Genomic DNA, 57671 nt, shown 5'->3' on the forward strand with positions numbered 1-57671 from the left:
TGGGGCACGGTCGTCGGTGGCTAAGACGCCCGGGTCGGTCACCAGGTTGCGGGTGGCTCCCCACGACCTTGGTCCTTACCGAGTACGTACCCATCACGACCGCTGTGACGCTCCGTGGAGCAAGCCCAGTCGACCGCAATCACCCGTTACCCGAGTCAGTTTTAAGCCAACTTTGCTTTTTTGCAAGGGAGCCGGAGCACCGTGCCCGACAACCCCCCAGGTCCCACGGACACCAGCGATCCCCGCAGGACAATGCTGGACATCCCCTCACGAGTGCGTGTACATGTGGAGACACTGCTAGCGGCGCAGAATGACATGGGGGTTCGCGATGATTTCGCGCAATACGCACCGGTCCGAGAGCCGGACACCATGAATGCCCCTCACCCTCCGAAAGTGGCCGGAATCGATTCAACGGTTCCCTCGCCCACACACACTGTCGCGCCCGCGTCAGCCACCCCGGCCGCCCCACCGGTCCCGCCCGGCGCCGGAGCCCTGCTCCAGGACCGTCTCGCCGGCTGGGTCTCGGACCTCACCACCCTGCACGAACTGACCGAACGCCTGGTGCGCACGGACACCCTGCCCGACGCCCTCCAGGAACTGCTGCGCGCCGGTGCCGCCCTCGTGGGTGCCCGGCGCGGTCTCGTCGTGCTGGAACCGGCCGACGGACTAGGCCCGCACAGCACCGTCGGCCTGGGTCTCGGCCGGGCCGATCTCGGCCACATGGAGACCGTGCCGCGCAGTGCCCTGTCCCACGGCCGCATCCTCGACGGGCTGCCCGGCGGCGAGGGCGAGATCACCGAACCCGACCTGTTCGCCGCCGACGGCCTCGACCCCCGGCACCGCGAGGTCGCCGCCCGCCTCGGCTACGCCGCCAGTTACGCGCTGCCCCTCGCCGGGGAGGGCGCGGGCCGTCTGGGGGCGGCCGTCTGGCTCTACGACGAGCCCGCCGAACCGGTCGAGCGCCGGCGCCACCTGGCCGGCCTGTACGTCCGTCACGCCGCCGAGCACCTCGCCCTGCTCCTCGAGACCGAGCGCACGCGCGCGTCCATGGCGACGATCGCCGAGGAACTGCTGCCGTCCCGGCTCCCCCGGGTCTACGGCGTCCAGCTCGCCGCCCGGCATCGCACCGGCCCGCGCGGGGGCGGCGACTGGTACGACGCGCTGCCGCTGCCGGACGCCGCCCTGGGGCTGGCCGTCGGCTCGGTCACCGGGTCCGGGCCGAGCGCGATCGCCGCGATGGGCCGGCTGCGCGCCTCCCTGCGCGCGTACGCCGTGATGGAGGGCGAGGACCCCGTCGCCGTCCTGTCCGACCTGGAGCTGCTGCTGCGGCTGACCGAACCGGCCCGTTCCGCCACCGCCCTGTTCGCCTACTGCGAGCCCGCGCTGCGCAAGATCACCCTGGCCGGCGCCGGGCACTGCCCGCCGCTGCTGGTCGGCGACCGGCGCACGGACTTCGTGGAGACCTCCGTCTCCGCGCCGCTCGGGATGCTCGCCTGCTGGGAGGCGCCGAGCGTGGAGTTCGAGGCCGAGCCCGGCGAGACGGTCCTGCTCTACACCGACGGGCTGCTGCACCGCACCGGCGACCCCGCCGACCGCGCCTTCGCCCGGCTGCACGCGGCGGCCGCCGGCGTCCCGAGATCGATCCGCCACGACCCCGACGCCGTCGCCGACCACGTGCTGCGCACGGTCCTGCCGGACGGGCTCGACGCGACGGACGGCACGGAGGACGTCGTGCTGCTCGCGGCGCGGTTCGAGTAGGCACGGTCGGAGTAGGCCGCCTGGGCGCTGGGCCACACGAGTCGGAGCAGGACAGTGGTCGGGCTGGTGGGCCATGGTCGGAGTGGGCGCATGGTCGGAGTGGGCCACCCGGTCCGGTCAGCGGGCCGGGGGGTGGAGCGAGAGGTTCGGGTCGAGCAGGGCACGGGGCGGGCAAGGGGACGGACGGGGCTGGAGGAACTCGGGCCTTCAGGAACGCGGGGCTGGAGGAACACTCGGGCCTTCAGGAACGCGGGGCTGGAGGAACACTCGGGCCTTCAGGAACGCGGGGCTGGAGGAACACTCGGGGCTGGAGGAGCGGGTCGAGGGGGGAGCGTGCCGAGCGCCTCGACGCAGGGGGCCGCGGGCCGGAGCCCGGTTGCTCAGCGCCGCTCCGGGGTGCGGTCCGAGCACGGGGTGTGTCGCGCGCGACCTGCGGCGCGAGTCGAGGACGGTAAGAGGTCTTTCGCCCCTGGCCCCCGTACGCACGACCGTACGATGGACGGGGTCCAGTGCCGTATCGAGGAGGATGACCGTGGCGGAAGAGCTCCCGGAGACCCCGGAGACCGCTGAAGAAGAGCCGATCAAGCAGCGCAAGAACGGCCTGTACCCGGGCGTGTCCGACGAGCTCGCCGAGAACATGAAGTCCGGCTGGGCCGACACCGAGCTGCACGGGCTGGAGCCGATCGCCCAGGCCGCCGAGACGGCCGCCCGCCGCGCCGCGCTCTCCGCGCGCTTCCCCGGCGACCGCCTGGTGATCCCCGCGGGCAACCTGAAGACCCGGTCGAACGACACGGAGTACCCCTTCCGTGCGTCCGTCGAGTACGCCTACCTCACCGGCAACCAGACCGAGGACGGCGTCCTGGTCCTGGAGCCCGAGGGCGACGGCCATGCCGCCAGGCTCTACCTCCTGCCGCGCTCCGACCGCGAGAACGGCGAGTTCTGGCTGTCCGGCCAGGGCGAGTTGTGGGTCGGCCGCCGGCACTCGCTGAGCGAGGCGGAGAAGCTGTACGGAATCCCCGTCTCCGATGTGCGCGAACTGGCCGACTCCCTGCGCGAGGCGACAGGCCCGGTGCGCGTCGTGCGCGGCTACGACGCCGGCGTCGAGGCCGCGCTGACCGACAAGGTCACCGCCGAGCGCGACGAGGAACTGCGCGTCTTCCTCTCCGAGGCCCGCCTCGTCAAGGACGACTTCGAGATCGGCGAGCTGCAGAAGGCCGTCGACTCCACGGTGCGCGGCTTCGAGGACGTGGTGAAGGTCCTCGACAAGGCCGAGGCGACCTCCGAGCGCTACATCGAGGGCACCTTCTTCCTCCGCGCGCGCGTGGAGGGGAACGACGTCGGCTACGGCACGATCGCCGCGGCGGGCCCGCACGCCTGCACACTGCACTGGGTGCGCAACGACGGGCCCGTGCGCTCCGGCGAGCTGCTGCTCCTGGACGCCGGCGTCGAGACGCACACGTACTACACCGCCGACGTCACGCGCACCCTGCCGGTCAACGGCCGGTTCAGCGACATCCAGAAGAAGATCTACGACGCCGTGTACGACGCCCAGGAGGCCGGCATCGCGGCGGTGCGGCCCGGCGCCAAGTTCCGCGACTTCCACGACGCGGCGCAGCGGGTGCTGGCGGAGCGGCTCGTCGAGTGGGGCCTCGTCGAGGGCCCGGTCGAGCGGGTGCTGGAACTCGGGCTGCAACGGCGCTGGACGCTGCACGGCACCGGCCACATGCTCGGCATGGACGTCCACGACTGCTCCGCCGCGCGGGTGGAGGCGTACGTGGACGGGACGCTGGAGCCGGGCATGGTGCTGACCGTCGAGCCCGGGCTGTACTTCCAGGCCGACGATCTGACCGTTCCGCAGGAGTACCGCGGGATCGGTGTGCGGATCGAGGACGACATCCTGGTCACCGAGGACGGTAACCGGAACCTGTCCGACGGTCTGCCCCGCCGGTCGGACGACGTCGAGGCGTGGATGGCGTCCCTGAAGGGCTGACGTCCCGTACCGATGGCCGGGCACCCCGTGGTGCCCGGCCATCGGTCTGCGGCCATCGGTCTGCGGCCATCTGTCTGTGACCGTGCCATCGGTCTGCGGTCTGCGGTCTGCGGGTAAACGGGTGGCTTGTCGCGCAGTTCACCGCGCCCCTGGAGGGGCGCGGTCGTCACGTGGGGGGATCGTGAACGAGTTCCTGGCCGGGGTGGATCTGCATCTCGAGACCGATGTCGGCGAAGGCCGACGGACCGGGCTGGAACGGGCCCTGCGGGACGCCGTGCGGGACGGACGGCTGGCGCCCGGGACGCGGCTGCCCGCCACCCGGCGGCTCGCGGCCGAGGCGGGGCTCTCGCGCAACACCGTCAAGGCCGCCTACGACCAGCTCGTCGCCGAGGGGTACCTCACGGCCCGCCAGGGCTCGGGCACCCGGGTCGCCTCGCTGCCCTCCGTCGCCGCGGAACCGCCGGAGGCCGCCGCACGCGCGCGTGACCCGCGGTTCGACCTGCGGCCCGGTTCTCCGGACGTCGGGACGTTCCCGGCGGCGGCCTGGCTGCGGGCACTGCGCCGGGCCATCGCGACGGCCCCCTCCCTGGCGTACGACTACGGCGATCCGCGCGGGCGGATCGAGCTGAGGACGGCGCTGTCGGGGTACCTGGGGCGGGCGCGCGGGGTGATCGCGCCCCCGGAGCGGATCGTGATCACCTCCGGGTACGTGCAGGGGCTCGCGCTGCTCACCCGGGTGCTGGAGGGCACGCCGGTGGCCATGGAGGATCCGGGGCTGCCGTTCCACCGGGAGGTCGTGCGGCGCAACGGCGGGAAGGTGGTGCCCGTCGGGGTCGACGAGCGGGGGGTGCGCGTCGACGAGCTGGGGGACGCGGCCGCCGTCGTCGTCACGCCCGCGCACCAGTACCCGACCGGCGTGACCCTGCACCCCGAGCGACGGCGGGCGCTGACGGACTGGGCCCGCGCGCGCGACGCGCTGATCGTCGAGGACGACTACGACGGCGAGTTCCGCTACGACCGACAGCCCGTGGGCGCGCTCCAGGGAATGGCGCCGGGGCGGGTCGCCTACCTCGGCACCGCCTCCAAGACGCTCGGACCCGCGCTGCGGCTCGGCTGGATGGTGCTGCCGCCGCAGCTCGTCGACGCGGTCGCCGAGGCGAAGCTGCACAGCGACCACCACACGGAGTCCATCGGGCAGCTCGCCCTCACCGAACTGATCGACAGCCACGCCTACGACCGTCATGTGCGCGCCTGCCGGCTGCGCTACCGGCGTCGCAGGGACCTGCTGCTGGAGCGGCTGGGGGCGCGACGGGGCGTGCGCGGGATCGCCGCCGGGCTGCACGCGCTGGTCGAGGTCGGCGACGAGGCGGAGGTGCTGGCGCGCGCGGAAGCGGAGGGGCTCGCGGTCGGGCATCTGGGGGAGCACTGGCACGGCGCCCGTCCCGCCGGGCGTCCGCAGGGGCTGGTGGTGGGGTACGGGACGCCTCGTGAGCGGGTGTATCCGGAGGCGCTGGAGGTGTTGGCGAAGGTGCTGAAGGGGAGCTGACCCGGCCCTGAGCGTTACCGCGGAAGCAGAAGTGGGCCATTACGAAGCTGGGTGATTGGTGCTTCTGCCGGGCCCAATCGGCTTCTAGTTTCGTGCACATGACGACGACCCGCCCGCAGCGGCTGCTCGCCCTGGCCCAGTTGAGCAACTCGGTCGGGGACGGCGCGTACTACACGACGTCGGCCCTGTACTTCACCCAGATCGTGGGGCTCGCGCCCGCGCGCGTGGGGCTCGGGCTGACCGTCGGATGGGCGGTCGGCTCGCTGGCCGGGGTGCCGCTGGGCCGGCTGGCCGACCGGCGCGGCCCACGCGGTACGGCGGTGCTGCTGGCGCTGGCGACCGGGCTCGCGGTGGCGTCGTTCACGCTCGTGCGCGGGTTCGCGCCCTTCGTGCTGGTGGCGTGCGGGTACGCGGCCGCGCAGTCGGGGCTGGCGGCGGCCCGGCAGGCGCTGCTGGCGGGGCTGGTGCCCGCCGGGGAGCGGACGGGGCTGCTGGCGCGGTTGCAGGCGACGCTCAACGCGGGTCTCGCGGTGGGCGCCGGGCTCGGCGGGCTCGCGCTGCACGCCGGGACGCGGACGGCGTACCTCGCGGTGTTCGCGGTCGACGCGGTGAGCTTCCTGGTGTGCGCGCTGCTGCTGCTCGGGCTGCCGGGTGTGGTGTCGGGCCCGGTGCGGTCGCGCGCAGGGCTCGGGGTGCTGCGGGACCGGCCCTACGCGGTCGTCGCCCTGCTCAACACCGTGCTGCTGCTGCGGCTGCCGCTGCTGAGTCTCGTCCTGCCGCTGTGGATCACGTCGCGGACAGAGGCGCCGGCGTGGCTGGTGTCCGCGCTGTTCGTGCTGAACACCGCCGCGGTGACCGTCTTCCAGGTACGGGCCGCACGGGGCGTCACCGGTCTGGACGGCGCCGCGCGCGCGGTGCGCCGCTCGGGGTGGGTGATGGCCGCCGCGTGCGCGGTGTTCGCGCTGTCCGCGGGTGCCTCGCCCTGGGTGGCGGCGGGCGTGCTGATGCTGGGGGCGGTGCTCCAGGTAGTGGCGGAGATGGGACAGTCGGCGGGTTCCTGGCAGCTCTCCTTCGACCTGGCGCCGGCCGACCGGGTCGGCGAGTACCAGGGGTTCTTCGGCACGGGCGTCACGGTCTCCCGCACCCTCGGCCCGCTGGTGCTGACCTGGCTGCTGGTGGAGTGGGGCACGCCCGGCTGGCTGTTGCTGGGCGGGCTGACCGTGACCGCTTCGTACGCGATGGGACCGGCGGCCCGGTGGGCGGCCGCGGGGCAGAGGGTGGAAGCCGAGGCTGGGAGGGCCGGGGGTGAGCGGGTCGTGGACGTGACGTGAGCGGGCGCGGCGCGCGGGGCCTAGCCCCGGGGGCCGAGGTGAGCGGGACGGGAACGTGGCGTGAGCGACCCCACGGCCGCCGCCCCCACGATCCCCTCCCGGCTCGACCCTCACGTCGTCTAGCGGCACCCCTGCGTCCCACACGCCTCGCGGCACCCCTCCGAGACCGTCCCACGCCTCGCGGCACCCTTCGCGACCGTCCGCTCCGTGACAGTCAGGGCACCCGTGTCGCCGGTGCCGTGGCCGGCAACGCGTCGACGAACAGCGCCCCCGCCCGCAGCCTCGCGCTGCCCCGGGGACTCCACGCGCGCGTGCAGGTCGGTGTCGAGGGTCACACTGCCATCAGGGGGGCGCCTTCGCGCCATTTGAGGATCTTGTCGAAGCTCACCACGGCCCCGGCGTGCCCCGGCTTGTTGCCGACGTGCACGTGGTCGGCGAGTGCCCGGATGAGGAACAGGCCGCGTCCCTGCTCCGCCTCGGTGCCCGAGGGGACGGCGGCCGGCGCGGCGGTTTCGGCCTCGAAGCCCGGGCCGGAGTCCGCGACCTCGATACGACACTTCTCACCGTCGAGGTAGGCCGTGACCCGGTACGCCTCCGAGCAGCCGTCGAGCGCGCCGTCCCCGCCGTGCTCGACGGCGTTGGCGCAGGCTTCGCTCAGGGCGACGGAGAGGTCGTACGAGACGTCGGGGTCCACCCCCGCCGTCTCCATCGTGCCGAGCAGCAGGCGGCGGGCGAGCGGAACGCTCGCGGCCTCGCGCCGCAAATGGAGTGACCACCAGATGCTCATGCTCCAGCCTCCCGGCCGCGGCTCGACATACCGATACGTATTGCCACCACACGGCGTGAGTAAGCGTGAAATCCGCGTGATGCCGCCCATATGGGGGATGCACGACAGGCCGGAAACGGTGTATGCGGTGCTCACCGGCATCAGTCACACCAGCCACACCAGATGCTGATCTTCCGCACGGCGCGGAATCTGTGGACCTGCCGTAGGGGCGGGGTGTGGCCAGTGCGATGATGAGGCGGCCATGACCGACCCCCACCAGCGCACGGCGTGCTCCGGAGGTGATCTCCGGCTGTTGCGGGCCGCGGTGTTCGCCGCGGTCTGTGTCGTGCTGGCCGCGGCCGGTCACACCATGGCCTCCTGCGCCACCGTCCCGCTGTGGACGCTCGGCGCGGGCTTCCTCGGAGTCGTCGCGGTCGTCGTGCCGCTCGCCGGGCGCGAACGGTCCCTGCCGGGCATCGCAGCGTTGCTCGCCGTCGCACAGACCGTGCTGCACACGCTGTTCGGTCTGGGACAGCACGGCACACAGGCCGTGACGCCGTCGACGACGGCCCTCTCGGACGCCGCACTGGTGGACCGGGCCGCGCGCCTGCTGTGCGGGACCACGGCGGCGGCGATCAGCCCCGCCGAGGCCCAGCGGATCCTCGTCGCCGCGCGGCTCTACGACCCGGGCACCGCCGGCACCGTCCCGGGTTCCCCGCGCTCCTCGGGGTCCGCGCACCACGCGGCGGACGTCCTGCCCGCCGGCGACGCCTCACTGTCGCTGTTGCCCTCCCTGCCGATGCTGCTCGCGCACGTCCTCGCGGCCGTCGCCGCCGGATGGCTGCTGCGGCGCGGCGACGCGGCCCTGCTGCGGCTCCTGCACCTGTCGGCGCACGGCGTCGCCGAAGGGGCGCTCGTCCGGTCACTGCGCGGGGCGCTCGCGCTGGTTCGCGCCCTGCTCGCCGGGCTGCCGGCCGTGCCGGAAACGAGCCCGCGCGCCCCGCGCACCGCCCTCCTCGCGCCGGCCACGCCCCGCACCGGCGCACTCCAGCACACGGTGATCAGGCGCGGCCCGCCGGCCGTCGACGTCCTCGTCCTCGCTGCCTGACACGACGCGACCAGCACTCCACCACACGGAGGGGACGGCCGCCGTCGTGCGGCACGCGCGTGCGCACGCGAGCCGTGCCCGCGCATCCTCACCGTCAGACCTCGATTCAGAGTGGAGTGCTCCGCCACCATGAAGGCCTCTCGTCTCGCCGCCGCCGCCGTCGTCGCCGGCTCCGCCGTCGTCGTCCTGTCCTCGCCCGCCTTCGCGCACGTCACCGTGCAGCCCGAGGGCACGGCCGCCAAGGGCGGCTACGCGGTGGTGAACTTCCGCGTTCCCAACGAGCGCGACAACGCCTCGACCACCAGGCTCGAGGTCAACTTCCCGATGGACACACCGCTCTCCTCGGTGCTGCCGCAGCAGGTCCCCGGCTGGAAGATCGCCGTCACCAAGAGCAAGCTCGCCAAGCCGCTCGAGGTGCACGGGCGGCAGATCTCCGAGGCCGTCTCCAAGGTCACCTGGACCGCCGAGGGCAAGGGCATCGAGCCCGGCTTCCTCCAGCAGTTCCCGGTCTCCCTGGGCGCGCTGCCCGAGAACAGGGACGACCTCGTCTTCAAGGCGATCCAGACGTACTCCAACAAGGAGGTCGTGCGCTGGATCGAGGTGCAGGAGAAGGGCGCCGAGGAGCCCGAGAACCCCGCGCCGACGCTCGCGCTGTCCGACGCCTCCGACGACGGCCACGCCCACGGCTCCACCGCCTCCGCTGCCGCCGAGGACTCCGACGACGCCAAGGCCACCGCCACGACGGCGGCCTCCGACTCCTCCGGCGGCAGCGACACGACCGCCCGCGTCCTCGGCATCGTCGGCATCGTCGTCGGCGCCGCCGGTGTGGCCTACGGCGTGCTCGCCGGCCGCCGCCGCGCCGACGCCTCCTGACGTCAGGCCGTCCGCGGGGCGCACCGGAGGCCCTTCACGGCCTCCGGTGCGCACCGGAGCCCACCACCACCGGGACATCTCTCCATGCACAAGAAGAAGCTCGCCGTGGCCGCCCTGCTCGCCGCGGCCACCCTCACCCTCTCCGCCTGCGGCAGCGGCGACGCCTCCGGCTCCGGCACCGACTCCGTCGCCGCCGTCTCCGAGGACGGCTCCTCGCAGCGGGCCGTGACCGTGCTCGACCAGCCCTTCACCAAGCCGAACCTGGTCCTGACCGACACCCGGGGCAAGCAGTACGACCTCCGCAAGGAGACCGCGGGCCACCCCACACTGCTCTACTTCGGTTACACCCACTGCCCCGACGTCTGTCCGCTGACCCTGAACAACATCGCCGTCGCGAAGCAGCAGCTGCCCAAGGCGGAACAGGACCAGCTGCGCGTCGTGTTCGTCACCACCGACCCGGCCCGCGACACCGTGGCCGCGCTCGGCACCTGGCTGAAGGGCATCGACCCGCAGGTGGTCGGCCTCACCGGTGACTTCGCCACCATCCAGGCCGCCGCCCGCACGGTCGGCATCTCCATCGAGCCGCCGCACAAGGACAAGAACGGCAAGACCGTCTCGACCCACGGCACCCAGGTCATCGCCTTCTCCCCGAAGACGAACGGCGGATACCTCCTCTACGGCGAGGGCGCCACGGTCGAGACCTACACCAAGGACCTTCCCAAGATCATCAAGGGGCAGAACCCGTGAGGCGGTTCGCCCCCGCCGCCCTGGCACTGACCGGCGCCCTGGTCCTCGGGGGCTGCGGCTCCGGCGACGCCACGGGCGCCGACCTGTCCGTCAGCTCCGCCTACATACCGCAGCCGGTCTCCGACTCCATGGCGGCGGGCTTTCTGACGATCACCAACGAGGGAGGCACGAAGGACGAGCTGACCTCCGTCACGAGCGCCGCCGCGGGCAGTGTCACCGTGCACACCACCGTGGACGGGGCCATGGAGGAGGTCGACTCCCTCGACGTCCCGGCCCACGGCCGGCTGGTCCTGGAGAGCGGAGGGAACCACCTGATGTTCGAGAAGCTGAAGCGCAAGCCGAAGCAGGGCGAGAAGGTGACCGTGGAACTGCACTTCGCCGAGTCCGGCACCGTCGAGGTCGAGATGCCGGTGGAGTCCGCCACGTACACGCCCGCGACCGGGCACTGAGGGAGGGACCACCTTGACGCAGGCCATCGCCCCCCGCGTCCGGATCCTGGTGCTGCTGTTCCTGGCCGTCACCGGCGCGCTCCTCACCGGCGCCGCGCCCGCCTCCGCGCACGCCGCGCTCACCGGCAGCGACCCCCAGCAGGGGGCGGTGGTCGGCAAGGCGCCCACCCGGGTGTCGCTGACCTTCTCCGAACAGGTCGCCATGAACGGCGACTCCCTGCGCGTCCTCGATCCCAAGGGCAACCGCGTCGACACCGGTGAACCGACCGACGTCGGCGGCACCACGTACGCCGTCCCGCTCCACACGGGGCTGCCCGACGGCACGTACACCGTCGCCTACCAGGTGGTGTCCGCCGACAGCCACCCGGTGGCCGGCGCCTACACCTTCTCCATCGGCTCCCCCTCCAGCACCAGCGTCTCGGTCTCCGACCAGGAGGCCGGCGGCGGGGTCGTCGGCGGGCTGTACGGCTTCGGGCGGTACGTCTCGTACGGCGGGTTCGTCGTCATGGTCGGCGGGGCCGCCTTCGTGCTGGCCTGCTGGCGGGGCGGAACCGGGGTGCGGGCCGTGCAGCGACTCGTCGTCTCCGGCTGGATCGCGCTCACCGCCGCCACCCTCTTCCTGCTGCTCCTGCGCGGCTCCTACACCGGCTCCGGCAAGGTCGGGGACGTCTTCGACCTCGACCTGCTCGGGCAGGTCCTCCAGACCAAGACGGGCGCCGCGCTGGTCTCCCGGCTGCTGCTGCTCGCCGCGGCGGCGCTGTTCATCGCCGTCCTCTTCGGCGCGTACGACAAGCGGGAGGACGAGGAGAGGCGGGACCTCACCTTCGGGCTCGCCGCCGGAGGGACCGTCGTGGCCGCCGGGCTCGCGGCGAGCTGGGCGATGTCCGAGCACGCCTCGGTCGGCGTCCAGGCGGGGATCGCCATGCCGGTCGACGTCGTGCACCTGCTGGCCGTCGCGGCCTGGCTGGGCGGGCTGTGCGCGCTGCTCGTGGCGCTGTACCGGGCGGACACCCCAGTGGAGGCGAGCGCCGTCCGACGGTTCTCGCAGGTCGCCTTCGGCAGCGTCCTCGCGCTCGTCGCCACCGGCGTCTACCAATCGTGGCGCCAGCTCGGCTCCTGGGCGGCGTTCACCGACACCCGCTACGGGCAGCTGCTGCTGGTCAAGATCGGGTTGGTGGCGCTGCTCGTCGGCCTCGCCTGGATCTCCCGCCGCTGGACGACACGGCTGTCGGAAACCCCCCGTACGGAAGCACCCGGTACGCGGGCGGACGCCGACGCCGCGCGGGAGCAGACCGACACCGAGGCGAGGGAACCGGCCGCCGCGCGGGCGTCCTCGGGTGAGGGCGCGAGTGCCGGCGGCGCCGAAGGCGGGGCCGATGATGCCGCCGACGCCGGTGATGCCGTGGACGTCGGCGTCGCCGGTGACGCCGAGCGGTCGGGCAGTGGTGGCGCCGTGCCCGTCGACGCCGGTGACGCCGAGCGGTCGGGCGCCGTGCCCGTCGACGCGGGTGACGCCGGTGACGCCGCACTTACCGGTACCGGTGACGCCGCGTCGGCCGACTCCTCGGAGCCGTCCGCCGCCGGTGACCCGCAGCGGGCCGCGCAGCTCGCGCGGCAGCGGGCCGCCGTGGACGCCACCCGGCGGAAGCGGCAGCGGGACGGCGATCCGCACCGCCTCGGCCTGCGTCGCTCCGTGCTCGCCGAGGCGGCTGTCGCGGTCGTCCTGCTCGCCGTCACCACCGCGCTGACGTCCACCGAGCCGGGCCGCACCGAGCAGGAGGCCAGGGCGGCCACGGCCGCCGCGTCGTCCTCGGCCGCGAACACCTCGGGCGCGCTGACCCTCGACATGTCGTTCGACACCGGGGGCACCGACGGCAAGGGCGTCGTCAGCGTCGACCTCGACCCCGCGCGGACGGGCGCCAACGAGATGCACGTCTACGTCACCCGTCCCGACGGCCGCGCCTTCGACGTCCCGGAGGTGAAGGTCGCCCTCACCCTCGAAACCCGGGGCATCGGTCCGCTGCCCGTGGCCCCCGACCACATCACCACCGGCCACTGGTCGGCGAGCGGAGTGCAGATCCCCATGGCCGGCGAGTGGAAGATCGCCGTGACCGTGCGGACCTCCGACATCGATCAGGTGACCGTCTCCAAGAACGCGCAGATCGGCTGACCGCACCATGCCTGACCAGTCCCTTCCCGAGGCCCCCGCCTCTGAGACCGCCCACGGGGAGTCCCGCGCCGCCGAAGGCCTGAGCCGACGCAAGCTGCTCGGTACCGCCGGGGCGACCGGGCTCGTGCTCGGTGCCGCGGGCGGAGCCACCGGCTATGCCGCCGCTCCCGCCCCGGCGACCCCGTTGTCCTCGATCGGGTCGGGCCGGGTGATGTTCCACGTGAAACATCAACCCGGCATCACCCAGGGCCTCCAGGCCCGCGGCCATCTCATCGCTTTCGACCTCGCCGCCGGCGCCGGCCGCAAGGAGGCCGCCGCCCTGCTGCGCCGCTGGTCGGAGACGGCTCGACGGCTCATGGCGGGCGGGGCGGCACCGCACGACGACACGGACGTGGCCCGAGACGCCGGTCCCTCGTCCCTGACGATCACCTTCGGCTTCGGCCACAGCTTCTTCGCCCGCACCGGCCTGGAGGAGCAGCGCCCGGCCGCCCTCGCTCCGCTGCCGGACTTCTCCTCCGACCGGCTCGACAAGAAGCGCAGCGACGGCGACCTGTGGGTGCAGATCGGCGCGAACGACGCCCTCGTCGCCTTCCACGCCCTGCGCGCGATCCAGAAGGACGCGGGCGGCGCGGCGAAGGTCCGTTGGCAGATGAACGGCTTCAACCGCACCCCGGGTGCCACCGCCCATCCCATGACGGCCCGCAACCTCATGGGCCAGATGGACGGCACGCGCAATCCCAAGCCGACGGACCGCGACTTCGACCAGCGGATCTTCGTGCCGGCCTCCGGGTCGAACGACCCCGCCTGGATGGCCAACGGCTCCTACGCCGTGGTCCGCCGCATCCGCATGCTGCTCGACGACTGGGAGAAGCTGTCGGTCGCGCAGCAGGAGCAGGTCATCGGGCGCCGCAAGTCCGACGGGGCGCCGCTGAGCGGCGGCACCGAGACGACCGAGATGGATCTCGAGAAGACCGACTCCCACGGTGATCTCGTCGTCCCGATCAACGCGCACGCCCGGATCACGCGCCCCGACCAGAACGGGGGCGCGGCGATGCTGCGCCGGCCGTTCTCCTACCACGACGGCATCGACGCGGACGGCGTGCCGGACGCGGGGCTGCTCTTCGTCTGCTGGCAGGCGAACCCGTTGCGCGGCTTCGTCACGGTGCAGCGCAAGCTGGACCGCGGGGACGCGCTCTCGACGTTCATCCGCCACGAGGCGAGCGGTCTGTTCGCCGTGCCGGGCGGGGCGGCGGAGGGCGAGTACGTGGGGCAGCGGTTGCTGGAGGGGTGAGACACGCCGGGTTCGGGTCACGCGGGTTCACTCGCACGAAGGGGTCGCCGTGAGACACGGACGCCGGGTCGCGCAAGGGCCATTAGGGTGAGGTCATGCCAGCGAGCTATGCGTACCTCGGCCCCGAGGGCACCTTCACGGAGGTCGCCCTGCGCACGCTTCCGGAGACGGCGACCCGTCAGCTGATCCCTTACGTGTCCGTGCAGTCCGCACTGGACGCGGTGCGCACCGGCGAGACCGAGGCCGCGTTCGTGCCGATCGAGAACTCCGTCGAGGGCGGCATCACCACCACCCTCGACGAGCTGGTCGCGGGCGCGCCGCTGATGATCTACCGCGAGGTGCTGCTGTCGATCACCTTCGCGCTGCTGGTGCGGCCCGGCACCAAGCTGTCGGACATCAAGACGGTCACCGCCCACCCGGCCGCACAGCCGCAGGTGCGCAACTGGCTGCGGACCAACCTCCCGGACGCCGTCTGGGAGTCCGCGGCTTCGAACGCGGACGGCGCCCGCCTGGTCCAGGAGGGCCGCTACGACGCCGCCTTCGCGGGAGAGTTCGCGGCCGCCCGGTACGGCCTGGAGGCCCTGGAGACCGAGATCCACGACGCCGAGAACGCGCAGACGCGGTTCGTGCTCGTGGGCCGGCCCGCCCGGCCCGCGGCGCCGACCGGTGCGGACAAGACGTCCGTCGTGCTGTGGCAGCGTGACGACCACCCGGGCGGCCTGCGGGACCTGCTCGGCGAGTTCGCCACCCGCGGCATCAACCTCATGGTGCTGCAGTCGCGGCCGACCGGTGCCGGCATCGGCAACTACTGCTTCTGCATCGACGCCGCCGGCCACATCACCGACCGCCGGATGGCCGAGGCGCTCATGGGGCTCAAGCGGGTCTGCCGTGATGTGCGGTTCCTCGGTTCGTATCCGCGGGCCGACGTGACCTCGGCGGCCGTGCCGGCTCCGCTGCCCGGCACCTCGGACGCGGAGTTCGTGGCGGCGGCCGACTGGGTGGCGCGCTGTCAGGACGGCCGTTTCTAACCGGTCCTACCTGCATATCTTCGTTGTCCACAGAAGTTATCCACAGGGCGGCTTCTCGACCTGGGGACAAGTCGACAACGAAGGGTGGTCAGTCGACAAATCGCCCTTCGGGACAGGTGTGGCCCCCTCGTCCCGCGCCTCACCCTTCGTCCACTCTTTTCCTTTGAACAATCCTTTGGGGGAGCGGTTTCCACCCGAAAGTGGGCGGCGGGTCGGTTTGAACCGGGAATTCCTCGGCGCGGCCCACACTTCCGGAGTGATCGATTCCGAAGTCCACAGATCTTCCCCACACCCTGTGGATAACTTTTCCCGCCCAGGGAGCACCTGTGGACAACCGGCACTCCAAGTGCCGCTCCACAGAAGGGAATCGACAAGCAGCGAGGAGAACCCGGTCGATCCCGAACCCCGCCCCTGACTCGTCCCAGGGGGTGAGACACCTTTTACTGACACGCTAGGCAATTCACCCATAACGGTATGTACGGCGCTGCCAGGAATAGCGAGTCGTAGGTCCTCACCCCACACCGGTAGCCTTGACCGCGTGATTGACCTTCGCCTGCTCCGTGAGGACCCCGACCGTGTGCGCGCATCCCAGCGCGCCCGTGGAGAGGATGTCGCGCTCGTCGACTCTCTCCTGTCTGCCGACGAGCGGCGCAGGTCGTCCGGCGTCCGCTTCGACGAGCTGCGCGCCGAGCAGAAGTCGCTCGGCAAGCTCATCCCCAAGGCCTCCGCGGACGAGAAGGCCGAGCTGCTGAAGAAGGCGAGCCAGCTCGCCGCCGACGTCAAGGCCGCGGACGCCGAGCGCGACGCCGCCGACGCCGAGACCCAGGAGCTCCTCCTCCGGCTCGGCAACCTCGTCCACCCCGACGTGCCCGTCGGCGGCGAGGAGGACTTCGTCACCCTGGAGACGCACGGCGAGATCCGCGACTTCGACGCCGAGGGCTTCGCACCCAAGGACCACCTGGAGCTGGGCCAGCTGCTCGGCGCGATCGACGTGGAGCGCGGCGCGAAGGTCTCCGGATCCCGCTTCTACTTCCTCACCGGCGTCGGCGCCCTGCTGGAGCTGGCCCTGGTCAACGCCGCGATCGCGCAGGCCACGGCCGCCGGCTTCACGCCGATGCTCACCCCCGCGCTGGTGCGCCCGCAGTCGATGGCCGGCACCGGCTTCCTCGGCCAGGCGGCCCAGGACGTCTACCACCTCGACAAGGACGACCTCTACCTGGTCGGCACCTCCGAGGTCCCCCTCGCCGCGTACCACATGGACGAGATCATCGACGCCGATCGCCTCCCGCTGCGCTACGCCGGCTTCTCGCCGTGCTTCCGCCGCGAGGCCGGCTCGCACGGCAAGGACACCAAGGGCATCTTCCGCGTCCACCAGTTCGACAAGGTGGAGATGTTCACCTACGTCACTCCCGAGGACTCGCAGGCCGAGCACCAGCGCCTGCTGGAGTGGGAGAAGCAGTGGCTGACGTCGCTCGAGCTGCCGTTCCGGGTCATCGACGTCGCGTCGGCCGACCTCGGCGCGTCCGCCTCCCGCAAGTTCGACTGCGAGGCGTGGATCCCGACCCAGGGCAAGTACCGCGAGCTGACCTCGACCTCGGACTGCACCGAGTTCCAGTCCCGCCGCCTGCAGATCCGCGTCCGCGAGGGCAAGCAGGTCCGCCCGCTGGCCACGCTCAACGGCACCCTGTGCGCCGTTCCCCGCACGATCGTGGCGATCCTCGAGAACCACCAGCAGCCCGACGGTTCGGTGCGCGTGCCCGAGGTGCTGCGCCCGTACCTCGGCGGCCGGGAGGTCCTGGAACCGGTGGCCCGGTGAGCGAGGCCACCGCAGCCACGACCTTTCCCTACCGGCTGATCGCGACCGACCTCGACGGGACGCTGCTGCGTTCCGACGAGTCGATCTCGCCGCGCACCCGTGACGCCCTCGCCGCCGCCACCGCGGCGGGGGCCGCCCACATCGTCGTCACCGGCCGCGCGGCCCCCTGGACCCGGCACATCCTCGACGACCTCGGCTACGACGGCCTCGCCGTCTGCGGCCAGGGCGCCCAGGTCTACGACGCCGGCGAACACCGTCTGCTCACCTCGGTGACCCTGGACCGGCAGCTGGCCGGGGTGGCCCTCGCCAAGATCGAGGCCGAGGTCGGCCCGCTCCACCTGGCGGCGTGCCGGGACGGGCTGGACGGCGAGGTGCTGGTCGGTCCCGGATACGTCGCCGGCAGACTGCCGGCGACGCCGTTCACGGACGCCTCGGACCTCTGGTCGGCCCCGCTGAACAAGATCTACATCCAGCACCCGGAACTGTCCGACGACGAGCTCGCCGAGGCGTCCCGCCGGGCCGCGGGCGGCTTCGTCTCGGTGGTGATGGCCGGTGCGGGCATTGTGGAGCTGCTCCCCCTCGGCCTGTCCAAGGCCACGGGTCTCTCCCTCGCCGCCCGCCGCCTGGGTCTCAGGGCCGCCGACACGATCGCCTTCGGCGACATGCCCAACGACATCCCGATGTTCGCCTGGGCGTCCCACAGCGTGGCGATGTCCAACGCCCACGACGAACTGAAGGCGGTGGCCGACGAGATCACCTCCTCGAACGAGGAGGACGGCATCGCGGTGGTCCTGGAACGCCTGCTGGCCGCGTAGGCGCGGGTGGCGCTGCCGGCACAGGCCGTGCGGCTGACCGGTTGGCCGGTTGGCGCCCGGGCGGGCGGTCCCGGCCGCGCGGGCGGGCCGGACCGGACCGGGTGAGCCGGACCGGGTAACGCGCAGCGCGGGCGGGTGGCGCCTGGTGCGTGGGCGCGGGTGGCGCCTTGGTGGCCTGTCGTGATCGGCGTCAGTGCGGTCCGGTGGCCTCGAGATGTCCCGTGGCCTCGGTGCCTCTGGCAGTCACGGTGGCGTTCTGGGCGGGGGCGACCCGCAAACACGGTGCCGCCCGGCCGGTCGCAGTCCCGCCGTCGGCCGTGGTGCCGGGGCGATGAGGGTGACCCCATCGCCCCGGCCAGGTTCGCCCCCTGGGAGGCGGAAGCCGGGAAGGCGGCCCACGCGAAGTGGGATTCGCGTGCTCGAAGCGGCCGCCCCGGGCAGCTCCCCGTGCGGGGCGGGCTCGACGGAGGGGTAACTACTCCGGAGCCCGCCTCGGGCTGCCCTGACGGAAGCGGGACGAACTGCCGTGCATGGGCATCGCCCCGCTCCTCTCCCCGTGTGCGACGCCGACTCGGTTCGACCGGCGGCGTGGACATCACCACTGTGCCGGGCGGACGAGTCGGACGCCACCGAATAAAACGGCCGTGCGATAGAGGGGAGTCGGTTAGCGCCGTCGCCACCTGCGGCGGCGGGCCTTGCTGAAGAACCAGCCCGTCGGCGGTTCGTCGGACCGCCAGGGCTGCGGCTCGGGCTTCTCGTCACGCCAACGGGCTGCGAGCATCCGGGCGCGGGCGGACGGCTCGGACGTCTCGGCGGACCGTACGAAGTCCTCGTCGAGGACGAGGTCGCCCCAGAGGCCGTCCCCCGACCCCGCCGAGTCCCCCGCGGAATGCGCCCCCGAGGGTCCCTCCCCGGGCCGTCCGCGGTCCTCGCGCTCCCGGTCGTCGTGCCGCCCCGCCTCGTCCGCCATCGTGATCCTCCCGGCAGTCCTTCCGGTCTTCCCGCTCTGTCCCGTTCGGCCCAGTGTGCCCCGACGAAGGTGAAGCCTCCGTCAAGAGCGTTCCCCTCAGGGGGCGGTGGTCGTCCGGCCGCCCCCGGGGGCGCCTACTCCTCGCCGGCCAGCGTGAGTGCCCGCAGTTTCTGTCCCGCGTACCAGGTGGCCAGCACGGTCACCGCGACCAGCAGGACCGTCGCCGTGGTCAGTCCGACGTCCGAGGTGATCAGGTCGCCGCCGGCCACCTCGTGGGCGACCGCCAGGGACCACTGCTGAACGCTGAGCGTGCGCGCGCCCGGTACCAGGGAGCCGAACAGGGCCTCCCAGACCAGGGCGTAGACGAGGCCGAAGACGACCGCGTGCCGCGACACCGTGCCGAGCAGCAGGAAGAGCGCGGCGTAGGCGATGGAGGAGACCAGCGCGGCGACCGTGTAGGCGACGGCGATCTGCTGGCCGTTGCCGTTGAGGACGAACCCGGCGATCAGGGTCGGCAGTGCCGAGAACACCATGGTCACCGCGATCGCCACGATCAGCTTGGTGAAGATGATCGTGGGCCGCTTGATCGGCTTGGACAGCAGGTAGACGACGGAGCCGTCGTCGATCTCCGGGCCGATCGCGCCCGTCCCCGCGATGACGCCGATGATCGGCACCATGGTGGCGAGCGCGAACCCGCCCAGCAGGTCGGACGCCGTCTGGTCGTCCGCTCCGGTCAGGGCGCGCACGACCACGGAGACCGCGATCAGCAGCAGCGGCAGCGCGCCGAGGATGAGGGCTCGGCGACGGCCGAGCAGGGCCCGATACGTGAGCCGGGCGACAGTGGGGTCGTACATATTCGGCCTCCTACGCCGCGACCAGGTACGAGAACACGGACTCGAGGGACTCGTCGGACGGCGAGACCGTGAGCAGCCGGATGCCGTGGTCGCGCGCCACCCTCGGCAGCAGGGCCGTGAAGCGGCCGAAGTCGACGGCCTGGATACGCAGCGCGCCCTCGGCGAGGTCGACCTCGATGCCCGAGGTCGACGGGTCGGCGATCAGCGCGGCCGCGAGAGCGCGGTCGTCGCTGGAGCGCACCAGATAGCGGTGCGGGCGGTCGGTCATCAGGCGGCGGATCTTGCGGAAGTCGCCGCTGGCCGCGTGCCGGCCGGCGACCACGACCTCGATGTGCCAGGCGAGCTGCTCGACCTCCTCGAGGATGTGCGAGGAGAACAGCACCGTGCGTCCCTCGTCGCCCATCCGCCGCAGCAGGTCCATCAGCTGCATGCGCTGACGGGGGTCCATGCCGTTGAAGGGCTCGTCGAGCAGGAGCAGCGAGGGGTCGTGCACCAGGGCGCTCGCCATCTTCACGCGCTGGCGCATGCCCTTGGAGTACGTGGAGATCTTGCGGTCCTGGGCGTACTCCATCTCGACCGTGGCCAGGGCCTTCTGGGCGGCCTTGGCGCCCAGGCCGTGCAACTCGGCGTTGGCGACGACGAACTCGCGGCCGGTGAGGAAGTCGTACATCGCCTCGCGTTCGGGGACGATGCCGATGTGCCGGTAGATCGCCTCGTTGCGCCAGACCTGCTGGCCGTCCAGGGTCACGGTGCCGGTGGAGGGGGCAAGGAAGCCGCCCATCATGTTGATGAGGGTGGACTTGCCGGCACCGTTGGGGCCGAGCAGTCCGGTGACTCCGGGACCGATGGTCATGGTGATGTCGTTGACGGCGACCACGTTGCCGAACCAGCGTGAGACGTGGTCGAGGGAGAGCGTGGTCACAGGCCCACCTTCCGGTAGCGGCGCATCAGGAGGCCGTAGCTGGCGGCGATGAGGCCCAGGCTGACGAGGACGTACGCCACGCCTTCGCCGTGGGTGGGGCCGACTCCGCCGGGGAAGGCGGAGGTGGCGCCCAGGAACGCGGACTGCACTCCGTCGATGAGCGTGACGGGCGAGAACAGCCCGATCCAAGGGGTGGCGCCGGTGCTGCCCTGCGCGTCGGCGATGGCCTGGAGTGTGGAGACCGCGCCGTAGGAGATCGTCAGGACGGCGATGACGGCCGCGATGCCGAAGCCGCGGCGCGGTGTCACCGAGGCGATGACCAGGCCGATGCCGGCGAAGAGCAGGGAGAGCAGTGCCACGGAGACGAGTCCCTGAGCGAATCCCTCGGTCTGGTCCGAGAAGTCGAGCTTGGCCAGCAGGGCGCCCACGTAGAGCACCAGCAGCGGGGCCGCGGTGAGGATGAACAGCGCGGAGGCGAGCGCCGCGAACTTCGCGCGCACGTAGTCGGCCGTCTCGATCGGCCGCGAGAAGTACAGCGGCACGGTCTTGAAGCGCAGGTCGCGCGAGACGGACTGGGGTGCCTGCGAGGCGACGTACAGGCTGATGACGGCCTGCATGACGATCGCGTAGCGCGTGTAGTCCAGGGGGAGGTCCTTGGCCTTCGTGGCGACCGCGACGGCGACCATGATGGCCGCGGGCACGCACATCACCACGAACAGCAGCATGGGCAGCACCTTGGACTTCACCGAGCGGCCGAGGCCGTAGGCGCCGCGCAGGGACTGCGAGTAGAGGGATCGGCGGGCGTAGGAGCGGCCGAGGCGCGGGCCGTCGTAGGTGCGGTAGCCGATGTTGTGGATGCGGGTCTGGGCGCCCGGTGCGGGCGCCAGGGGGTGCTCAACCGCCATGGCCGACGGCCTCCTTCCTTGCTGCGTCGTCGTCCTTGAAGACCTCCGAGATGTGGTGCCGGCGCTGCTCCATGCGGACCAGGCCGAGGCCGAGGTTGGCGACGACGTCGCGCACCAGGTCGTAGGTCTCCTCACCCTGCGCGGTCAGCAGCAGGATGTGGCCGGCGCCCGGCAGGCCGCTGTTCGCGTCGAGGACGTCCACCCCGCGCGTGTGGAGCGCCTCGCGCACCGCGCGGGTGCCGTCGGGGTGCTCGTCGGTGTCGGTGACCTCGATGGCGAGGGTGGTGGTGGTCTGGGTGAAGTCGGTGGTGGAGCTGGAGCGCAGGAGCTTGCCGCCGTCGATGACGACGACGTGGTCGCAGGTGCGCTCCAGTTCGCCCAGCAGGTGGGAGGTGACCAGGACCGAGATGCCGAAGTCGGTGTGGATGCGGCGGATGAGGCCGAGCATCTCGTCGCGGCCTACCGGGTCGAGGCCGTTGGTCGGCTCGTCCAGCAGGACCAGCTGCGGGTCGTGCACCAGGGCCTGGGCGAGTTTCACGCGCTGCTTCATGCCGGTGGAGTAGCCGCCGATGGGGCGGTAGCGCTCCTCGTACAGGCCGACATGGCGCAGCGTGTCCGCGGTGCGCTCGCGCGCTGCGGTGGGCGGCAGGCCGGACATGCGGGCCATGTGCACGACGAACTCGGTGGCCGAGACGTCGGGCGGCAGGCAGTCGTGCTCCGGCATGTAGCCCACGCGCTCGCGGATGGCGCCGCCCTTGGTGGCGACGTCGAGGCCGAGCACCTCGGCGCGGCCCTCCGACGCGGGGGACAGACCCAGCAGGATCTTGATCAGAGTGGACTTGCCGGCGCCGTTGGCACCGACGAGTCCCGTCACACCGGGTCCGATGTCCACGGACAGCCGGTCGAGCGCGGTCACCCGGGGGAACCGCTTGCTCAGGCTTTCGGTCGCGATCACAGTCACGTCGTCGACAGTAGTGACGCACGCCACGGAATTCGTCAGACCTCAGAGCCGTCTTCGCCTCAGACCTCAGGTGTAGGGGGACGTCGGGGATGCCCTGCTTGAGAGTTACGCGCAGTGATCCACGAGACCACCGCCCGCCCTGTTGACGACCTCTCTAACAAGTGCGAGATTCGGCGCAGGTCAGGTGACGAGCGCGTACGGCGACGGCGGGACCGAGGTGCCATGACGACGGCAGTGACACGCGCACGCTCCGCGGAGCTGCGGGGATTCCGGCGGGTGCAGCGTCTCCGCTACGAGTGCGCGGAGGTGGTGGCCGCGGGCCGCGTCCGGGCGTCAAGGAGCGTGAGGCCGCGCGGGTGCAGCGCGCATGGCTGCGCGAGCGCGGGGTGCGGGGCTGGTTTCTCCGACCGCCCGCCGCGGCCGGGCCCGTGGGCGGTCGGACCCCACGCGGGTTTCCGGGGCGCGGGCGCGAAGTTCGAGGAGATCCTCCTGGTCACCGACTCCCGTGATCGCGAGGAGAGCACGTTCCGGCTGGACGACGACCTGCCGCACACGCGGCGCTGGGCGGAGGCGAAGTGACGGTGCTGAAAGACGCGCGGGAACGCCGGGTGCGTACCGGGGGGATCGAGCTGTGCGTCGCCGAGCTGGGCGACCCGCGGCGGCCGACCGTCGTCCTGGTGCACGGCTATCCGGACAGCAAGGAGGTGTGGTCGGAGATCGCCGTCCGCCTCGCCGACCGCTTCCACGTGGTCCTGTACGACGTCCGGGGCCACGGCCGCTCGTCGGCGCCGCGTCCGCTGCGCGGGGGCTTCACGCTGGAGAAGCTGACGGACGACTTCCTGGCGGTCGCGGACACGGTGAGCCCGGACCGGCCGGTCCATCTCGTCGGCCACGACTGGGGATCCGTGCAGGCCTGGGAGTTCGCGACGGTCGAGCGCACGGAGGGCCGCATCGCGTCCTTCACGTCGATGTCGGGCCCGTCGTTGGACCACTTCGGCCACTGGATCAACACCCGTCTCACACGCCCCACTCCGCGGCGGGTGGGTCAACTCCTCGGTCAGGGCGCCAAGTCCTGGTACGTGTATCTGCTGCACACGCCCGTGCTGCCCGAACTCGCCTGGCGCGGACCGCTCGGCAAGCGCTGGCCGGCCATCCTGCGACGCGTCGAGAAGGTGCCCGGCGGCGACTACCCGACCGCGTCCCTGCCCTCGGACGCCGCACACGGCGCGTGGCTGTACCGCGACAACGTCCGGGCCAGGTTGCGCCGTCCGCGCCCGGACGCCTACGCGCGCGTGCCCGTGCAGCTCATCACGCCCCTCGGGGACGCCTTCCTCTCGGAGCGTCTCCACGACGACCTGGAGCAGTGGGTGCCGAGGCTGACCCGGCGGACGCTCCCGGCGAAGCACTGGATCCCCCGGACCCGGCCGGACCAGGTCGCCCGCTGGATCACCGACTTCGTCACGGTCGTCGAGTCCGAGCGCGGCGCCGCGGGCGAGACGGTCGAGCCCGGCCAGGAGCCCACGAGTGCGTACGCCCAGCGGTTCGGCGGACAGCTCGTCCTGGTCACGGGTGCGGGCAGCGGCATCGGGCGCGCCACGGCGTTGGCGTTCGCGGAGGCGGGCGCGCGTCTGGTGGCCGTCGACCGCGACGCCGAAGCGGCGGTGCGCACAGCGGAGTCGGCTCGGCTGGTCGGTGCCCCGCAGGCCTGGGCGGAGACGGTCGACGTCTCCGACGAACAGGCCATGGAAGACCTCGCGAAGAAGGTCGCCGCCGAGTACGGCGTGGTCGACGTGCTGGTCAACAACGCGGGCATCGGCCTATCGGGCTCCTTCTTCGACACGACGACGGCCGACTGGCGCAAGGTCCTCGACGTCAACCTGTGGGGTGTCATCCACGGTTGCCGTCTTTTCGGCCGGCAGATGCGCGAGCGCGGTCAGGGCGGGCACATCGTCAACATCGCCTCCGCCGCCGCCTTCCAGCCGTCCAGGGCGCTGCCCGCGTACAGCACCTCGAAGGCGGCGGTCCTCATGCTGAGCGAGTGTCTGCGCGCCGAACTCGCGGAGAGGGACATCGGCGTGACCGCCGTCTGCCCTGGCCTGGTGAACACGCCGATCACCTCCACGGCCACGTTCGTGGGGGTGGATCAGGAGGAGGAGCGACGCCGTCGGAGGCGGGCGGCACGGTGGTACGGACTGCGCAACTATCCGCCCGAGAAGGTGGCTGACGCGGTACTGCGGGCGGTCGTCCGCAACGACTCGGTCGTGCCGGTCACTCCCGAGGCACGGGGAGCGCGTCTCCTGTCACGGTTTCTGCCGGGTGCGTTGAGGTCGCTGGCGCGCATGAAGCCACCCCTGTGAGGCCGGTCGGCTCCTTGTGTCCCCACACTGCCGCTTGTTCGACTCGTTGCGCAAAGCGCTTCCGTGGATGCTCCTTACACAACTCCCGCTCCCTGTCGCTGCGTTGTCCACAGCGCGCCCACATGGACTGTGGATAAACACGGTTGCCTGTGGATCAAACATCGGCGTCAAAGGAAATGCGTGATCCCGGTCTCTCCCGTCATGCTGGCGGCATGGACGAAAGACGCACCGTGAAGGTGTCGAAGTACCTCTCGAAGCATCTGCGCCACCAGCCCGAACGCATCGGTCTGGCCCTCGACGAGGGCGGCTGGGTCGAGATCGACATCCTGATGGCGGCGGCTGCCGCACACGGGTTCCCCTTCACCCGGGACGAGCTGGATCATGTGGTCGCCGCCAACGACAAGAGGCGCTTCGCGGTTGAGGGCACCCGCATCCGCGCCAGCCAGGGCCACAGCGTCGAGGTGGACCTCGGGCTGCCGCCGACGCCCCCACCGCCTCACCTCTACCACGGCACCGTGGCCCGCTCCCTGGACGCGATCCGGGCCGAAGGTCTGCGTCCCATGAACCGGCACGACGTGCACCTTTCGGCCGACCGTGAGACCGCGACCCGGGTCGGGGCCCGTCGCGGCCGGCCCGTCGTGCTCTCGGTGGACGCGGTGGCCATGCACCGTGACGGCCATGTCTTCCACGTCAGCGCGAACGGGGTGTGGCTGACGAAGGCTGTGCCGCCGCAGTATCTGCGGTTCCCCGAGGCAGGCTGAGGCACCATGATCGAGGGCATGGACCACCTCCCCACCACCGAGGCCGCCGTCACCGCTCTGCGCGAGATCGCCACCGAGTACGGCCGTGAGATCGAGGTCGCCCACGACATCGGCGCCGACCGGACCTCCCGGCGGACCGCCACGGGCGTCGGCGTCACCACCGACGCGGACGGCTCTCTGCCCCATGAGGCGTACGTCGATCTGGGCGGCCGGCCGCATGTGAGCGTGCGGCTCTATCCGGACGACGACGCGCTGATCGCGGTCGACGGCGTGGAGTGCCCCGACGTCGACCGCGACGACGTCCCCGCCTTCGTCCGCGCGGTCTATGAGGGCCATGCCTGGGTCAAGGCCCGCCGCTTCCCTCCGAGCGAGTTCCTGATGGTGCCGCTGCCGGGTGACCGGGTGCACAAGGAGTTCATCACGGTCGGCCTCAGCCCGTGGCTGGCCGGCCGCGTGCGGTGACCGTTTCACGTGAAACAGGGTCGTCCGCCTACGCTCGGCGACATGAGTCTGCGACTGAGCACCGTGATCCTCCCTTACCGCCGCTGGCACGAGGGCGGCCGTTCGACCTGGACGCGCGCCGAGCAGCTCGGCTTCCACACCGGGTACACCTACGACCACCTGTCCTGGCGTTCCTTCCGTGACGGCCCGTGGTTCGGGGCCATCCCCACACTGACCGCCGCCGCCTCCGTCACCGAGCAGCTACGCCTGGGCACGCTGGTGACCTCGCCGAACTTCCGCCACCCGGTGACCCTCGCCAAGGAACTGATCTCGCTGGACGACATCTCCGGCGGCCGCGTCACCCTCGGCATCGGCGCGGGCGGCACCGGCTTCGACGCCACCGCCCTCGGCCAGGAGCCGTGGACCCCCCGTGAGCGGGCCGACCGCCTCGCCGAGTTCGTGCCGCTGCTCGACCGGCTGCTCAGCGAAGACGCCGTGTCGTACGAGGGCGACTTCTACTCGGCGCACGAGGCCCGCAACATCCCTGGTTGCGTCCAGCGTCCCCGACTGCCCTTCGCCATCGCGGCCACCGGACCGCGCGGACTGAAGCTGGCCGCTCGCCACGGTCAGGCCTGGGTGACGACCGGCGACCCCAAGCTGTACGAGAGCGGCACCTCTGAGCAGTCGGTTCAGGCCCTCCACAACCAGGTCGAGAAGCTCACGGACGCCTGCGCGGCCGTCGGCAAGGACGTGCGCACGCTGGACAAGATCCTGCTCACCGGGTTCACCCCGGACCGCGGCCGGCCGCTGGAGTCCGTGGACGCCTTCGTCGACTTCGCGGGTCGACACCAGGAGCTCGGCTTCACCGAGCTGGTCCTCCACTGGCCCATCCCGGACTCCGACTTCGCCGCCGACGAGAAGGTCTTCGAGCGGATCGCCCTGGAGGCGCCGGCACAACTGCGCTGAACAGCCGATCAGTGGGCTACGCCTCATCTGTGCGCCCTCCCGCACGGCCGTGCGGGCATATGCGCGAGAATGGCCCGGTGACCTCAGCGACTCGACAGCCCGAGACCCCGGCCGCCACCACCCCGCCCCGGCTGATCGCCACCGATCTCGACGGCACCCTGCTGCGTGACGACAAGTCGGTGTCCCCGCGCACGGTCGCGGCCCTCGCCGCCGCCGAGGAGGCCGGCATCGAGGTCTTCTTCGTCACCGGCCGTCCGGCCCGCTGGATGGACGTGGTCAGCGACCACGTCCACGGGCACGGCCTGGCCATCTGCGGCAACGGCGCCGCCGTGGTCGACCTGCACGGCGGCCCCGGCGCCCACCGCTTCGTGAAGGTGCGCGAACTGGCCCGGGAGAACGCCCTGGACGCCGTACGCCTGCTGCGCGAGGCGGCGCCCGGGACGATGTACGCCGTCGAGCAGACGTACGGCTTCTACCAGGAGCCGGAGTATCCGAAGATGCACATGGAGATTCCCGACTCCCTCGCACCGGCCGAGCAGTTGCTGGCGCCGGACGCCCCCGGGGCCGGCGAGCCCGTGCTGAAGATCCTCGCGTTCCACCCGACGCTCGACCCGGACGCCTTCCTCACCCTGGCGCGGCTGGCCATCGGCGACCGCGCCAACGTCACCCGTTCCAGCCCCAGCGCCCTGCTGGAGATCAGCGGCCCGGACGTCTCCAAGGCCAGCACGCTCGCCCTGTGCTGCGCGGAGCGCGGCATCTCCCACGAGGAGGTCGTCGCCTTCGGGGACATGCCGAACGACGTCGAGATGCTCACCTGGGCGGGCCGTTCGTACGCGATGGGCAACGCGCACCCGGAGGTCGTCGCCGCGGCCTCCGGACAGACGGTCGCCAACAACGACGACGGGGTCGCCGTCGTCATCGAGCGGCTGGTCGCCGAGCGGCTCGGGTCCTCCGGCTGACTCAGGGTCCTTGCACGATGAGCGCCTGATCACGCAGCGCGGTCCGGTGCCGTGCAGCGCAAGGCGCCCGGGCGGGCAGAGTGCACGGACCCCTCAGCCCAGGGGTGCGCCGCGGGCCGCCAGCCACGGCACCGGGTCCAACGCCGACCCCGCCTCCGGGGTGACCCGCACCTCGAAGTGCAGGTGCGGGCCGGTGGAGTTGCCGCTGGTGCCCGACTGCCCGATCCACTGACCGGGAGCCACGCCCTCCCCCTGGTCGACGGCGACGGACGCGAGGTGCGCGTACTGCGTGTAGTAGCCACCCGCGTGCTCGAGCACGACCTCGACGCCGAACGGGCCCCCGCACGACACCCGCACCACGTGACCCGCGCCGACCGCCCGCACGGGCGTCCCGATCGGCACCGCGAAATCCTGTCCGGTGTGCCGGTTCACCCAGCGCGCACCACCACTGCCGAAGGCCGCCGACAGCGTGTACGCGGCGACGGGTGCCACCCACGGCCCGCTCGGTGGCCTGCGCGGCTGGTCGAGCCGTACCGCCCCGCGGCACGCGCCGGCGGCGACGGAGGCGTCCGCCTGCCCCTGCAACTGCCAACGGGCCCGCTCCAGCTTCTGCTCGATGTCCTGCTTCAGAGCGGCGAGTTCCACCGTGCGCCGCTCCAGCACCCGCCAGGCCCGGGCGGCCTTCGCCTCGTGCGCGGCCAGCCGCGCCTCCGCCCGACGGTTCTTCTCGATCGCGTTCTCCACGGACAGGCTCGTCCGCGCGAAGAGGTGCTGACCGCGCATCAGCTCATCCGGACTGCGCGCCAGGACGATCTGGGCGGCCACCGGCAGCCCGCCGCCATTGCGGTACTGGGCACGCGCCATACGGCCCAGGTCCTCGCGCAGCACGGCGATCTCCTGCCGCTGCCTGCCGAGGAGACCCTCCAGCCGCTGGGCTTCCGTCCGCTGCGCCTCCGCCTCCAACCGGCCCGCCTCGTACCGCTGGGTGGCCACGGCCGCGTCCTCGTACAGCCGCGCCACCTGCGCACCGACCGAGGCGTCACCGCCCGGCCCCTCACCGCCGGGTTCTCCGTCGGTGCCGGAGGGGCGCGCCGCGAGCACGGCCGCCGCACACAGCAGAACCGGAACGAGCGGGCGACGGCGACGAGGTGAGCGCATGTCAGCGATCCTGTCGCGACCTGCCCGTGCCGGTCCTGTTCAAGTCGTACGCCTGGGGGACCGCACACCACGAATGGCGCAGTGCGCCGCCGGTGGGGCTGTTCTCACCCCGCCCCCACCAACTCCTCGGTCGCCGCCTCCCGCTCGACCATCCGTCGCAACGGCCCCTCCACGGCCGCCAGCTCCGCGTACGCGCCGCGCTGCACAACCCGCCCCGCGTCCAGGACGACGACCTCGTCCACCGCCGCCAGCCCGGCCAGCCGGTGGGTGATGAGCAGCGTCGTGCGGCCCTCGGTGGCCGTCAGCAGGTCCGCCGTGAGGGCGTCGGCGGTCGGCAGGTCGAGGTGTTCGGCGGGCTCGTCGAGCACCAGGACGGGGAAGTCGGCGAGCAGCGCGCGAGCCAGCGCGAGCCGCTGCCGCTGCCCTCCGGACAACCGTGCCCCGTGCTCACCGACGAGCGTGTCGAGGCCCTCGGGCAAGCTGTCGGCCCACTCCAGCAACCGGGCCCGCCCCAACGCGTCGCGCAACGCGTCCTCGGTCGCGTCCTTCTTCGCGAGCAGCAGGTTCTCGCGGACCGAACTGTCGAAGAGGTGCGCGTCCTGGGCGCACAGCCCCACGAACCGCCGTACGTCGTCGCCGTCGAGGGCCCGGGCGTCCACCCCGCCGAGGGTGTACGAGCCGACGCCCGCATCCAGGAAGCGCAGCAGCACCTGCGCAAGGGTCGTCTTGCCGGAACCGGACGGCCCCACGACGGCGATCCGGCGCCCCTGCGCCAGGGTCAGGTCGAGTCCGGCGAGCGCCTCCCGGTCCTGCCCGGCGTGGCGGGCGGCGAGCCCTTCGAGGACGAGCGGGAACGGTGACTCGGGCGCCTTCCGTGGCCGCGGCGGTTCCCGCACGGGCTCGGGGGAGTCCAGGACCTCGTACACGCGCTCCGCGCTCCTGCGGACCCGCTGGCGGTACTGGACGGCCAGCGGCAGCCCCAGGACGGCCTCGAAGGCGGCCAGGGGGGTGAGGACGACGACGGCCGTCGTCACGCCGTCGAGCCGCCCCGCACCGACCGCCTGGGCGCCCGCGAGGGCGCTGGCCGCGACGGTCAGTCCGCAGATGAGCGCGGTCAGTCCGTCGCCGAGGGCGGTGGCCGTGGCGGCACGCGAGGCGATCCGGGTGAGCACCGAGTCGGCCGCCCGCACCTCGGCCGTCCGGCGGGGCAGGGCACCGGCGACGGTCAGCTCGGCGGTGCCGGTGAGCAGATCGGCCGTGCGGGTGGCGAGAACCCCCCGGGCGGGGGCGAGCCGGCGCTCGGCCCGCCGCGCCACGGCACCGGTGACCAGCGGGACGCCCACCCCGGCCGCGAGCAACCCCACCGCGAGGACGGCTCCGGCCTCGGGCAGCAGCCACACCGTGAACGCGACGGTTCCGGCCGAGACGACGGCGGCGGCACCGGCGGGCAGCAGCCAGCGCAGCCAGTAGCCCTGCAGGGCGTCCACATCGGCGACGAGCCGGGTCAGCAGGTCACCCCGACGGGTGTCGCGCAGTCCGGCGGGCGCCAACCGCTCCAGCCGCCGGTAGACGGCGACGCGGGTGTCGGCGAGCATCCGCAGCACGGCGTCGTGCGACACGAGCCGCTCGGCGTAGCGGAACACGGCCCGTCCGATGCCGAAGGCCCTGGTCGCGGTCACGGCCATCATCAGGTACAGCACCGGCGGCTGCTGCGAGGCCCGTGAGATGAGCCAGCCGGAGGTGGCCATGAGACCGACGGCGCTGCCGAGGGCGAGGCTGCCGAGCAGCAGGGCGAGGGCGAGTCGGCCGCGTCGGGCGCCCGCCATGGCACGGACCCGGGCGAGGGCCCCGGTCGGGGCGGCCGGGGCCCGCGTCTCGGCTGCCGTACTCTCCACAGCCTCCCTGGGGTGCGCATCCGCGGCCCGGTCGGTCGCCGCCGCGGGCAAGGGAGCGTCCGCGGCCCGGACAGCGTCAGCGGGCAGGGGAGCCTTTACGGGCCGCGGAGCGCCCGTCGGCCGGAGAGCGTCCACGGGTCGGGGAACGCCCGTCGGGCGGGTGGTCGACGCCGTCGGTGCCAGGCGCACGACCCGGTCCGCCGCCGCCAGCAGCGCCGGTCGGTGCACCACCAGCAGGACCGTGCGGCCGGCCGCCAGCCGCCGCACCGCCGCCACGATCTCCGCCTCGGTCTCCCCGTCCAGCGCGGCCGTCGGCTCGTCGAGCAGCAGCAGCGGCCGGTCCGCCAGGAACGCCCTGGCCAGTGCGAGCCGCTGTCGCTGGCCGGCGGAGAGGCCGGCCCCGTCCTCACCGAGCGGGGTCTCGACTCCGGCGGGCAGGGCGTCCACGAAGTCCAGGGCTCCCGCGTCGGCCAGTGCCCGGCGCACTGCCGCCTCGTCGGCGTCGGGACGCGCCAGCCGTACGTTCTCGGCGATCGTGCCGGCGTACAGGTGCGGATGCTGCGGCACCCAGGCGATGCGGGACCGCCACTGGTCGAGGTCGATGTCCGTGAGGTCGGCTCCCCCGACCCGCACCCGGCCCCCGGCGGGCCGCACGAAGCCCAACAGCACGTTGAGCAAGGTCGACTTGCCCGTGCCGCTCGGGCCGATGAGTGCGACCGTCTCCCCCGGCTCGACGGCGAAGGAAACGTCCGTGACGGCGTCGGCCGACCGGCCGGGATAGCGGACCGTCACCCCCTCGAAGGTCACGCCGCCCGTCGGCACCGCGCCGGTACCCGAAGTCGGGACGGGCGTCTCCAGGACGGCGAAGATCTCCTCGGCGGCGGCGAGCCCCTCGGCGGCCGCGTGGTACTGCGCGCCGACCTGCCGCAGCGGCAGGTACGCCTCCGGCGCCAGCACGAGGATGACCAGACCGATGTACAGGTCCATCTCGCCATGCACGAGCCGCATGCCGATCGTCACGGCGACCAGCGCCACCGACAGCGTCGACAGCAACTCCAGGGCGAACGACGAGATGAACGCGATCCGCAGCGTCCGCAGGGTCGCCCGCCGGTACTCGCCGGTGATCCGTCGAATCGACTCGGCCTGAGCCTTGGCCCGCCCGAACACCTTCAACGTCGGCAGGCCCGCGACGACGTCCAGGAAGTGGCCGGAGAGCCGGGACAGCAGGCGCCACTGATGGTCCATCCGCGACTGCGTGGCCCATCCGATCAGCATCATGAAGACCGGGATCAGCGGCAGGGTGCCGACGATGATCGCGGCGGACACCCAGTCCTCGGTGACGATGCGGGCCAGCACCGCCACCGGCACGACCACCGCCAGCCCCAACTGCGGGAGGTAGCGCGAGAAGTAATCGTCGAGGGCGTCCACACCTCGTGTGGCGAGGGCGACCAGCGAGCCGGTTCGTTGGCCGCTCAGCCACCCGGGGCCCAGCTGGGCCGCCCGCTCCAGCAGACGCCCTCGCAGCTCGGACTTCACGGCCGCGCTCGCACGGTGCGCGGCCAGCTCGGTGAGCCAGGCGACCAGCGCCCGACCGATGGCCACGCCCACCAACAGCAGCAGTGGGGTGCGGAGTTCGGACACCGACAGGCCGTGCTGGAAGGCGCCGACCACCACCTCGGCGATGAGCATTGCCTGTGCGATGACCAGCGCCGCTCCGACAATCCCGAGACCGACCACCGCCATGAGGAAGCGGCGGGTGGCACGGGCGTATCGCAACAGGCGCGGGTCGATCGGTTTCACGTGAAACACACCCTTTTCTCAAGGGGCGTGTTTCACGTGAAACACGCCCCGATACGGATCAGTGCGCAGCCTCGGCGAGGTGCTGCGTACCGATCCGCTTGCGGAACACCCAGTAGGTCCACCCCTGGTAGACCATGACGAGCGGGGTGGCGATCACCGCGCACCAGGTCATGATCTTCAGGGTGTACGGGCTCGACGAGGCGTTGGTCACCGTGAGGCTCCAGCTCTCGTTGAGCGTCGACGGCATGACGTTCGGGAAGAGCGTCAGGAAGAGCATCGCCACGGCGGCGACGATGGTGACCCCGGAGAGAGTGAACGACCAGCCCTCGCGCCCCGCCTGGTTCGCCACGAGGGCCGCGACCAGGGCGGCCACCGCCACGACCATGGCCACCAAACTCTTGGCGTCCCCGCTGTCGACCTGGGTCCACAGCAGGAAGAGCAGGGCGAGGACCGCGGTCACCACGCCGACCTTGGTCGCCAGCTTCCGCGCCCGGTCCCGGATGTCACCCACCGTCTTGAGAGCGGTGAACACCGCACCGTGGAAGGTGAACAGTGTCAGGGTCACCAGACCGCCGAGCAGCGCGTACGGGTTGAGCAGGTCCGCGACGGTGCCGACGTACTCGAAGTTTTGGTCGATCTTCACACCGTGCACGATGTTGCCGAAGGCGACGCCCCACAGGAAGGCCGGGAGGAGCGAGGTCCAGAAGATCGCGTGCTCCCAGTTGCGCTGCCAGTTCTCCTCGGGCCGCTTGACCCGGTACTCGAAGGCGACGCCCCTCACGATGAGGCAGACCAGGATGAGCAGCAGGGGCAGGTAGAAGCCCGAGAAGAGGGTGGCGTACCACTCGGGGAAGGCGGCGAAGGTCGCGCCGCCCGCGGAGAGCAGCCACACCTCGTTGCCGTCCCAGACGGGCCCGATGGTGTTGATGAGCACCCGCCGCTCGGGCCGGTCGCGAGCGAGCAGCTTGGTGAGGATGCCGACCCCGAAGTCGAAGCCCTCGAGGAAGAAGTACCCGGTCCACAGGACGGCGATCAGGACGAACCAGATGTCGTGCAGTTCCATGAATGTGCAGCTCCCTCGGCCTAGTACGAGAAGGCCATCGGCTTGTCGGCGTCACGGGAGTCGCCGCCGATCTTCGTGGGCGGGTTGAGGTCGGCATCGGTGAGCTCGGGCGGCCCGGCCTTCACGTACTTGACCAGCAGCTTCACCTCGACGACGGCGAGGATGGCGTACAGCGCGGTGAAGGTGATCATCGAGGTGAGGATCTCGGCCTGGGAGACACCGGGGGAGACCGCGTCCCGGGTCTGCATCACGCCGTAGACGACCCACGGCTGTCGGCCCATCTCGGTGAAGATCCAGCCCCACGAGTTGGCGATCAGCGGGAACGCCATGGTCCACAGGGCCAGGAGCCAGTACAGCCGGGTGAGCCTCGACCCGAGCGGCTTCTTCAACAGCACCAGATGGGGCACCTCGTCCTCCCCGGTGCGCAACGCGGCCGGCAGGAAGAACTTCTTCCGGGTGAGCCAGAGGCCCGCCAGGCCGAGCGAGAGAGACGCCATCCCGAAGCCGATCATCCAGCGGAAGCCCCAGTAGGCGACGGGGACGATGGGCTTGTAGTCACCGGGGCCGAACTGTTTCTGCAGGGCCTCGTTGGTGTCGTTGATGCCGGGCACGTACGACTCGAAGTCGCTGTGGGCCAGGAAGGACAGCAGGCCGGGTATCTCCAGGGCGACCTCGTTGTGCCCCTTGTCGACGTCCCCGTAGGCGAACACCGAGAAGGGCGCCGGCTTCTCGCCGTCCCACAGGGCCTCGGCCGCGGCCATCTTCATCGGCTGCTGCTCGTACATGACCTTGCCGAGGGTGTCCCCGCTGACCGCGGTGAGCAGACCGCCGACCGCGAGGGTGACCAGACCGAGCCGGAGCGAGGTCCGCATCACCGGGATGTGCTTCTTGCGCATCAGATGGAAGGCCGCGATGCCCACCATGAAGGCGCCACCGGTCAGGAATGCCGCCGAGAAGCTGTGGAAGACCTGGTTGAGCGCGGTGTTCTGGGTGAGGACCCGCCAGAAGTCGGTGAGTTCGGCGCGGCCCTTCTCCTCGTTGATCCGGTACCCGACGGGGTGCTGCATCCAGGAGTTGGCGGCGAGGATGAAGTACGCCGACAGCAGCGTGCCGATCGAGACCATCCAGATGCAGGCGAGATGGATCTTCTTGGGCAGCTTGTCCCAGCCGAAGATCCACAACCCGATGAAGGTGGACTCGAAGAAGAAGGCGATGAGGGCCTCGAAGGCGAGCGGGGCGCCGAAGACGTCACCGACGAAGCGCGAGTAGTCCGACCAGTTCATGCCGAACTGGAACTCCTGCACGATGCCGGTGACGACACCCATCGCAATGTTGATCAGGAAGAGCTTGCCCCAGAACTTCGTCGCCCTGAGGTACTTCTCCTTCTCCGTACGCACCCAGGCGGTCTGCAGCCCGGCCGTGAGGGCGGCCAGCGAGATCGTCAGGGGGACGAACAGAAAGTGGTAGACGGTCGTGATGCCGAACTGCCAGCGCGCCAGAGTTTCCGGCGCCAAAGCCAGGTCCACGTCGCCGCTCCTTACCTCACACGCTTGTGAAAGCGTTCACATTCACAAGCAATTATGACGCATGGCCGTTCGAAACCCGAAAGGCGGGGGTCACCTTGACCTCATGACCGCGTTGACCTGGGAAGACTCCGGGTCGGGCGTGGAGTCGAGCCATCGGCCCGCGACACGGCTTCCCGGACTCGGACCCGCGAGACGGCACACAGAAGGGCGCCCTGGTTCCACGTGAAACCAAGGCGCCCGCTCGTCCTGGGGCAGGGACCCGGCCCCCTACAGCTCCTTGCGGAAGTCCTCCGCGGCCTTCAGGAAGATGTCATTGGCCTCGGCTTCCCCGACCGTCACACGCACGCCCTCCCCCGGGAACGGACGGATCACCACACCTGCCTGCTCGCACGCCCCTGCGAACGCGACCGTCTGCTCGCCCAGCCGCAGCCACACGAAGTTGGCCTGTGTCTCCGGCACCGTCCAGCCCTGGGCGCGCAGTCCCTCCACCACTCGGTTGCGCTCGCAGACCAGGGAGCCGACGCGTCCGAGCAGCTCGTCCTCGGCCCGCAGGGAAACGATCGCCGCCTCCTGGGCGAGCTGGCTCACACCGAAGGGCACGGCCGTCTTGCGCAGCGCCGCCGCCACCGGCTCATGGGCGATCGCGAAGCCGACCCGCAGCCCGGCCAGGCCGTACGCCTTGGAGAAGGTCCGCAGGACACAGACATTGGGCCGGCTCCGGTACAGCTCGACGCCGTCCGGCACCTCGGGGTCACGGATGAACTCCCGGTACGCCTCGTCGAGCACGACCAGCACATCGTCCGGCACCCGGTCGAGGAACCGCTCGAGCTCGGTCCGCTTCACCACGGTGCCCGTCGGGTTGTTGGGATTGCAGACGAAGATCAGCCGCGTCCTTTCGGTGATCGCGTCGGCCATCGCGTCCAGGTCGTGCACGTCCCCCGGCGTCAGCGGCACCTGCACCGCCGTGGCACCGCTGATCTGCGTGATGATCGGGTACGCCTCGAAGGACCGCCAGGCATAGATCACCTCGTCACCGGGGCCGGCGGTCGACTGGACCAGCTGCTGGGCGACACCGACCGACCCGGTGCCGGTGGCCAGGTGGGAGGCAGGGACACCGAAGCGCTCGGAGAGCTCCTCGACCAGCCCCGAGCAGGCCATGTCGGGGTAGCGGTTGAAGTTCGCGGCGGCGGCCGTCACCGTCTCCAGCACACCGGGCAGCGGGGGATACGGGTTCTCGTTGGAGGACAGCTTGTAGGCCACGGGTCCACCGGGTGCGGCCGGCCTGCCCGGCTTGTAGGTGGGGATCCCCTCCAGCTCGGCGCGCAGCTTGGGGCTCGTCTCGCTCACCGCAGTCCTCCTCGTGACCACCACCGGCTTAATACTTCTCACCTTATGAGGATTCGGCGCCGCTGCGTACAGCTGAGGACGGACCGGCGGCGGACCGCAGACGGACCCTCCGTGACCTCTGGGGACGAAGGCGTATGAAACGGGGGGCGCGCCGCACATATATCTACGCGCCGGTGGCTCACTCCCTGGCGCGCGTCCCTCGTGCAGGTGAGTTGAGACCTCTTCGAGACATCGGCGCCTTGGCAGGCTCATCCATGCACACGCACCACGTCCTGGGATGGAAGCGCTCAACTTCCTTGCTTTCCCAGGGTATTGACCCCGATTGGCCATGCAGAAACGTGCCTGTCAACGCGTGCATATGCGTCCGCCCTACCCCACCGTATGAGCCCTACTATCGGCTCGCCATGACAGCAGCAGGGAAGCACCAGGTGAGCCGCGCGGAAACCTCACGCCGAGGCAACCGGCCGGGCCGGGCGGGCATCAGGGACGTGGCCGCCGCCGCCGGAGTCTCCATCACGACCGTCTCCGATGCCCTCAACGGCAAGGGCAGGCTCCCGGATGCCACCCGACGCCATGTCCGCGAAGTCGCCGACCGACTGGGTTACCGCCCCTCGGCCGCGGCCAGAACCCTCCGTACCGGCAAGTCGGGTCTCATCGGTCTGACCGTGACGACGTACGGGGATGAACCTTTCACCTTCACGGAGTTCGCGTACTTCGCCGAGATGGCACGCGCCGCCACCTCCGCCGCGCTCGCCCGCGGCTACGCGCTCGTCATCCTCCCGGCGACCTCGCGTCACGACGTGTGGTCGAACGTCGCCCTGGACGGCACGGTCGTCATCGACCCCTCCGACCAGGACCCGGTCGTCAGCGAACTCGTCCGGCAGGGTCTACCGGTCGTCTCCGACGGCCGTCCGGCCGGGACACTCCCGGTCACCGCCTGGGTCGACAACGACCACGAGGCCGCCGTCCTCGACATCCTCGACCACCTGGCCGACGCCGGCGCCCGTCGCATCGGCCTGCTCACGGGCACCTCGACCGACACGTACACCCACCTGTCCACCCGCGCCTACCTGCACTGGTGCGAGCGCGTCGGCCAGGACCCGGTCTACGAGTCCTACCCCGCCCATGATCCGTGCGCGGGCGCCGTCGCCGCCGACCGGCTGCTGGCCCGTCCCGACCGCCCGGACGCCGTCTACGGCTTGTTCGACCCCAACGGCACCGACCTGCTCGCCGCCGCCCGCCGCTACGGACTGCGCGTCCCGGAGGACCTGCTGCTGGTCTGCTGCAGCGAGTCCACCGTGTACGCCAACACCGAGCCGCCCATCACCACGCTCTCGCTGAAGCCGCGGCGCATCGGCACGGCGGTGGTCCAGCTGCTCATCGACGCGATCGAGGGCGGGGAAGCGGACCGGCCGGTCGAGCAGGTGATACCGACCGAACTGATCGTGCGTACCTCTTCTCAGCGACGTCCGCCGCGTACGACGGTCAGCCCGCCGCGAGCGCCCGAGGAGACGTAGGCGACACGATCGGGGGGCCGGGTCTCGGCCCCCCTCAGGTCACCGGCCCGAGGGGCGGGTGGGGGGGGTGCGGTCGGGGCGGGAAGGTAGTGGGGGTGCGGGGTGGGGCGGCCGGCTCAGTGCCCCCGAGGCGGCACGGGCGGGTCGAGGGCGGCGGCGTGCTCGTGGCGGCGGAAAGCTCGGGGACGACGGAAAATCCGGGTCGCGGGCCGTTCGGCTGCTCGGGCCGGCGGCCGGGCAGCGGATCGGACCGACGGCCGTGCGGCGGGTCGGGCCTGGGGCCGTCGTACGGGCGGCCCGGGTCAGCACTCGGAGAGGAGCTAAGGGGATCGGAAGGGTTCGCATTGGGGCCGTGAGGGGTTCGGGCCGGTTCGCCGGCGGGGCTCGTCGCCGGCGGGAGGCTCCGCCGCGCACGGCAGCCGTAGCGCATCCGCCGCCCTCGGATTCCGAGCGTCCGCTTCTGCGTGATGCCCGATACGCATGGGGCGAGGGTGTGGGCACGGTGTGTGCTGAGTGATGTGCGACTGCCGAAGCCCGGCCCAATCGGGGCGAAAGCCGCGATGAACTGGAGTCTCGCTCCGATTCACCACCCCTGGGTCATCACATGGCACGATCCGCATTCCTATGATGGGCCCACGGCACCGCGGGCCGTCGCGACCAGGCAGTCCGAAGCGGTGCAGATGCGGCGCGATGGTGGAGGGGTCTGATGACTCAGGGGGCCGGTCAGGGACCCGAGGTGGAGCGGACGGCGACGTTGCGCGACTTCCGGGTGCCCGCGTACGTCCACGAGACCGGTCCGTACGACCACAGCACGCACCCCGGCAATGCGGCGCCGCCTCTCGAGGAGCCGCTGGAGCATCCCGAGGGCTACACGCCCACGCAGCGCGACCTGCCCGTCATCAATCGGGGCGACACTCTTCAGGTGACCGTCGACCCCGCGGCCGTCGCCGCGCCGGCACCGCTGACCACGACCGGGCCCGGCCCGCTGTTCGTTGTCGGCGACGTGCACGGATACCTCAACGAGCTGCTCGCCGCCCTTCAGGACAAGGGTCTGATCGACGCGGCCGGCCACTGGTGCGCCGGGACCGCCCGGCTGTGGTTCCTCGGCGACTTCACCGACCGCGGTCCCGACGGCATCGGCGTCATCGACCTCGTCATGCGGCTGTCCGCCGAGGCCGCCGCGGCCGGCGGCTACTGCAAGGCCCTCATGGGCAACCACGAGCTGCTGCTGCTCGGCGCCAAGCGCTTCGGCGACACCCCCGTCAACTCCGGCGCGGGCACCGCCACCTTCCAGGCGGCCTGGCTGCTCAACGGCGGCCAGAAGTCGGACATGGACCGTCTCCAGGACCACCACCTGCAGTGGATGGCACGCCTCGACGCCATGGAGGCGGTCGACGGCCACCTGCTCGTGCATTCCGACACCACCGCCTATCTCGACTACGGGGACTCGATCGAGGCGGTCAACGACACCGTCCGCGAGACGATCACCCGCAACGACGCGGACGAGGTCTGGGATCTGTTCCGCAAGTTCACCAAGCGCTTCTCCTTCCGCGACGAGGGAGGCTCCGACGCAGTCCGCTCCCTGCTCGATACGTACGGCGGCACCCGTATCGTTCACGGACACAGCCCGATTCCCTACCTGCTGGGCGAAGTCGGCTCCGAGGACGGCGACGACGACACCGGCCCCGTGGTCGAAGGACCGCACGTCTACGCCGACGGACTGGCCATCGCCATGGACGGCGGCGTGACGATGGCCGGAAAGCTGCTGGTCCAGCAACTGCCGCTGCCCGGTTGATGGTTCACGGGTCCGGCCGACAACACGCCGGACCCGCCGCTGGACGGGTCGACGACACCGCAGGCCAGAGGCCAATTTCGGCAAACCCCCTGTCACCTGATGCCGTCGCCGCTCTACCATCGGCTTATCCGTAGCAGGCTCCCCTCCGTTTCTGCCCGACGGCTCGTTGGCATGCGAGCCCCAAGCCCTACGGAGCATCGGGGGATGCACATGAACAGCGTTCCGCAGCACCTGCACAGCGAGGACCGCCAGGAGTACGAGCGGGTCCTCGACGAGGCGCTGCGCTCCGCACCACGCCACCCGGAACTCACCGCTGTCGGACAGCGGCTCAACACCGAACAACTGCGCACCATGGCGCTCAGCGCCACTGCGCTCATCACGGCGGCCGCGGCCGCCGAGTACCAGCACTACGTGAAGGTCCGCGAGGAACTGCGCCACCCGGCGCCGCCCACGTCGTCGTCCAGCCACGAGTCCGGCTCCGCTGAGTCGGGCGTGGGCGGAATGGGACTCGCCGCCACCATGGGGGAGGCGGCGCAGGCCGCCGAGACCGCCGGGGCGGGTGCCGTCGCCGTCGCCGCCGTCCTCACGCCCGTTCTCGCCGGAACCGCCGCGGCGATCTTCCTGCTCGTCGGTTACCTCCTCAAGATGCTCGATCCGGCCCCGACGGTCGCCCAGGCCATGGTCAGCACCGGCTGGGCGTTCGGGGCGCTCGCCGCGGCCGCGATCCTCGTCGCCACCGTCGGGCTCCTGCTCACCGCCCTGCGCAACCGGCCCTCCCTGGAGGCCGGCCCGAACGGCGAACTGATCGAGGAGGTGGCCCGGGCCAGGGAAGCATGGCGGGAGGCCCTGCTGGAGCGGGGCATCCTGCCGTTCCTGCGCGAGGCCCTCACGGACCACGGCACGACCGCCGCGCTGCACCCGACGCCGGCCCCGCCTCCCCCCACCGGCCGGCTGCCGAAGATCGGCTACGACCGTCCGGGCTTCTCCAGCCCCGACGACGGCTCCTCCTCCGGCACACGGCCGAGCTTCAGCAGCCCGGACTACACCAGCCCGGATTTCGGAGGCCCGGAGCACAAGCCGGAATAGGCCCGCGGCTTGCGCCCCCGTGCAGGGGAGCGCAAGCCGTACGCCGTCACCGGGTTCATGTCCGCTCGATCACCGCGATCGCATCCGCCCGTCAGTCGGCCATCGGCAGGTACACCCTGTTGCCGCTCGCCGCGAACTCCTTGGACTTCTGCAGCATCCCCTCGGCGACCTCCTCAGCGGAGGCCCCCTCGACGACCCCGCCGCCGAACCGCTCGTTGATGCTCTGGCTGATCTTCATCGAGCAGAACTTCGGCCCGCACATCGAACAGAAGTGAGCGGTCTTCGCCGGCTCCGCCGGCAACGTCTCGTCGTGGAACTCCCGGGCCGTGTCCGGGTCGAGGGCCAGGTTGAACTGGTCCTCCCAGCGGAACTCGAAGCGGGCGTCCGACAGCGCGTCGTCCCACTCCTGAGCACCGGGATGCCCCTTGGCGAGATCGGCCGCGTGGGCGGCGATCTTGTAGGTGATGACGCCGGTCTTGACGTCGTCACGGTTGGGCAGGCCCAGGTGCTCCTTCGGCGTGACATAGCAGAGCATGGCCGTGCCCCACCAGGCGATCATGGCGGCACCGATACCGGAGGTGATGTGGTCGTACGCCGGCGCGACGTCCGTCGTCAGCGGGCCGAGCGTATAGAACGGAGCTTCATCACAGATCTCCTGCTGAAGGTCGATGTTCTCCTTGATCTTGTGCATCGGGACGTGTCCCGGGCCCTCGATCATCGTCTGTACATCAAAACGCTTCGCGATCCGGTTGAGTTCCCCGAGCGTGCGCAACTCCGCGAACTGCGCCTCGTCGTTGGCGTCCGCGATCGAGCCGGGGCGCAGGCCGTCGCCGAGGGAGTACGTGACGTCATAGGCGGCGAGGATCTCGCAGAGCTCCTCGAAGTTCTCGTACAGAAACGATTCCTTGTGGTGCGCGAGGCACCAGGCCGCCATGATCGAGCCGCCGCGCGAGACGATGCCGGTCTTTCGGTTCGCCGTCAGCGGGACGTAGGGCAGGCGCACGCCCGCGTGGACCGTCATGTAGTCGACGCCCTGCTCCGCCTGCTCGATGACCGTGTCCTTGTAGATCTCCCAGGTCAGCTCCTCGGCCTTGCCGTCGACCTTCTCCAGCGCCTGATACAGCGGCACCGTGCCGATGGGGACGGGGGAGTTGCGCAGCACCCACTCACGGGTGGTGTGGATGTTGCGGCCCGTGGACAGGTCCATGACCGTGTCGGCGCCCCACCGGGTCGCCCAGGTCATCTTCTCGACCTCCTCCTCGATGGAGGACGTCACCGCGGAGTTGCCGATGTTGGCGTTGACCTTCACCAGGAACCGCTTGCCGATGATCATCGGCTCGATTTCCGGGTGATTGACGTTCGCGGGCAGGACGGCGCGCCCCGCGGCGATCTCCTCCCGCACCACCTCGGGCGACACGTTCTCCCGCAGCGCCACGAACTCCATCTCGGGCGTGATCTCGCCCCGGCGCGCGTACGCGAGCTGTGTGACCGCCTTGCCGTCGCGGCTACGGCGCGGCAGGCGAGGCCGTCCTGGGAAGACCGCGTCGAGGTTGCGCAGACCGCCGCGCGGCGAGGTGTGCTTGACGCCGTCGTCCTCGGGACGGACGGGCCGGCCCGCGTACTCCTCAGTGTCACCACGGGCGATGATCCAGTTCTCCCGCAGCGGCGGCAGCCCCCTGCGGACATCGGTGTCGACGGAGGAATCGGTGTACGGGCCGGAGGTGTCGTACAGCGTGACCGACTTCCCGTTGGTGAGGTGCACCTGACGGACCGGCACCCGCAGGTCGGGGCGATCGCCCTCGACGTACGCCTTGTGCCAGCCGATGGACTTCCTGGCCTCACCGTCGGCAGCGATCTCGTCGGAGATCTGCGCGGAGGCAGGCGTGCGTGCGTCCTTGTTGGTCATGAGACCTACTCCCTACGCCGGCATTACCCGGTAACAGGTTCAGCGGTCGACGCAGCGGCTACCGTCAGCCGACGTTCCATGTGAAACATCACTCGCTTTCGGTGAACGTTCCACGTGAAACATCGCGAAGACGGAGGTCAGCGCCCTCTCAGCCCGGTGCTCCGAGCTCCCGCGTGTACAAAAGGTGGCTCCACGCTAGCGTCAATTCGGGCGCGGTGAACAGGGGGCCCTTGTCGTTCTTGCGATGATCGGTCGGTGACCACGACACACCAGCCCCCGTATCCGCCCCCCGAGCCACCGCGCAGGCAGGGCGTCGGCAACGGTCCCGAACCGGGTCCCGTACCCGCGTCTCGTCCCGGACGCGGGGTCGGCGGCGGCCCCGGCCGTGGAGACGACCGCGATGCCGGCAGTGGCGGTGATCACGTTCCGGGCCAGAGGCCGGCCCGCGCTCCTGAGCAGGCACAAGGGTTCGGACAGGGCCAGAGAGTCGGACGGGACCAGGGGCTCGGACAGAACCAGGGCTCCAGGCAGGACCAGCAGCCCGGGCAGGGGCAAGGGTGGTTCGGCGAAGAGCGTGGGTTCGGACCTGGTGATCGAGGGCAGGGTGGGCAGCCCGGCCGCGGCGGCGAGGGCGGTGGTGCTCACGGCGGCGGTTCGGACGGTGGGTACGGCGCCGGGATCGGCGGTGGCGGAAGTGGCTACGGCGGTGGCAGCGCCTACGGCTCCGCGGGCAACGGTGGGTACGGCTCCGGGGGCGGCGGTGACCACGGCTCCGAGGGCGACGGCAGTGACCACGGCTCCGACGGCGACCGCGGTGGGCACGGTGGGCACGGTCATCACCGTGGCGGGCACGGTCACGGTCCTGGCAACGGCGGCGGCGGACACGGTGGCGGCGGCGGTGTCGGCGGACACGGCCGCGGCCACGGTGGCGGCGGCGGACACGGCCGCGGCGATGGTGGTGGAGGACACGGGCACGGTCCTGGCGGTGGAGGGCACGGGCACGCGCACAGTCACGGCCCGGCCGCTCCGGTCTCCCAGCACCTGCGCAAGGTCATCGCGGCCGTCCTCATCCCGTTCGCCGTGGCCGTGCTGGCCGGGCTGGTCGTGCTGTGGCCCGGCGGGGCTCCGCCGCACGAGCGCACGGGCGTCGGCTTCGACCGCCAGACGCAGCACGCGACGGTCACCAAGGTCGAGCGCCTGAGCTGTTCCTCCGTGAACGCCTCGGGCGTCCCCCCTACCGGCGACACGTCCACGGCCGAGGGGTCCTCGGCCCAGCAGCAGGCGAACGGCACCTGCAAGCGCGCCACGATCCGGGTGGACACCGGCAAGGACAAGGGCCGTACCTTCACCGAGATCATCCAGCCGGACCAGTCACGGCAGTTGCAAGAGGGCCAGGAGGTCGTGGTCGCCTACGAGCCCTCGGCGCCGAGGGACCTGCAGTACTCGGTCACCGACATCAACCGCCGTGTCCCGCTGAGTGTGCTCGCCGCCATCTTCGCCGTCGCCGTCGTGATCGTGGGGCGCTTGCGCGGCGTCATGGCCCTGATCTCGCTGGCCGTCAGCTTCCTGCTGCTGAACTTCTTCGTCCTGCCGGCGATCCTCCAGGGCTCGAACCCGCTGATCGTGGCGGTGGTGGGATCGAGCGCGATCATGCTGATCGCCTTGTATCTCTGTCACGGCCTCTCCGCCCGCACCTCCGTGGCGGTGCTCGGCACGCTCATCTCCCTGTTGTTGATCGGCTTCCTCGGCTCGTGGTTCGTGGACTGGGCGGCGCTGACCGGCAACACGGATGACAACACCGGTCTGATCCACGGTCTGTACCCGTCGATCGACATGAGCGGTCTGCTGCTCGCCGGCATCATCATCGGCTCGCTCGGTGTCCTCGACGACGTGACCGTCACGCAGACGTCGGCGGTCTGGGAGTTGCACGAGGCCAATCCGGCGATGGGCTGGCGCGGGCTGTACCGGGCCGGCATCCGCATCGGCCGCGACCACATCGCGTCCGTGGTCAACACGCTCGTCCTCGCCTACGCCGGCGCCGCCCTGCCGTTGCTGCTGCTCTTCTCCATCGCGCAGAGCAGCGTCGGCACGGTCGCCAACAGCGAGCTGGTCGCCGAGGAGATCGTGCGCACCCTGGTGGGCTCGATCGGTCTGGTCGCGTCGGTACCGGTGACCACGGCCCTCGCGGCCCTGGTGGTCTCGGCCGACCGTCCCGGCCCCGGCAAGGCTCCGGGAACGACCCCGGAGGCGGCGGGGCTGACCGGGCCGACGGGAGCAGCGGCCCAGGGAGCGCCCGCCGCGCCCCAGGCTCGGGGCGGTCGGGGCAGGCGCCGCAAGCGCTGAGAAGCCGGGCATCCGACGGCCGTCACCCAGACCGCCTCGGGCGCCCGGCGCCGACCCGACGTCGCCCAGCCTGAAACCGGGCCGGGCCGTCGCACCTCGGCCCCCGCCCGGCGAAGTCCCCAGTCCCACTTCAGCAGAAGCGTTCCTGCACGACCGTGTCCACGCTGAAGCGTTCCGCCACTCAGCGCGCCGTCGCCGCCGCTTCAGCCGGCGCTCTGCTCCTCCGCCAGGATCCGGTCCAAGGCCTCGTCGAGATGGGCGTCGAAGTCGGCGAGCGCGCCCTCCTGCCCCAAGGGGACGAGCTTGTCGGTGCGGTCGAGAAAGGCCACGAGCGGAGCCGCCGAGGAACGGAAGACCGCCTGGTCACCGCCGACCTGAAGCCGGATCAGGACCTCACCGAGCGTGTCCGTCTCCATGGGTGAGACCCTCACGTCTCCCTCTCCGACCGGCCTGCCCACCCCGTCGACGAGCAGCTCACGTCCGAACGCCCAGGTCACCGGGGCATCTCCGGGCAGATGGAAGGTGAGCCGCACGGCATAGGGATCACGGGCCTCGTACCCCAGCTCCACCGGGATACGGAAGGAAAGCTCCTCGGAGACGAGGAAACTCATCATGACCTCTGCCTGGACTGACTGCACGGACTCACGCATCGCCTTGTCCCGTCATTTGCCGTCGAAATGGCTGGGAATGAACCCCTGACACTGCAAGGCATCTTGCTGAACGTACACAACAGATCACAAGGAGTGAGTTTTCAGATACTGATAGAGATGGCGAGCGATCCGAGCATCCGTCCGACCTCGCTCTGCAACTGCAGGGCGGCGGAGTGCAGCCGGTCGGCCTGGTGGGCGGGGATCGAGATGGCCATCGTCGCAGCGGACGTACCCACAGTGATCGGAATCGCCGCACACACCGTGCCCAGTGCGTACTCCTGGCGCTCGAAAACGGTCTCCATCCGCCGGACCCTGGCCAACCGCCGCAACAGTGTGTGATCGTCCCGGACCGTGTACGGGGTGATCGACTGCACGGGGTAGCGGTCGAGGTGGTCGCGCCGGGACTCCTCGTCCAACTGGGACAGCAGACACTGACCGATGGCATGAGCGTGGCCGGTCTCGCGGAAGTCGGCCCATTCCTCCACCGCTGGGTTGCCCGGGGTGTCGGAGACGCACATGACTTCGATCTCCCCGTCGCGGTACTGGGCGTAGTAGACCGGAACACCGATCGAATCCCGCCAGTGGGCCATGGTGTCCGCGACCGTGCTGCGACGTTTCTGCGCCGCTCCGCTGCTGCCCAGCCGCTCGGCGGCCTCACCGAGGAAGAACAGCCCCTTGTCCCGGCGCAGATAGCCCTCGTGCACGAGGGTGCGCAGCAGGTGGTAGGCCGTCGGCAGGGCGAGGCCCGTTTCACGGGCGAGTTGTTTGGCCGGCGCCCCGTACGCGTGCTCGGCGACGCATTCCAGCAGGCGCATCGCGCGCTGTACGGAACTGATGAGCGTCGTCGCGGAGTTCGGCTGCTCGGGGACGCCCCTGCCCGCCGGGCGCTGGAGCGGGGGTGTCGGGGCGCAGGGCCGGGTGGGGAGTGCGTGCGGTTCCGCGGGGGCGGTGTCAACCGTGGCCAAGGGTCACTCCGGAAGCGCGAGGGGGCGGTCCGTGCGGAGAACACGGGAGGTGGGGTACGCCGCTCGCGGGTGGTCCCCGCGTCGGGTTCCGGACTTTAACTTCCCGCCACCGCTCACGGTCCGGCCCTGGGGCAAACTTCCCCCGGGCGAGGGAACCGGCGATTCCTGTTACCGCCCACCGGCTCCCGTGCCGCTCACCAGTCGCCGCGCGAGCTGGAACTCGCCGTGAACTTCCGGACGACGTAGATGAGTCCGCCGACCAGCGCCACGAAGACCAGCAGCTTGAACAGCAGGCCGATGACGAAGCCGACCACACTGGCTATCAGGCCGCCGAACACGACCAGGGCAATGACCGGCACCGCCACCCACTTCACCCACCACGGCAGTCCCGCGAAGATCTCTCGCATCGCTCTCGTCCTCGTCTGTCGGTGTCCGGCACCTCTGACGGTCCGGATCTTTTCGATGTCCTGTCGTCGATGCTAGGTCCGAAGTGGGTGCCGACGGGCGCCTCGCACCCCTTGTCCTCCCCTGAGCGATCCCCTAGGGAACCCGGAGACGGTGCCTCACCTCCGAGTCGGAGGAGGTGCCCCACGACTCGGAGGAGGTGCCTCTCGACTCGGAGGAGGTCAGCTCTCGGGCGGCGAGAACACCACCATGACCCGCAGGTCCTCACTGATGTGGTGGAACTTGTGGGGTACCCCGGCCGGCACGTACACCACGCTGCCGCGCGCGACCTGGGTGGTCTCCAGGCCGACGGTGATGGCGGCGCGGCCGCTGACGACGAAGTACACCTCGTCCTGGTTGTGCGGATTCTGTGGATCATGTTCGCCGGCGTCGAGCGCATACAGCCCGACCGACATGTTCCGCTCCCGCAGGAACTGCAGGTAAGCGCCGTCGTTGGCGGCTCGCTCCGCCTCCAGTTCGTCCAGCCGGAATGCCTTCATCGCCCTCGTCCACGCTCGTAGCCGATCTCGTCTGCCACGATCAGACACATGAAGAATTTCGTAGTCAAGACGATCGCCAACGCCGGTGCCCTGGCGGTCGCCGTATGGCTGCTCGACAAGATCACTCTGACCGGCGACAGCACGGGCAAGGAGATCGGCACCCTGATACTGGTCGCGCTGCTGTTCGGCCTGGTCAACTTCCTGGTCAAGCCGATCGTGAAGGTGCTGACCTTCCCGCTGTTCATCCTCACGCTCGGCCTGATCACGCTGGTGGTCAACGCGCTGATGCTGCTGCTCACCTCATGGCTGGCCGACAAGCTCGACCTGAGCTTCCACGTCGACGGCTTCTGGACCGCCGTCATCGGTGCCCTGATCATCTCCGTCGTCTCCTGGGCGCTCCACGTCGTCCTGCCCGACCAGGACTGAGCACGCCATGACGTATCGCGTCTGCTTCGTCTGTACCGGCAACATCTGCCGCTCCCCGATGGCCGAGGCCGTCTTCCGCGAGCGGGTGCGGGAGGCCGGGCTCGACGGTCTGGTCGAGGTCGACAGCGCCGGCACGGGTGACTGGCACGTCGGCGAGTGCGCCGACCCGCGCACGGTGTCCGTCCTGGAGGGGAACGGGTACTCCCTCGAGCACACGGCCCGGATGTTCGAACCGTCGTGGTTCGACCGCCTGGACCTCGTCGTCGCCCTGGACGCCGGACATCTCAGGGCGCTGCGCCGCATCGCACCCTCGGACCGGGACGCCCGCAAGGTGCGCCTGCTGCGCTCCTATGACCCCGCCGCGGCCGACGCCCTCGACGTCCCCGACCCGTACTACGGAGGCCCGGACGGATTCGGGGAATGCCTCGGGATGGTGGAGAGGGCGAGCGTCGGTCTGCTCGCGGCGGTGCGTGCGGACATGGAAGGACGAGTCCCTTGAGCGGTTTCGCGACGGACGGGCCCATGAGCGCCGGCGAGGGCACGCGCGCGGTGCGGGCGGGCCTGCCCGAGCCGGTGAAGCACGAGCCGACCCTGCCGGGCCCGGTGTTCGCCGCGCACTTCCACCTGCCGGGCGAGCCCACCGGCCCGTACACCTACGGCCGTGACGAGAACCCCACCTGGACGCATCTGGAGCACGCCATCGGCGAGCTGGAGGCGCCCGGGCAGGACGGCGTCGAGACGCTGGTGTTCGCCTCCGGCATGGCCGCGATCTCGTCGGTGCTCTTCTCCCAGCTGCGCGCCGGGGACGCCGTCGTCCTGCCCAGCGACGGCTACCAGGCCCTGCCGCTGGTGCGCACCCAGCTGGAGGCCTACGGCATCGAGGTGCGTACCGCACCGACCGGGGGCGACGCCCAGCTCGACGTCCTCGACGGCGCGGGGCTGCTGTGGATCGAGTCGCCGTCCAACCCCGGTCTCGACGTGTGCGACATCCGCCGACTCGTCGAGGCGGCGCACACGCGGGGCGCCCTGGTCGCCGTCGACAACACCCTCGCGACGCCCCTGGGACAGCGCCCGCTGGACCTGGGCGCGGACTTCTCGGTGGCCAGCGGCACCAAGCAGCTCACCGGACACGGAGACGTGCTGCTCGGGTACGTCGTCGGCCGTTCCGGCGAGACGATGACGGCCGTACGACGCTGGCGCAAGATCGTCGGGGCGATTCCGGGGCCGATGGAGGCCTGGCTCGCGCACCGGTCGATCGCCACGCTCCAGATGCGCGTCGACCGGCAGAGCGCCACCGCCCAGGCCGTCGCCGAGGCGCTACGAGGGCGGCCCGAGGTGACCGGCCTGCGGTATCCGGGGCTGCCGGGCGATCCCTCCCACGAAGTGGCCTCGCGGCAGATGCGGCGCTTCGGGTGCGTGGTTTCCTTCACGCTGCCCACGCGCGCGCGTGCCGAGCGTTTCCTGCAGGGGCTGCGGCTCGTGGACGACGCCACGAGTTTCGGCGGGGTGCGCTCGACGGCCGAGCGGCGTGGCCGCTGGGGCGGGGACGCCGTTGCGGAGGGCTTCGTCCGCCTGTCGGTCGGTGCCGAGGACCCCGAGGACCTGGTGGCGGATGTGCTGCGGGCGCTGGAGGAGTCGGCACAGTGACCGTCTTACGGGCCCGCGACGTCCTCCTGGTGCATCGGACGGTCCGAGCCTCCCCCCTCGTGGCTCGGACCGTCCGCGGTTCTGCGCGCGAAGAACCGCGCCAACAAGGCTAGTTGACTCTGTGTCAGTGTCCAATCACCGTAGCGACAGAGACCTATCGACTTATTTATAGTTGGGCCCTGCCTCAGGACCCGGCGAAAGGCAGGGGAAGGGGAGGACGCGCCATGGATCTGGCCCTGCTGCGCACCTTCGTGACCGTGCACCGGGCCGGTTCCTTCACCCGCGCCGCCGCACTGCTGGGGCTGTCCCAGCCGGCCGTCACCTCCCAGATCCGCACGCTGGAACGGCAGCTCGGCCGCCCTCTGTTCCTGCGCCAGGCTCGTGGAGTCACACCGACGACGATCGGCGACGAGCTCGCCCACAAGGCCGCCCCACATCTGGACGCCCTGGTGGAGATCGCCGAGTCCGGCCTGGACGACGAGTCCTCCGTACGGACGCTGCATCTGGCCGGACCGCCCGAGTTCACCGCCGAGCGGGCGCTGCCCGCTCTCACCGCGCTGTCCGGCGACGACGGCCCCCAGCTCTCCCTGCGCGCCTCCTTCGGCACCGCGGAGGAAGTGCTGGAGGGGTTGGCCGCCGGTCACCACGACCTCGCCATCAGCACGGCTCGGCCCCGCGGCACGCTGCTCACCGCCACCCCGCTGTGCGACGAGGAGCACGTCCTGGTCGCCTCGCCCGGCCGGGCCGAGATGATCGGCGCCCAGAAGCTGCGCCGCCCGGGCGCGTCCGCCCTGGAGAACATGCCCGTCGTCGAGGTCCACGAGTCGCTGCCCTTCGTCTCCCGCTACTGGGCCTCCGTCTTCGACGCCCGCCCCGCCGCCTCCGGCACCGTCATCGTCCCCGACCTGCGCGCGGTGCTGGCCTGCGCGGTGGCGGGCGCCGGCCTGGCCGTGCTGCCCCGTTATCTGTGCGCGGCAGCGCTGAAGCGTGGGGACGTCGTCGCCCTGCACGAGCCGGCGGTCCCTCCGTTGCGGACGTATGTCCTCGTGGTGCGCACCGGCACGCTGGCCATGCCGCACATCGCTCGGGCACACGAAGGGCTGCTGCGGACCGCCGCCGACTGGTGCTGAACCGGCTGCCTCGGGGGCTGACTCCGGCGGAGCACGCACCAGGAGTGCGTCCGACCACGTCGCACGATGTTTCACGTGGAACCAGCCGGGCCACATTTCTCCCATGACCGTCCGACCCGTGGTCAAGCGCACCGCCCGCGCCGTCCTGCTGGACGGTGACGACCTGATCCTGATCAAACGCACCAAGCCGGGCGTGGATCCCTACTGGCTCACCCCCGGCGGCGGGGTCGAACCGGAGGACACCACCGTCGTCGACGCGCTGCACCGCGAGGTGTACGAGGAACTCGGCGCCAAGATCACCGACGTGGTGCCCTGCTTCGTCGACACCGTCGAGCACATCGGCGAGGACGGTGGGACGACCGGAGTGAAGGTGCAGCACTTCTTCGTCTGCCGTCTTGAGTCGATGGACCCGGCCCTGCGGCACGGACCGGAGGTGGACGAGCCCGTCGGCGAGTACGAGATCGTCCGTGTGCCGTTCACCCGGGTCGGTATCGCCTCCGTCCACCTCGTCCCGCTGTCGTTGCGGCACTACCTCGACGGCAACATCGAGGGAGTGCGGGCCATGCACGCTCCCGACCTGGGGTGATACGACCTGAGGAGACACGACCTGGGGTGATGGCCGGGACGCCGGATCAGCGACCGGTGACGACGAGTTCCTCGACCGAGTCGTGGCGTATGCGTTCCGCGGGGACGCCGACGCCCCGCAGGGCGTCCACGCCGCTGCGGATCATGCCCGGTGGGCCGGACACGTAGGCGTCGTACTCGGTCCAGGGCCCGAAGGTGCGGATGGCGTCCGGCAACTGGAGCAGGCCGTGCCGGTCGACCACCGGGCGGACCTCCAGCCAGGGGTGGGACTGCTGGAGCCGGAGCATCGTGTCGATGTCGTAGAGATCGTGGTCGCTGCGGGCGCCGTAGAAGACCTCGACCGGGCGGCGGGCGCCGTGTTCGGCGACGTCTTCGACGAGTGCCTTGATGGGGGCTATGCCAGTGCCGCCCCCCAGACAGAGCAGTCCGCTGTCGCGGGTGTGGTCGACGGTCATCGATCCGGCCGGCGGGCCGAGCCGGACGACGTCGCCGGGCCGGGCACGGTGCACCAGGGCGTTGGAGACCCAGCCGGCGGGGACGGCCTTCACGTGGAAGGTGAGCAGACCGTCGGAGCGGGGGGCCGAGGCGAAGGAGTAGTGGCGCCATATCCGAGGCCACCACGGCGTCTCCAGGCTCGCGTACTGGCCGGCGAGGAAGGGGTAGGGCTGGTCGGGGCGCAGGGTCAGGACGGCGACGTCCGAGGTTCTCAGCTCGTGGGAGACGAGTTCCGCGTACCACCAGGCCGGTGCGCGCAGTTCGTCCGCGGCCGCCGCGTCGATCATGACCTGGGAGATCGTCGTGTAGGCCCTCACCCAGGCCGCCTCCGTCTCGGCGTCCCACACGGGCTCGGCGTGCTTGCTCAGCGCGCCGATGAGGCATTCGCCGACCGCCGGATAGTGCTCGGCCCGGGTGCCGTACTTGCGGTGTCCTCGGCCGAGGTTCTGGAGGTAGTCGACGAGCACCGGGGTGTTGTCGATGTTCTCGGCCGCGGTGAGCAGTGCCTTGAGCAGCCGGTCCCGCTGGGCGTCCATCGCGGGCGGGAAGAGAGACCGAAGGTCGGGGTGGCGGACGAAGAGCAGCGCGTAGAAGTACGACGTGACCTTGTCGGCCACGGGACCGACCTCTGCCATGGTGCGGCGGATGAGGACGGCGTCGGAAGAGGCGTTTCCGGCGGGGGCGGACCGCTGGGCGGGCACGCGGGGTTCCGGGTCCGGGTCCGTGCGAGGCGGGAGGGCGGCTGACGTCTCGGAGGACGCCGGAGGGTGCCCGGCCGGGCCGGGAGGGGAACCGCCTGGGCCGGAAGCTGGGGTGGGAGGGGCGGGAGGGGGGCTGACGAGGCCGGGAGGGGGAGTGGAAAGGCCGGGAGGGGCGCTCACAGGGCCCTGCTGGGGGTCGAGGGCCCCCACCGGCTCGGCAGGCTCCTCGGCCGGGGTGACGGCCAGAGCGCCAGGCGGGGCGCCGACGCTCGCGTCCGTCGCCGGCGGATGCGGCATGTCCTTCGTGTGCGGCGCCTCCGTCGAGTGCGGCGCGTGCGCCACATCCCTCGTGTGCGGCGCGTACGACGCGTCGGTCCCGTCGGTCCCGTCGGTCGTGTGGGGCGCGTGAGGCGCGTGGGGTAGGTCTGTCGCGTGCGGCGTCTCCGGCGCATGCGGCACGTCCGTCGCGTGCGGCACGTCCCTCGTCGGCAACGCCTCCGTCGCGTGCGGCGTCTCCCTCGCGGGCGCCTCCGTCATGGACGCGATCGTCACCAACGAGTACGGGGGTATCCGGATGCCCTCTTCGACGTCGTCGTCCGGCGGTGCTTCGCCGTCCGGATCCGGCGTGTTCCTGCCCACGGAGCGCAGTGCGGCCAGACGGGGACCGTCAGAGGTCCCCTGCGCGCCGTCGGCGGCCGGTGTCGGCTGCTTGCGCGGCGTGAACCATCCCTCCCCGCCGCTGGACGTGCCATTGTCGGCCGACCTCGTGGTCGGAGCGTCCATGGTGTGCCTCGCCTCGAACATCCATCGGTCGGTCTGCGCACTTCCACGTTCGGAAGATGCCTGCTTCCCCCGCAGACGGCTTGCTTTTCCGTTCCGTTCCGCGGCCGATCGGCCGCAGCCACCCGTATTCCGGCTCTCACGGCCCGGTGAGGCACGGGTGCGACAGGCGCCGCAGCCCTCTCACCGCAGCATCCCCCCACGTGTGGATGCCCCGGCCGCATAACCGCAATCGCGGGTCTTCGATCTCTCCGTCCCGTTAGGCTGCATTGCCCTGCTCTCGGCTCGCGCGGAATGGGTGCACCGCACCGCGTGCATCACGTCCCGGACACGAACCGGAGTCGACCATACCGGCCGCGGCTCCGCACACAAGTCCCCCCTTCCCCCCTCATGACGTGACCAGGGTGCGAACGGCGGTTTCTCTTGATTAGCTGCCGTCCCGCACCAATTCATAGGCGTCCCACAGGTCCTTGCCCGCGTAGGAGTGCGTGGCGAGGCCCGCCAGTTGGCGGTGGGCATTGACCGCCACGGATACCGGCACGACGCCGAACAGATCCTTGTCCGAGAGCGAATCGCCATAGGCGACGCAGTCCTCCCGTGTCACCCCGAACTCCGCGCACAACCGGTCGGCGATGACCACCTTGGCAGCCGCGCTGAGCACACCCGCGGGGTCCACAGGCTCGGTGAACGGAACGGCGGGAAAGCGTGACCCGTATGCCGCGTGCGCGCCCCAACCGGTCAGTCTCTCCACGAAGAAGGAAGGCGAGAGCGACACGACGGCGCAGTACTCACCGCGGCGCGTGATCTCGGACCAGACCTCGCGAATGCGCGCCAGCCAGGGAGCGCCGTCGAACGCGGCGGTGACATGGTCCTCGGTGAGCCGCGTCCACAGCGCGTGCACCCGCCTCGCATACTCCGGCGGGTCGATCTGTCCGGCCAGGATCGCCTGCTCCAAGGCCACTGTCTCGGCTTCCAGGCCGAGTTGCCGTGAGATCTCCAAAGGGGCGGACGTTCCGTGCAACAACGTCCCGTCCAGGTCGAAGAGATGAAGTCTCGCCATGGAGACGAGGCTATCGGCAGGTGCTTTCGACCGAACGCGCCGATGTTTCACGTGAAACTGCCCTGCGGCCACCCCTCTTTGGGCCAGCCACGACATGGCCAAAAGCGCGTACGTCTCGGGGGAAACAGGTGGACGGCGAGGGCGCCGGTCGGACAGCCTGACCTGCGTGTCGACTCCTTCCCACACCGCTCTCCCCATCCGCCGCCTGACGCGCCGCGATCTCACCGCCTGCGCCGACTTGTCAGAGGACCGGGGGTGGCCACGCGAGGAGCACAAGTGGGGTCTCCTCCTCACCGCCGGGAAGGGCTATGGCATCGACGCCCCCGACGGGGGTCTGGTCACTGGCTGCATCGTCACCGAGTACGGCCCCCACGGCCGGCCCGCCCTCGCGGCCATCGGCATGGTGCTGGTCGCCGAGCGGTACGCACGGCAGGGCGTCGGTCGACGGCTCATGCGGCACGTCGTCTCCGCCATGGGCACCACCCCTTTGACGCTGCACGCGACTCCCAACGGCCGCCCGCTCTACGAAGAGCTCGGCTTCAAGGTCACCGGACGGGCGGAGATGCTGCGCGGTCGCTTCACCCCACATGGTCCGAAGCCCGGAATCGCCACACGGGCGGCCACGGCGGAGGACCTCGCCGCGATCCTCCGGCTCGACGAGGAGGTCTTCGGTACGGATCGCACCCACATGGTCACCCGGCTTCCCGCCTTCGCCGACCAACTGCGCGTCGCCGAGCAGAACGGCCGCCTCATCGGATACGCGGGCGCCTGGCCCAACATGGAGACACACGTCATTGGTCCACTGGTGGCCCGGGACACCGAGACCGCCAAGGCCCTCATCGCCTCGCTCGCCGCCCACACCGAACGCCCCCTGCGCACCGACATCGACGTGCGCCACGAGGAGCTCCTGACGTGGGCGAAGGAACAGGGGATGGCATCCGTGGCCTTCAACGCCGTGATGACCTACGGGATCACCGATCTCCCCGGGGACTGGACCCGGCGGTTCGCACCGCTGACCGTGGCGGCGGGCTGAGATTCCCGGCACGGTGAACGCCAGCCCCGTGGGGGTCGGCGTCGGACGGAGGCGGCGGGAGGACGGACCCGCCTGCCGGTAGGGAAAATCAGGCGACTGCCGCCACGGCGGCTGCGGCGAGGCCGTGGTCCAGCTCCGGGGCGCCGCCGCCGACCCCGATCGCACCGATCAGACGGCCGTCCCGGTGGACCGGTATGCCGCCCGCGCTGAACAGCAGGGCCGGTCGAGCGCGGTAGGCAGAGTGTGGAAGAGGCCGCCGGGCTGCACGGCGTCGACGAGGTCCGCGGTCGGTGCGTTCAACTGGAGCGCCGTGTACGCCTTGCGGGTGCTCGTCTCACCGGAGATCAGCACGGCCCGGTCGTCACGCCGGAAGGCCAACAGGTGGCCCCCGGCGTCCAGGACCGTGACGCTGACGGTGACCCCGGCCGCCTCGGCGGCGCGCCGAGCGGCCGTGACGAGGGCGTCGGCGTCGTGGATGGTCAGAGGGGCGACGGCGGTGGTGCTCACGGAGTTCTCTCCCTGCGAGTGGTGTGGACCGAGTGCCCCAGAGGCTCGGGGCCGTGGACCCGGCCCCCGGGGGCGGATCGGTGGCACGGGACCTTTCCGGCCCCACGGGGGTGGGGTGGCTCAGTGGTGGGCGGCAGCCGTCCGCTCGGCGGGCCGGGAGCCCGCGACGACGGTGCTCGCGGTGCTGTCGCGGCGCTCCAGCGCGGCCGACACGAACGCGAGGACGAGGGCGGCCGCGGCGAGGACGGCGCCGACCCAGTTGGGGGCCGTGTAGCCGAGGCCGGCGGCGATGACGATCCCGCCGAGCCATGCGGCCAGGGCGTTTCCGAGGTTGAAGGCGCCGATGTTCACCGCCGAGGCGAGTGTCGGGGCGCCGTGCGCCTGGTCGAGGACGCGCTTCTGCAGCGGCGGGACGGTCGCGAAGCCCAGGGCGCCGATCAGGACGATCGTGACGGCCGCGAGGACCTTGTGGTGGGCGGTCACGGTGAACAGCGCCAGGACGACCGCCAGGGCGCCCAGCGAGACGTACAGCATCGGCATGAGGGCGCGGTCGGCGTACTTACCGCCGATCAGGTTGCCGCCGACCATGCCGAGGCCGAAGAGGACCAGGAGCCAGGTGACGGATCCGTCGGCGAAGCCGGTCACGTGGGTCATCATCGGCGCGATGTAGGTGATGGCGGCGAAGACCCCGCCGAAGCCCAGGACGGTCATCGCCATGGCGAGCAGAACCTGGGCGTTTTTGAAGGCGGCCAGTTCGTGACGCAGGCGCACCCCCTCAGCCCGCGGCATCTCGGGCACCATCCGGGCGATGCCGACCAGGCCGACGACGCCGAGCGCGGCGACGATGCCGAAGGTGACCCGCCAGCCGATGCTCTGCCCGACGAGGGTGCCCAGGGGGACGCCGACGACATTGGCGACGGTGAGTCCGGTGAACATCATCGCGATGGCGCCGGCCTTCTTGTCGGGGGCGACGAGGTCGGCCGCGACCACGGAGCCGATACCGAAGAAGGCTCCGTGGGCCAGTGAGGCGACCACGCGGCCGATCAGCATGACGGCGAAGGCGGGAGCCACGGCGGAGAGCAGATTGCCGACGATGAACAGACCCATCAGCAGCATCAGCATCCGATTGCGGGAGACCTTGGTGCCGAGGACGGTCATCAGCGGGGCGCCGGACATCACGCCGAGCGCGTAGCCGGTCACGAGGAAGCCGGCGGTGGGGATGGAGACCCCGAAGTCGCCCGCGACCTCGGGCAACAAGCCCATGATCACGAACTCGGTCGTTCCGATACCGAAGGCCCCGATCGCGAGGGCCAGGAGCGCGAGAGGCATGTGGGGGTACTCCCAGACGATTGCAGGTGCGCTTAAAGTTCGACCACAATAATTGCATACGCGGGCTAATTGCAACCGCCGTATATTGCGGTTGTGCTCTATCCTGGGAGGCAGCCGCTCCGGGACGGAGGAGAACGCCCATGACTGCGACGGACCCCGCGCTCACCGCCCTCGCCCAGGGCTGGTGCGCCCTCTCCCT

The 57671-nt window shown here is 71.2% G+C and carries 48 protein-coding genes and 2 pseudogenes (1 of these 50 cut by a window edge); 30 read left to right on the forward strand and 20 right to left on the reverse strand.

Annotated elements, in window-relative coordinates:
- Nucleotides 1–252: 252 nt before the first annotated feature.
- From ACZ4YY_RS09200 to ACZ4YY_RS09215, 4 genes are all read left to right on the forward strand, one after another.
- Nucleotides 253–1758 (forward strand): PP2C family protein-serine/threonine phosphatase, encoded by a 1506-nt coding sequence (locus tag ACZ4YY_RS09200; RefSeq protein WP_468286559.1) that lies wholly within the window; start codon nucleotides 253–255, stop codon nucleotides 1756–1758.
- Between the two features lie 532 nt (nucleotides 1759–2290).
- Entirely contained in the window at nucleotides 2291–3748 is a 1458-nt protein-coding gene (locus ACZ4YY_RS09205) for an aminopeptidase P family protein (RefSeq protein ID WP_468285718.1), read from the forward strand.
- A gap of 181 nt (nucleotides 3749–3929) precedes the next feature.
- On the forward strand, nucleotides 3930–5294 hold the full coding sequence (gene pdxR, locus ACZ4YY_RS09210) for a MocR-like pyridoxine biosynthesis transcription factor PdxR (RefSeq protein ID WP_468285722.1): 1365 nt from the start codon (nucleotides 3930–3932) through the stop codon (nucleotides 5292–5294).
- A 98-nt stretch (nucleotides 5295–5392) separates the two neighbouring features.
- The gene (locus tag ACZ4YY_RS09215) at nucleotides 5393–6625 is read left to right on the forward strand and encodes an MFS transporter (protein ID WP_468285725.1); all 1233 of its coding nucleotides are present in this window, start codon (nucleotides 5393–5395) and stop codon (nucleotides 6623–6625) included.
- 331 nt (nucleotides 6626–6956) lie between these two features.
- On the opposite strand, the gene ACZ4YY_RS09220 is transcribed toward ACZ4YY_RS09215, so the two are convergent.
- Nucleotides 6957–7412, reverse strand: coding sequence for an ATP-binding protein (locus ACZ4YY_RS09220; protein ID WP_468285728.1), 456 nt, complete (start codon nucleotides 7410–7412; stop codon nucleotides 6957–6959).
- Nucleotides 7413–7653: 241 nt separating this feature from the next.
- Here ACZ4YY_RS09220 and ACZ4YY_RS09225 point away from each other — a divergent pair, with 241 nt between their 5' ends.
- The 9 genes from ACZ4YY_RS09225 to ACZ4YY_RS09265 all read left to right on the forward strand — a co-directional run bounded on the left by ACZ4YY_RS09225 (nucleotide 7654) and on the right by ACZ4YY_RS09265 (nucleotide 17688).
- On the forward strand, nucleotides 7654–8499 hold the full coding sequence (locus ACZ4YY_RS09225) for a hypothetical protein (protein WP_468285731.1): 846 nt from the start codon (nucleotides 7654–7656) through the stop codon (nucleotides 8497–8499).
- Between the two features lie 129 nt (nucleotides 8500–8628).
- Nucleotides 8629–9372, forward strand: a complete 744-nt coding sequence (locus ACZ4YY_RS09230) for a YcnI family protein (RefSeq protein WP_468285734.1) — start codon at nucleotides 8629–8631, stop codon at nucleotides 9370–9372.
- Nucleotides 9373–9456: 84 nt separating this feature from the next.
- On the forward strand, nucleotides 9457–10119 hold the full coding sequence (locus tag ACZ4YY_RS09235; protein WP_468285737.1) for an SCO family protein: 663 nt from the start codon (nucleotides 9457–9459) through the stop codon (nucleotides 10117–10119).
- On the forward strand, nucleotides 10116–10568 hold the full coding sequence (locus tag ACZ4YY_RS09240; RefSeq protein ID WP_468285740.1) for a copper chaperone PCu(A)C: 453 nt from the start codon (nucleotides 10116–10118) through the stop codon (nucleotides 10566–10568). The genes ACZ4YY_RS09235 and ACZ4YY_RS09240 overlap by 4 nt, the downstream gene beginning before the upstream one ends.
- A gap of 13 nt (nucleotides 10569–10581) precedes the next feature.
- The gene (locus ACZ4YY_RS09245) at nucleotides 10582–12738 is read left to right on the forward strand and encodes a copper resistance CopC/CopD family protein (protein ID WP_468285742.1); all 2157 of its coding nucleotides are present in this window, start codon (nucleotides 10582–10584) and stop codon (nucleotides 12736–12738) included.
- 7 nt (nucleotides 12739–12745) lie between these two features.
- The gene (gene efeB, locus ACZ4YY_RS09250; protein WP_468285745.1) at nucleotides 12746–14029 is read left to right on the forward strand and encodes an iron uptake transporter deferrochelatase/peroxidase subunit; all 1284 of its coding nucleotides are present in this window, start codon (nucleotides 12746–12748) and stop codon (nucleotides 14027–14029) included.
- Nucleotides 14030–14124: 95 nt separating this feature from the next.
- Nucleotides 14125–15057 (forward strand): prephenate dehydratase, encoded by a 933-nt coding sequence (gene pheA, locus ACZ4YY_RS09255; protein ID WP_468285752.1) that lies wholly within the window; start codon nucleotides 14125–14127, stop codon nucleotides 15055–15057.
- Between the two features lie 538 nt (nucleotides 15058–15595).
- Complete coding sequence (serS, locus tag ACZ4YY_RS09260) at nucleotides 15596–16873, forward strand: serine--tRNA ligase (RefSeq protein WP_468285757.1); 1278 nt, start codon at nucleotides 15596–15598, stop codon at nucleotides 16871–16873.
- On the forward strand, nucleotides 16870–17688 hold the full coding sequence (locus ACZ4YY_RS09265) for an HAD family hydrolase (protein WP_468285762.1): 819 nt from the start codon (nucleotides 16870–16872) through the stop codon (nucleotides 17686–17688). The genes serS and ACZ4YY_RS09265 overlap by 4 nt, the downstream gene beginning before the upstream one ends.
- Nucleotides 17689–18352: 664 nt before the next feature.
- Here ACZ4YY_RS09265 and ACZ4YY_RS09270 read toward each other — a convergent pair.
- The 5 genes from ACZ4YY_RS09270 to ACZ4YY_RS09290 form a co-directional block, all read right to left on the reverse strand.
- Nucleotides 18353–18658, reverse strand: coding sequence for an SGM_3592 family protein (locus tag ACZ4YY_RS09270; RefSeq protein ID WP_468285765.1), 306 nt, complete (start codon nucleotides 18656–18658; stop codon nucleotides 18353–18355).
- A 134-nt stretch (nucleotides 18659–18792) separates the two neighbouring features.
- Nucleotides 18793–19512, reverse strand: coding sequence for an ABC transporter permease subunit (locus tag ACZ4YY_RS09275; protein WP_468285768.1), 720 nt, complete (start codon nucleotides 19510–19512; stop codon nucleotides 18793–18795).
- A 10-nt stretch (nucleotides 19513–19522) separates the two neighbouring features.
- Nucleotides 19523–20434: an ABC transporter ATP-binding protein gene (locus ACZ4YY_RS09280; RefSeq protein ID WP_468285772.1), complete on the reverse strand. Its 912-nt coding sequence runs from the start codon at nucleotides 20432–20434 to the stop codon at nucleotides 19523–19525.
- Nucleotides 20431–21339 carry an ABC transporter permease gene (locus ACZ4YY_RS09285; RefSeq protein ID WP_468285775.1) on the reverse strand — a complete coding sequence of 303 codons (909 nt, stop codon included), beginning with the start codon at nucleotides 21337–21339 and terminating at the stop codon, nucleotides 20431–20433. Before ACZ4YY_RS09285 ends, ACZ4YY_RS09280 begins: the two co-directional genes overlap by 4 nt.
- Complete coding sequence (locus ACZ4YY_RS09290) at nucleotides 21329–22294, reverse strand: ABC transporter ATP-binding protein (RefSeq protein WP_468286562.1); 966 nt, start codon at nucleotides 22292–22294, stop codon at nucleotides 21329–21331. Before ACZ4YY_RS09290 ends, ACZ4YY_RS09285 begins: the two co-directional genes overlap by 11 nt.
- Before the next feature lie 405 nt (nucleotides 22295–22699).
- Between ACZ4YY_RS09290 and ACZ4YY_RS09295 the strand changes: the two are divergent.
- The 6 genes and pseudogenes from ACZ4YY_RS09295 to ACZ4YY_RS09320 form a co-directional block, all read left to right on the forward strand.
- Nucleotides 22700–22879 (forward strand): annotated as a pseudogene (locus ACZ4YY_RS09295) (M24 family metallopeptidase); the annotation flags it as partial.
- Entirely contained in the window at nucleotides 22876–24657 is a 1782-nt protein-coding gene (locus tag ACZ4YY_RS09300) for an SDR family oxidoreductase (RefSeq protein ID WP_468285778.1), read from the forward strand. The pseudogene ACZ4YY_RS09295 and the gene ACZ4YY_RS09300, both read left to right, overlap by 4 nt.
- Nucleotides 24658–24869: 212 nt before the next feature.
- The gene (locus ACZ4YY_RS09305) at nucleotides 24870–25418 is read left to right on the forward strand and encodes an RNA 2'-phosphotransferase (protein WP_468285780.1); all 549 of its coding nucleotides are present in this window, start codon (nucleotides 24870–24872) and stop codon (nucleotides 25416–25418) included.
- A gap of 6 nt (nucleotides 25419–25424) precedes the next feature.
- Entirely contained in the window at nucleotides 25425–25880 is a 456-nt protein-coding gene (locus tag ACZ4YY_RS09310) for a hypothetical protein (RefSeq protein WP_468285783.1), read from the forward strand.
- Between the two features lie 42 nt (nucleotides 25881–25922).
- A complete protein-coding gene (locus ACZ4YY_RS09315) occupies nucleotides 25923–26825 on the forward strand; it encodes an LLM class flavin-dependent oxidoreductase (protein ID WP_468285785.1) in 903 nt (300 codons plus the stop codon).
- Nucleotides 26826–26884: 59 nt separating this feature from the next.
- Entirely contained in the window at nucleotides 26885–27784 is a 900-nt protein-coding gene (locus ACZ4YY_RS09320; protein WP_468285788.1) for a Cof-type HAD-IIB family hydrolase, read from the forward strand.
- Nucleotides 27785–27877: 93 nt separating this feature from the next.
- On the opposite strand, the gene ACZ4YY_RS09325 is transcribed toward ACZ4YY_RS09320, so the two are convergent.
- The 5 genes from ACZ4YY_RS09325 to hisC all read right to left on the reverse strand — a co-directional run bounded on the left by ACZ4YY_RS09325 (nucleotide 27878) and on the right by hisC (nucleotide 36573).
- Nucleotides 27878–28942, reverse strand: a complete 1065-nt coding sequence (locus ACZ4YY_RS09325) for a murein hydrolase activator EnvC family protein (protein WP_468285791.1) — start codon at nucleotides 28940–28942, stop codon at nucleotides 27878–27880.
- A gap of 104 nt (nucleotides 28943–29046) precedes the next feature.
- Nucleotides 29047–32637 carry a thiol reductant ABC exporter subunit CydD gene (cydD, locus tag ACZ4YY_RS09330; protein WP_468285794.1) on the reverse strand — a complete coding sequence of 1197 codons (3591 nt, stop codon included), beginning with the start codon at nucleotides 32635–32637 and terminating at the stop codon, nucleotides 29047–29049.
- 58 nt (nucleotides 32638–32695) lie between these two features.
- The gene (gene cydB, locus ACZ4YY_RS09335; RefSeq protein ID WP_468285797.1) at nucleotides 32696–33700 is read right to left on the reverse strand and encodes a cytochrome d ubiquinol oxidase subunit II; all 1005 of its coding nucleotides are present in this window, start codon (nucleotides 33698–33700) and stop codon (nucleotides 32696–32698) included.
- A gap of 20 nt (nucleotides 33701–33720) precedes the next feature.
- On the reverse strand, nucleotides 33721–35226 hold the full coding sequence (locus tag ACZ4YY_RS09340; RefSeq protein ID WP_468285800.1) for a cytochrome ubiquinol oxidase subunit I: 1506 nt from the start codon (nucleotides 35224–35226) through the stop codon (nucleotides 33721–33723).
- A gap of 267 nt (nucleotides 35227–35493) precedes the next feature.
- On the reverse strand, nucleotides 35494–36573 hold the full coding sequence (gene hisC / locus ACZ4YY_RS09345) for a histidinol-phosphate transaminase (RefSeq protein WP_468285802.1): 1080 nt from the start codon (nucleotides 36571–36573) through the stop codon (nucleotides 35494–35496).
- A 404-nt stretch (nucleotides 36574–36977) separates the two neighbouring features.
- Between hisC and ACZ4YY_RS09350 the strand changes: the two genes are divergently transcribed.
- The 3 genes from ACZ4YY_RS09350 (at nucleotide 36978) to ACZ4YY_RS09360 (ending at nucleotide 40971) form a co-directional block, all read left to right on the forward strand.
- Entirely contained in the window at nucleotides 36978–38090 is a 1113-nt protein-coding gene (locus ACZ4YY_RS09350; protein ID WP_468285805.1) for a LacI family DNA-binding transcriptional regulator, read from the forward strand.
- Nucleotides 38091–38796: 706 nt separating this feature from the next.
- Complete coding sequence (locus tag ACZ4YY_RS09355; RefSeq protein ID WP_468285810.1) at nucleotides 38797–39885, forward strand: metallophosphoesterase; 1089 nt, start codon at nucleotides 38797–38799, stop codon at nucleotides 39883–39885.
- Nucleotides 39886–40089: 204 nt separating this feature from the next.
- Nucleotides 40090–40971 (forward strand): hypothetical protein, encoded by an 882-nt coding sequence (locus tag ACZ4YY_RS09360; RefSeq protein WP_468285813.1) that lies wholly within the window; start codon nucleotides 40090–40092, stop codon nucleotides 40969–40971.
- Between the two features lie 91 nt (nucleotides 40972–41062).
- On the opposite strand, the gene thiC is transcribed toward ACZ4YY_RS09360, so the two are convergent.
- Nucleotides 41063–42877, reverse strand: coding sequence for a phosphomethylpyrimidine synthase ThiC (thiC, locus tag ACZ4YY_RS09365; protein WP_468285816.1), 1815 nt, complete (start codon nucleotides 42875–42877; stop codon nucleotides 41063–41065).
- Nucleotides 42878–43555: 678 nt separating this feature from the next.
- Between thiC and ACZ4YY_RS09370 the strand changes: the two genes are divergently transcribed.
- A complete protein-coding gene (locus tag ACZ4YY_RS09370) occupies nucleotides 43556–45220 on the forward strand; it encodes a YibE/F family protein (protein ID WP_468286567.1) in 1665 nt (554 codons plus the stop codon).
- A 203-nt stretch (nucleotides 45221–45423) separates the two neighbouring features.
- Here ACZ4YY_RS09370 and ACZ4YY_RS09375 read toward each other — a convergent pair whose 3' ends face one another.
- From ACZ4YY_RS09375 to ACZ4YY_RS09390, 4 genes are all read right to left on the reverse strand, one after another.
- Nucleotides 45424–45870, reverse strand: a complete 447-nt coding sequence (locus ACZ4YY_RS09375) for an SsgA family sporulation/cell division regulator (protein ID WP_468285821.1) — start codon at nucleotides 45868–45870, stop codon at nucleotides 45424–45426.
- A gap of 101 nt (nucleotides 45871–45971) precedes the next feature.
- Nucleotides 45972–46835 (reverse strand): IclR family transcriptional regulator, encoded by an 864-nt coding sequence (locus ACZ4YY_RS09380; protein WP_468285825.1) that lies wholly within the window; start codon nucleotides 46833–46835, stop codon nucleotides 45972–45974.
- 194 nt (nucleotides 46836–47029) lie between these two features.
- Nucleotides 47030–47242, reverse strand: a complete 213-nt coding sequence (locus ACZ4YY_RS09385) for a DUF5326 family protein (protein WP_468285829.1) — start codon at nucleotides 47240–47242, stop codon at nucleotides 47030–47032.
- 219 nt (nucleotides 47243–47461) lie between these two features.
- Complete coding sequence (locus ACZ4YY_RS09390) at nucleotides 47462–47779, reverse strand: cupin domain-containing protein (RefSeq protein ID WP_468285832.1); 318 nt, start codon at nucleotides 47777–47779, stop codon at nucleotides 47462–47464.
- A gap of 48 nt (nucleotides 47780–47827) precedes the next feature.
- Between ACZ4YY_RS09390 and ACZ4YY_RS09395 the strand changes: the two genes are divergently transcribed.
- The 5 genes from ACZ4YY_RS09395 to ACZ4YY_RS09415 all read left to right on the forward strand — a co-directional run bounded on the left by ACZ4YY_RS09395 (nucleotide 47828) and on the right by ACZ4YY_RS09415 (nucleotide 51568).
- Nucleotides 47828–48205: a phage holin family protein gene (locus tag ACZ4YY_RS09395; protein WP_468285835.1), complete on the forward strand. Its 378-nt coding sequence runs from the start codon at nucleotides 47828–47830 to the stop codon at nucleotides 48203–48205.
- Between the two features lie 7 nt (nucleotides 48206–48212).
- The gene (locus ACZ4YY_RS09400) at nucleotides 48213–48704 is read left to right on the forward strand and encodes a low molecular weight protein-tyrosine-phosphatase (protein ID WP_468285840.1); all 492 of its coding nucleotides are present in this window, start codon (nucleotides 48213–48215) and stop codon (nucleotides 48702–48704) included.
- Between the two features lie 23 nt (nucleotides 48705–48727).
- A complete protein-coding gene (locus ACZ4YY_RS09405; RefSeq protein WP_468286570.1) occupies nucleotides 48728–49852 on the forward strand; it encodes a cystathionine gamma-lyase in 1125 nt (374 codons plus the stop codon).
- 224 nt (nucleotides 49853–50076) lie between these two features.
- The gene (locus tag ACZ4YY_RS09410; protein ID WP_468285843.1) at nucleotides 50077–50982 is read left to right on the forward strand and encodes a LysR family transcriptional regulator; all 906 of its coding nucleotides are present in this window, start codon (nucleotides 50077–50079) and stop codon (nucleotides 50980–50982) included.
- Between the two features lie 103 nt (nucleotides 50983–51085).
- Nucleotides 51086–51568 (forward strand): NUDIX domain-containing protein, encoded by a 483-nt coding sequence (locus ACZ4YY_RS09415; protein ID WP_468285845.1) that lies wholly within the window; start codon nucleotides 51086–51088, stop codon nucleotides 51566–51568.
- 46 nt (nucleotides 51569–51614) lie between these two features.
- Here ACZ4YY_RS09415 and ACZ4YY_RS09420 read toward each other — a convergent pair whose 3' ends face one another.
- Together ACZ4YY_RS09420 and ACZ4YY_RS09425 are read right to left on the reverse strand one after the other, a co-directional pair.
- Entirely contained in the window at nucleotides 51615–52697 is a 1083-nt protein-coding gene (locus ACZ4YY_RS09420) for a globin domain-containing protein (protein ID WP_468285847.1), read from the reverse strand.
- Nucleotides 52698–53970: 1273 nt separating this feature from the next.
- Nucleotides 53971–54603, reverse strand: a complete 633-nt coding sequence (locus tag ACZ4YY_RS09425) for an HAD family hydrolase (protein ID WP_468285852.1) — start codon at nucleotides 54601–54603, stop codon at nucleotides 53971–53973.
- A 166-nt stretch (nucleotides 54604–54769) separates the two neighbouring features.
- Between ACZ4YY_RS09425 and ACZ4YY_RS09430 the strand changes: the two genes are divergently transcribed.
- Nucleotides 54770–55636 (forward strand): GNAT family N-acetyltransferase, encoded by an 867-nt coding sequence (locus ACZ4YY_RS09430; protein ID WP_468285855.1) that lies wholly within the window; start codon nucleotides 54770–54772, stop codon nucleotides 55634–55636.
- A gap of 88 nt (nucleotides 55637–55724) precedes the next feature.
- Here ACZ4YY_RS09430 and ACZ4YY_RS09435 read toward each other — a convergent pair.
- Nucleotides 55725–56143 (reverse strand): annotated as a pseudogene (locus ACZ4YY_RS09435) (GlcG/HbpS family heme-binding protein).
- Nucleotides 56144–56263: 120 nt separating this feature from the next.
- Complete coding sequence (locus tag ACZ4YY_RS09440) at nucleotides 56264–57472, reverse strand: MFS transporter (protein ID WP_468285860.1); 1209 nt, start codon at nucleotides 57470–57472, stop codon at nucleotides 56264–56266.
- A 140-nt stretch (nucleotides 57473–57612) separates the two neighbouring features.
- On the opposite strand from ACZ4YY_RS09440, the gene ACZ4YY_RS09445 reads away from it, so the two are divergent.
- A protein-coding gene (locus ACZ4YY_RS09445; protein ID WP_468285862.1) for a MarR family winged helix-turn-helix transcriptional regulator crosses the window boundary here: on the forward strand, nucleotides 57613–57671 show its 5' end (the start). 406 nt of this gene lie beyond the right edge of the window; 59 of the gene's 465 nt are visible here — the first part of the coding sequence; the start codon lies at nucleotides 57613–57615; its stop codon lies beyond the right edge, outside the window.

Source organism: Streptomyces sp. NPDC030143, assembly GCF_055573695.1.

Excerpts from the sequence above, each read along its gene's own strand:
- ACZ4YY_RS09285 (WP_468285775.1), bottom strand. The coding sequence starts at position 21,339 with ATGGCGGTTGAGCACCCCCTGGCGCCCGCACCGGGCGCCCAGACCCGC.
- ACZ4YY_RS09395 (WP_468285835.1), top strand. The coding sequence starts at position 47,828 with ATGAAGAATTTCGTAGTCAAGACGATCGCCAACGCCGGTGCCCTGGCG.
- ACZ4YY_RS09415 (WP_468285845.1), top strand. The coding sequence starts at position 51,086 with ATGACCGTCCGACCCGTGGTCAAGCGCACCGCCCGCGCCGTCCTGCTG.
- thiC (WP_468285816.1), bottom strand. The coding sequence starts at position 42,877 with ATGACCAACAAGGACGCACGCACGCCTGCCTCCGCGCAGATCTCCGAC.
- ACZ4YY_RS09225 (WP_468285731.1), top strand. The coding sequence starts at position 7,654 with ATGACCGACCCCCACCAGCGCACGGCGTGCTCCGGAGGTGATCTCCGG.
- cydB (WP_468285797.1), bottom strand. The coding sequence starts at position 33,700 with ATGGAACTGCACGACATCTGGTTCGTCCTGATCGCCGTCCTGTGGACC.
- ACZ4YY_RS09305 (WP_468285780.1), top strand. The coding sequence starts at position 24,870 with ATGGACGAAAGACGCACCGTGAAGGTGTCGAAGTACCTCTCGAAGCAT.
- ACZ4YY_RS09440 (WP_468285860.1), bottom strand. The coding sequence starts at position 57,472 with ATGCCTCTCGCGCTCCTGGCCCTCGCGATCGGGGCCTTCGGTATCGGA.
- ACZ4YY_RS09400 (WP_468285840.1), top strand. The coding sequence starts at position 48,213 with ATGACGTATCGCGTCTGCTTCGTCTGTACCGGCAACATCTGCCGCTCC.
- ACZ4YY_RS09390 (WP_468285832.1), bottom strand. The coding sequence starts at position 47,779 with ATGAAGGCATTCCGGCTGGACGAACTGGAGGCGGAGCGAGCCGCCAAC.
- ACZ4YY_RS09200 (WP_468286559.1), top strand. The coding sequence starts at position 253 with ATGCTGGACATCCCCTCACGAGTGCGTGTACATGTGGAGACACTGCTA.
- ACZ4YY_RS09315 (WP_468285785.1), top strand. The coding sequence starts at position 25,923 with ATGAGTCTGCGACTGAGCACCGTGATCCTCCCTTACCGCCGCTGGCAC.
- ACZ4YY_RS09385 (WP_468285829.1), bottom strand. The coding sequence starts at position 47,242 with ATGCGAGAGATCTTCGCGGGACTGCCGTGGTGGGTGAAGTGGGTGGCG.
- ACZ4YY_RS09420 (WP_468285847.1), bottom strand. The coding sequence starts at position 52,697 with ATGGCAGAGGTCGGTCCCGTGGCCGACAAGGTCACGTCGTACTTCTAC.
- ACZ4YY_RS09405 (WP_468286570.1), top strand. The coding sequence starts at position 48,728 with ATGAGCGCCGGCGAGGGCACGCGCGCGGTGCGGGCGGGCCTGCCCGAG.
- ACZ4YY_RS09235 (WP_468285737.1), top strand. The coding sequence starts at position 9,457 with ATGCACAAGAAGAAGCTCGCCGTGGCCGCCCTGCTCGCCGCGGCCACC.
- ACZ4YY_RS09275 (WP_468285768.1), bottom strand. The coding sequence starts at position 19,512 with ATGTACGACCCCACTGTCGCCCGGCTCACGTATCGGGCCCTGCTCGGC.
- ACZ4YY_RS09350 (WP_468285805.1), top strand. The coding sequence starts at position 36,978 with ATGACAGCAGCAGGGAAGCACCAGGTGAGCCGCGCGGAAACCTCACGC.
- ACZ4YY_RS09230 (WP_468285734.1), top strand. The coding sequence starts at position 8,629 with ATGAAGGCCTCTCGTCTCGCCGCCGCCGCCGTCGTCGCCGGCTCCGCC.
- ACZ4YY_RS09425 (WP_468285852.1), bottom strand. The coding sequence starts at position 54,603 with ATGGCGAGACTTCATCTCTTCGACCTGGACGGGACGTTGTTGCACGGA.
- ACZ4YY_RS09325 (WP_468285791.1), bottom strand. The coding sequence starts at position 28,942 with ATGCGCTCACCTCGTCGCCGTCGCCCGCTCGTTCCGGTTCTGCTGTGT.
- ACZ4YY_RS09270 (WP_468285765.1), bottom strand. The coding sequence starts at position 18,658 with ATGGCGGACGAGGCGGGGCGGCACGACGACCGGGAGCGCGAGGACCGC.
- ACZ4YY_RS09360 (WP_468285813.1), top strand. The coding sequence starts at position 40,090 with ATGCACATGAACAGCGTTCCGCAGCACCTGCACAGCGAGGACCGCCAG.
- ACZ4YY_RS09355 (WP_468285810.1), top strand. The coding sequence starts at position 38,797 with ATGACTCAGGGGGCCGGTCAGGGACCCGAGGTGGAGCGGACGGCGACG.
- ACZ4YY_RS09220 (WP_468285728.1), bottom strand. The coding sequence starts at position 7,412 with ATGAGCATCTGGTGGTCACTCCATTTGCGGCGCGAGGCCGCGAGCGTT.
- ACZ4YY_RS09375 (WP_468285821.1), bottom strand. The coding sequence starts at position 45,870 with ATGCGTGAGTCCGTGCAGTCAGTCCAGGCAGAGGTCATGATGAGTTTC.
- ACZ4YY_RS09215 (WP_468285725.1), top strand. The coding sequence starts at position 5,393 with ATGACGACGACCCGCCCGCAGCGGCTGCTCGCCCTGGCCCAGTTGAGC.
- efeB (WP_468285745.1), top strand. The coding sequence starts at position 12,746 with ATGCCTGACCAGTCCCTTCCCGAGGCCCCCGCCTCTGAGACCGCCCAC.
- ACZ4YY_RS09410 (WP_468285843.1), top strand. The coding sequence starts at position 50,077 with ATGGATCTGGCCCTGCTGCGCACCTTCGTGACCGTGCACCGGGCCGGT.
- ACZ4YY_RS09320 (WP_468285788.1), top strand. The coding sequence starts at position 26,885 with ATGCGCGAGAATGGCCCGGTGACCTCAGCGACTCGACAGCCCGAGACC.
- pheA (WP_468285752.1), top strand. The coding sequence starts at position 14,125 with ATGCCAGCGAGCTATGCGTACCTCGGCCCCGAGGGCACCTTCACGGAG.
- ACZ4YY_RS09310 (WP_468285783.1), top strand. The coding sequence starts at position 25,425 with ATGATCGAGGGCATGGACCACCTCCCCACCACCGAGGCCGCCGTCACC.